The organism is Phytohabitans houttuyneae, from assembly GCF_011764425.1.
Classification (GTDB): domain Bacteria; phylum Actinomycetota; class Actinomycetes; order Mycobacteriales; family Micromonosporaceae; genus Phytohabitans; species Phytohabitans houttuyneae.
The window spans coordinates 4,217,424-4,274,586 of sequence record NZ_BLPF01000001.1; the positions used below are offsets into that span (position 1 = coordinate 4,217,424).

At 69.9% G+C, this 57,163-nt stretch carries 48 protein-coding genes, 3 tRNA genes and 5 pseudogenes (2 of these 56 only partly in view); 23 read left to right on the forward strand and 33 right to left on the reverse strand.

Translation table 11 applies throughout. The annotated features are described in order from the left end of the window. Nucleotides 1–590 carry the 5' portion of an FHA domain-containing protein gene (locus tag Phou_RS19415; RefSeq protein WP_173057321.1) on the reverse strand. 208 nt of this gene lie to the left of the window's left edge, so only the first 590 of its 798 coding nucleotides appear in the window; its start codon is at nucleotides 588–590; its stop codon lies off the left edge, out of view. 205 nt (nucleotides 591–795) lie between these two features. Here Phou_RS19415 and Phou_RS19420 point away from each other — a divergent pair. The 3 genes from Phou_RS19420 (at nucleotide 796) to Phou_RS19430 (ending at nucleotide 3,218) form a co-directional block, all read left to right on the forward strand. Beyond that, nucleotides 796–877: transfer RNA gene (locus Phou_RS19420), tRNA-Leu, on the forward strand. 134 nt (nucleotides 878–1,011) lie between these two features. Next, a complete protein-coding gene (locus Phou_RS19425; RefSeq protein WP_218579056.1) occupies nucleotides 1,012–2,370 on the forward strand; it encodes a glycoside hydrolase family 88 protein in 1,359 nt (452 codons plus the stop codon). Next, nucleotides 2,367–3,218 carry a 3-ketoacyl-ACP reductase gene (locus Phou_RS19430; protein ID WP_218579057.1) on the forward strand — a complete coding sequence of 284 codons (852 nt, stop codon included), beginning with the start codon at nucleotides 2,367–2,369 and terminating at the stop codon, nucleotides 3,216–3,218. The genes Phou_RS19425 and Phou_RS19430 overlap by 4 nt, the downstream gene beginning before the upstream one ends. Here the strand turns inward: Phou_RS19430 and Phou_RS19435 are convergent. From Phou_RS19435 to Phou_RS19450, 5 genes are all read right to left on the reverse strand, one after another. Next, nucleotides 3,215–4,636, reverse strand: coding sequence for a S8 family serine peptidase (locus Phou_RS19435; RefSeq protein ID WP_371872143.1), 1,422 nt, complete (start codon nucleotides 4,634–4,636; stop codon nucleotides 3,215–3,217). The genes Phou_RS19430 and Phou_RS19435 overlap by 4 nt on opposite strands. Then, the gene (locus tag Phou_RS55545) at nucleotides 4,533–5,102 is read right to left on the reverse strand and encodes a protease inhibitor I9 family protein (RefSeq protein ID WP_371872144.1); all 570 of its coding nucleotides are present in this window, start codon (nucleotides 5,100–5,102) and stop codon (nucleotides 4,533–4,535) included. Before Phou_RS55545 ends, Phou_RS19435 begins: the two co-directional genes overlap by 104 nt. Nucleotides 5,103–5,272: 170 nt before the next feature. After that, entirely contained in the window at nucleotides 5,273–5,752 is a 480-nt protein-coding gene (locus Phou_RS19440) for a hypothetical protein (protein WP_173057322.1), read from the reverse strand. Between the two features lie 242 nt (nucleotides 5,753–5,994). After that, on the reverse strand, nucleotides 5,995–6,222 hold the full coding sequence (locus tag Phou_RS19445; RefSeq protein ID WP_173040665.1) for a DUF397 domain-containing protein: 228 nt from the start codon (nucleotides 6,220–6,222) through the stop codon (nucleotides 5,995–5,997). Continuing rightward, nucleotides 6,186–7,067 (reverse strand): helix-turn-helix domain-containing protein, encoded by an 882-nt coding sequence (locus Phou_RS19450; RefSeq protein WP_173057323.1) that lies wholly within the window; start codon nucleotides 7,065–7,067, stop codon nucleotides 6,186–6,188. The genes Phou_RS19445 and Phou_RS19450 overlap by 37 nt, the downstream gene beginning before the upstream one ends. 489 nt (nucleotides 7,068–7,556) lie before the next feature. On the opposite strand from Phou_RS19450, the pseudogene Phou_RS19455 reads away from it, so the two are divergent. Together Phou_RS19455 and Phou_RS19460 are read left to right on the forward strand one after the other, a co-directional pair. Beyond that, nucleotides 7,557–7,808 (forward strand): annotated as a pseudogene (locus Phou_RS19455) (hypothetical protein); the annotation flags it as partial. 893 nt (nucleotides 7,809–8,701) lie between these two features. Next, nucleotides 8,702–9,034: a hypothetical protein gene (locus tag Phou_RS19460; protein WP_173052359.1), complete on the forward strand. Its 333-nt coding sequence runs from the start codon at nucleotides 8,702–8,704 to the stop codon at nucleotides 9,032–9,034. A 23-nt stretch (nucleotides 9,035–9,057) separates the two neighbouring features. On the opposite strand, the gene Phou_RS19465 is transcribed toward Phou_RS19460, so the two are convergent. Next, complete coding sequence (locus Phou_RS19465; RefSeq protein WP_246273619.1) at nucleotides 9,058–9,894, reverse strand: PASTA domain-containing protein; 837 nt, start codon at nucleotides 9,892–9,894, stop codon at nucleotides 9,058–9,060. Nucleotides 9,895–10,007: 113 nt separating this feature from the next. Here Phou_RS19465 and Phou_RS19470 point away from each other — a divergent pair, with 113 nt between their 5' ends. After that, complete coding sequence (locus tag Phou_RS19470; protein ID WP_246273620.1) at nucleotides 10,008–11,171, forward strand: hypothetical protein; 1,164 nt, start codon at nucleotides 10,008–10,010, stop codon at nucleotides 11,169–11,171. On the opposite strand, the gene Phou_RS19475 is transcribed toward Phou_RS19470, so the two are convergent. Continuing rightward, nucleotides 11,168–11,800 (reverse strand): TetR family transcriptional regulator, encoded by a 633-nt coding sequence (locus Phou_RS19475; RefSeq protein WP_173057324.1) that lies wholly within the window; start codon nucleotides 11,798–11,800, stop codon nucleotides 11,168–11,170. The two genes, Phou_RS19470 and Phou_RS19475, sit on opposite strands and share 4 nt — an antisense overlap. Before the next feature lie 113 nt (nucleotides 11,801–11,913). Here Phou_RS19475 and Phou_RS19480 point away from each other — a divergent pair, with 113 nt between their 5' ends. Continuing rightward, nucleotides 11,914–13,512 (forward strand): MFS transporter, encoded by a 1,599-nt coding sequence (locus tag Phou_RS19480; protein ID WP_173057325.1) that lies wholly within the window; start codon nucleotides 11,914–11,916, stop codon nucleotides 13,510–13,512. A 59-nt stretch (nucleotides 13,513–13,571) separates the two neighbouring features. Here the strand turns inward: Phou_RS19480 and Phou_RS19485 are convergent, their stop codons facing one another. Both Phou_RS19485 and Phou_RS19490 read right to left on the reverse strand, forming a co-directional pair. Then, nucleotides 13,572–15,050, reverse strand: coding sequence for a glutamate-cysteine ligase family protein (locus tag Phou_RS19485; RefSeq protein WP_173057326.1), 1,479 nt, complete (start codon nucleotides 15,048–15,050; stop codon nucleotides 13,572–13,574). Nucleotides 15,051–15,290: 240 nt separating this feature from the next. Continuing rightward, a complete protein-coding gene (locus Phou_RS19490; RefSeq protein WP_173057327.1) occupies nucleotides 15,291–15,866 on the reverse strand; it encodes a YceI family protein in 576 nt (191 codons plus the stop codon). A gap of 98 nt (nucleotides 15,867–15,964) precedes the next feature. Between Phou_RS19490 and Phou_RS19495 the strand changes: the two genes are divergently transcribed. After that, nucleotides 15,965–16,462 carry a MarR family winged helix-turn-helix transcriptional regulator gene (locus Phou_RS19495; protein ID WP_173057328.1) on the forward strand — a complete coding sequence of 166 codons (498 nt, stop codon included), beginning with the start codon at nucleotides 15,965–15,967 and terminating at the stop codon, nucleotides 16,460–16,462. A gap of 344 nt (nucleotides 16,463–16,806) precedes the next feature. On the opposite strand, the pseudogene Phou_RS19500 reads toward Phou_RS19495, so the two are convergent. The 7 genes and pseudogenes from Phou_RS19500 to Phou_RS19530 form a co-directional block, all read right to left on the reverse strand. Further along, a pseudogene (locus Phou_RS19500) lies at nucleotides 16,807–19,349 on the reverse strand (ATP-binding protein). Nucleotides 19,350–19,479: 130 nt separating this feature from the next. After that, nucleotides 19,480–20,619 carry an acyl-CoA dehydrogenase family protein gene (locus tag Phou_RS19505; RefSeq protein WP_173057329.1) on the reverse strand — a complete coding sequence of 380 codons (1,140 nt, stop codon included), beginning with the start codon at nucleotides 20,617–20,619 and terminating at the stop codon, nucleotides 19,480–19,482. A 15-nt stretch (nucleotides 20,620–20,634) separates the two neighbouring features. After that, on the reverse strand, nucleotides 20,635–22,167 hold the full coding sequence (locus Phou_RS19510; protein WP_173057330.1) for an acyl-CoA carboxylase subunit beta: 1,533 nt from the start codon (nucleotides 22,165–22,167) through the stop codon (nucleotides 20,635–20,637). A 142-nt stretch (nucleotides 22,168–22,309) separates the two neighbouring features. After that, complete coding sequence (locus Phou_RS19515) at nucleotides 22,310–23,647, reverse strand: chaplin (RefSeq protein ID WP_173057331.1); 1,338 nt, start codon at nucleotides 23,645–23,647, stop codon at nucleotides 22,310–22,312. A gap of 331 nt (nucleotides 23,648–23,978) precedes the next feature. Next, nucleotides 23,979–25,103 (reverse strand): hypothetical protein, encoded by a 1,125-nt coding sequence (locus Phou_RS19520; protein WP_173057332.1) that lies wholly within the window; start codon nucleotides 25,101–25,103, stop codon nucleotides 23,979–23,981. 136 nt (nucleotides 25,104–25,239) lie between these two features. After that, nucleotides 25,240–26,577, reverse strand: a complete 1,338-nt coding sequence (locus Phou_RS19525; protein ID WP_173057333.1) for an acetyl-CoA carboxylase biotin carboxylase subunit — start codon at nucleotides 26,575–26,577, stop codon at nucleotides 25,240–25,242. Then, on the reverse strand, nucleotides 26,577–27,173 hold the full coding sequence (locus tag Phou_RS19530) for a TetR/AcrR family transcriptional regulator (RefSeq protein WP_246273622.1): 597 nt from the start codon (nucleotides 27,171–27,173) through the stop codon (nucleotides 26,577–26,579). The genes Phou_RS19525 and Phou_RS19530 overlap by 1 nt, the downstream gene beginning before the upstream one ends. A 408-nt stretch (nucleotides 27,174–27,581) precedes the next feature. Here Phou_RS19530 and Phou_RS19535 point away from each other — a divergent pair, with 408 nt between their 5' ends. Then, nucleotides 27,582–28,841 (forward strand): hypothetical protein, encoded by a 1,260-nt coding sequence (locus tag Phou_RS19535; RefSeq protein ID WP_173057335.1) that lies wholly within the window; start codon nucleotides 27,582–27,584, stop codon nucleotides 28,839–28,841. Between the two features lies 1 nt (nucleotide 28,842). Here Phou_RS19535 and Phou_RS19540 read toward each other — a convergent pair whose 3' ends face one another. Both Phou_RS19540 and Phou_RS19545 read right to left on the reverse strand, forming a co-directional pair. Beyond that, nucleotides 28,843–30,129: an aminotransferase class V-fold PLP-dependent enzyme gene (locus Phou_RS19540; RefSeq protein WP_173057336.1), complete on the reverse strand. Its 1,287-nt coding sequence runs from the start codon at nucleotides 30,127–30,129 to the stop codon at nucleotides 28,843–28,845. A gap of 29 nt (nucleotides 30,130–30,158) precedes the next feature. Next, nucleotides 30,159–30,950, reverse strand: coding sequence for an SGNH/GDSL hydrolase family protein (locus Phou_RS19545; RefSeq protein ID WP_173057337.1), 792 nt, complete (start codon nucleotides 30,948–30,950; stop codon nucleotides 30,159–30,161). A gap of 55 nt (nucleotides 30,951–31,005) precedes the next feature. Between Phou_RS19545 and Phou_RS19550 the strand changes: the two genes are divergently transcribed. Together Phou_RS19550 and Phou_RS19555 are read left to right on the forward strand one after the other, a co-directional pair. After that, complete coding sequence (locus tag Phou_RS19550; protein WP_173057338.1) at nucleotides 31,006–32,712, forward strand: proline--tRNA ligase; 1,707 nt, start codon at nucleotides 31,006–31,008, stop codon at nucleotides 32,710–32,712. A gap of 28 nt (nucleotides 32,713–32,740) precedes the next feature. Then, complete coding sequence (locus tag Phou_RS19555; protein WP_173057339.1) at nucleotides 32,741–33,166, forward strand: CBS domain-containing protein; 426 nt, start codon at nucleotides 32,741–32,743, stop codon at nucleotides 33,164–33,166. 3 nt (nucleotides 33,167–33,169) lie between these two features. Here the strand turns inward: Phou_RS19555 and Phou_RS19560 are convergent, their stop codons facing one another. Further along, entirely contained in the window at nucleotides 33,170–33,739 is a 570-nt protein-coding gene (locus Phou_RS19560) for a YbaK/EbsC family protein (protein ID WP_173058592.1), read from the reverse strand. Beyond that, the gene (locus Phou_RS19565; RefSeq protein ID WP_246273623.1) at nucleotides 33,739–34,509 is read right to left on the reverse strand and encodes an SDR family oxidoreductase; all 771 of its coding nucleotides are present in this window, start codon (nucleotides 34,507–34,509) and stop codon (nucleotides 33,739–33,741) included. Before Phou_RS19565 ends, Phou_RS19560 begins: the two co-directional genes overlap by 1 nt. Before the next feature lie 92 nt (nucleotides 34,510–34,601). On the opposite strand from Phou_RS19565, the gene Phou_RS19570 reads away from it, so the two are divergent. Both Phou_RS19570 and Phou_RS19575 read left to right on the forward strand, forming a co-directional pair. Continuing rightward, nucleotides 34,602–35,411, forward strand: a complete 810-nt coding sequence (locus Phou_RS19570; protein WP_173057341.1) for an alpha/beta fold hydrolase — start codon at nucleotides 34,602–34,604, stop codon at nucleotides 35,409–35,411. 37 nt (nucleotides 35,412–35,448) lie between these two features. Beyond that, a complete protein-coding gene (locus tag Phou_RS19575) occupies nucleotides 35,449–36,246 on the forward strand; it encodes an endonuclease/exonuclease/phosphatase family protein (RefSeq protein WP_173057342.1) in 798 nt (265 codons plus the stop codon). On the opposite strand, the gene Phou_RS19580 is transcribed toward Phou_RS19575, so the two are convergent. After that, entirely contained in the window at nucleotides 36,221–36,880 is a 660-nt protein-coding gene (locus tag Phou_RS19580) for a TRM11 family SAM-dependent methyltransferase (protein ID WP_173057343.1), read from the reverse strand. The two genes, Phou_RS19575 and Phou_RS19580, sit on opposite strands and share 26 nt — an antisense overlap. Before the next feature lie 87 nt (nucleotides 36,881–36,967). On the opposite strand from Phou_RS19580, the gene Phou_RS19585 reads away from it, so the two are divergent. Continuing rightward, nucleotides 36,968–37,867: a septum formation family protein gene (locus Phou_RS19585; RefSeq protein ID WP_173057345.1), complete on the forward strand. Its 900-nt coding sequence runs from the start codon at nucleotides 36,968–36,970 to the stop codon at nucleotides 37,865–37,867. A gap of 47 nt (nucleotides 37,868–37,914) precedes the next feature. Here the strand turns inward: Phou_RS19585 and Phou_RS19590 are convergent. From Phou_RS19590 to gyrB, 6 genes and pseudogenes are all read right to left on the reverse strand, one after another. Continuing rightward, nucleotides 37,915–37,989 (reverse strand) — tRNA-Ala (locus Phou_RS19590). Nucleotides 37,990–38,017: 28 nt separating this feature from the next. Next, a complete protein-coding gene (locus Phou_RS51145) occupies nucleotides 38,018–38,146 on the reverse strand; it encodes a DLW-39 family protein (protein ID WP_218579058.1) in 129 nt (42 codons plus the stop codon). A 100-nt stretch (nucleotides 38,147–38,246) separates the two neighbouring features. Next, a tRNA-Ile gene (locus Phou_RS19595) sits at nucleotides 38,247–38,320 on the reverse strand. An 88-nt stretch (nucleotides 38,321–38,408) separates the two neighbouring features. After that, a pseudogene (locus tag Phou_RS54990) lies at nucleotides 38,409–39,268 on the reverse strand (DUF3566 domain-containing protein). A gap of 3 nt (nucleotides 39,269–39,271) precedes the next feature. Beyond that, entirely contained in the window at nucleotides 39,272–41,797 is a 2,526-nt protein-coding gene (gyrA, locus tag Phou_RS19605; protein WP_173057347.1) for a DNA gyrase subunit A, read from the reverse strand. Between the two features lie 93 nt (nucleotides 41,798–41,890). Next, nucleotides 41,891–43,834, reverse strand: coding sequence for a DNA topoisomerase (ATP-hydrolyzing) subunit B (gyrB, locus tag Phou_RS19610; protein ID WP_173057349.1), 1,944 nt, complete (start codon nucleotides 43,832–43,834; stop codon nucleotides 41,891–41,893). 469 nt (nucleotides 43,835–44,303) lie between these two features. Between gyrB and Phou_RS19615 the strand changes: the two genes are divergently transcribed. Further along, nucleotides 44,304–44,858, forward strand: a complete 555-nt coding sequence (locus tag Phou_RS19615) for a hypothetical protein (RefSeq protein ID WP_173057350.1) — start codon at nucleotides 44,304–44,306, stop codon at nucleotides 44,856–44,858. An 11-nt stretch (nucleotides 44,859–44,869) separates the two neighbouring features. Here the strand turns inward: Phou_RS19615 and Phou_RS19620 are convergent, their stop codons facing one another. The 5 genes from Phou_RS19620 to dnaA all read right to left on the reverse strand — a co-directional run bounded on the left by Phou_RS19620 (nucleotide 44,870) and on the right by dnaA (nucleotide 51,043). Then, the gene (locus Phou_RS19620) at nucleotides 44,870–45,409 is read right to left on the reverse strand and encodes a DciA family protein (protein ID WP_173057351.1); all 540 of its coding nucleotides are present in this window, start codon (nucleotides 45,407–45,409) and stop codon (nucleotides 44,870–44,872) included. After that, on the reverse strand, nucleotides 45,399–46,526 hold the full coding sequence (recF, locus tag Phou_RS19625; protein WP_173057352.1) for a DNA replication/repair protein RecF: 1,128 nt from the start codon (nucleotides 46,524–46,526) through the stop codon (nucleotides 45,399–45,401). The genes Phou_RS19620 and recF overlap by 11 nt, the downstream gene beginning before the upstream one ends. Nucleotides 46,527–46,533: 7 nt before the next feature. Next, on the reverse strand, nucleotides 46,534–47,409 hold the full coding sequence (gene gnd, locus Phou_RS19630) for a phosphogluconate dehydrogenase (NAD(+)-dependent, decarboxylating) (RefSeq protein WP_173057353.1): 876 nt from the start codon (nucleotides 47,407–47,409) through the stop codon (nucleotides 46,534–46,536). A gap of 46 nt (nucleotides 47,410–47,455) precedes the next feature. Further along, nucleotides 47,456–48,589, reverse strand: a complete 1,134-nt coding sequence (gene dnaN / locus Phou_RS19635) for a DNA polymerase III subunit beta (RefSeq protein WP_173057354.1) — start codon at nucleotides 48,587–48,589, stop codon at nucleotides 47,456–47,458. Between the two features lie 729 nt (nucleotides 48,590–49,318). After that, entirely contained in the window at nucleotides 49,319–51,043 is a 1,725-nt protein-coding gene (gene dnaA / locus Phou_RS19640) for a chromosomal replication initiator protein DnaA (RefSeq protein ID WP_173058595.1), read from the reverse strand. A 546-nt stretch (nucleotides 51,044–51,589) separates the two neighbouring features. On the opposite strand from dnaA, the gene rpmH reads away from it, so the two are divergent. From rpmH to Phou_RS19680, 8 genes and pseudogenes are all read left to right on the forward strand, one after another. Continuing rightward, nucleotides 51,590–51,727 (forward strand): 50S ribosomal protein L34, encoded by a 138-nt coding sequence (gene rpmH / locus Phou_RS19645; RefSeq protein WP_173057355.1) that lies wholly within the window; start codon nucleotides 51,590–51,592, stop codon nucleotides 51,725–51,727. 30 nt (nucleotides 51,728–51,757) lie between these two features. Continuing rightward, nucleotides 51,758–52,156: pseudogene (rnpA, locus tag Phou_RS19650) on the forward strand (ribonuclease P protein component); the annotation flags it as partial. Nucleotides 52,157–52,223: 67 nt separating this feature from the next. Further along, entirely contained in the window at nucleotides 52,224–52,529 is a 306-nt protein-coding gene (gene yidD / locus Phou_RS19655) for a membrane protein insertion efficiency factor YidD (RefSeq protein WP_173057357.1), read from the forward strand. After that, entirely contained in the window at nucleotides 52,526–53,536 is a 1,011-nt protein-coding gene (gene yidC, locus Phou_RS19660; protein WP_173057358.1) for a membrane protein insertase YidC, read from the forward strand. The genes yidD and yidC overlap by 4 nt, the downstream gene beginning before the upstream one ends. 160 nt (nucleotides 53,537–53,696) lie before the next feature. Continuing rightward, entirely contained in the window at nucleotides 53,697–54,290 is a 594-nt protein-coding gene (locus Phou_RS19665; RefSeq protein ID WP_173057359.1) for a Jag family protein, read from the forward strand. A gap of 4 nt (nucleotides 54,291–54,294) precedes the next feature. Further along, nucleotides 54,295–55,056, forward strand: coding sequence for a 16S rRNA (guanine(527)-N(7))-methyltransferase RsmG (gene rsmG, locus Phou_RS19670; protein WP_371872145.1), 762 nt, complete (start codon nucleotides 54,295–54,297; stop codon nucleotides 55,054–55,056). A 459-nt stretch (nucleotides 55,057–55,515) separates the two neighbouring features. Further along, nucleotides 55,516–56,817, forward strand: a complete 1,302-nt coding sequence (locus tag Phou_RS54995; RefSeq protein ID WP_371872146.1) for a ParA family protein — start codon at nucleotides 55,516–55,518, stop codon at nucleotides 56,815–56,817. 34 nt (nucleotides 56,818–56,851) lie between these two features. Then, a pseudogene (locus tag Phou_RS19680) lies at nucleotides 56,852–57,163 on the forward strand (ParB/RepB/Spo0J family partition protein); it runs 733 nt beyond the window's last position.

Sequence of the window (57,163 nt, forward strand, 5' to 3'; positions counted from 1 at the left end):
CCCCGGCCGATGACGGTCGAACCCATCTGCAGCGGATAGGTGCGCCCGTCGCCGGAGACAAGGCGCACGTTGCGCCCACCACCGCCGTGCTGTGGTGGCGGGCCGTAGCCACCGGGGGCCTGCTCGTACGGCGGGTAGGCCGGAGGCGCCGGCGCGTCATACGCCGGCTGCTGGACGGGTGCCACCTCGCCGCCGGTGTAGACCTCGGCCGTGACCCGGAACATGCCCGTGTCCAGCCCATCGCCCCGCTCGATCTCCACGATCACATCGCCGTAGACGGTCCACGCCTGCTCGCCGATGAACTCCGCCTGAGACTGCGCGAGCTCCTGGGCGAGCGCGGCCGCGTACGGCGCGAGCCGGCTGTGGTCGTAGGGCGAAAGATCGATCACGTAGCGGTTGGGCACAAGGGTGCGCCCACCGGCCAGGATCGCTTTGTGCGCCTCGGCCTCCCGCTGCATGGCGTTGAGGATCTCCACCGGGTGGACTACCCCTTTGAACACCTTCGCGAAGGCCCCCTCGACCAGGCCTTCCAACCGCTTCTCGAAGCGTTGCAGCACGCTCACCGGCTCCTCCTCGGGTTCCGAGGACATGATGGTATCCGGCCGTCGCACGCGCAGGTTGCGCACCGACGTACCGCCCTGCTGCCGGCCTGTCTCGGGTGGCCGGTGTTGCCGTGCTACTCTTCCCACGCGCCACGGGCAGTAACCCGCACGTTGGTGCAAACCCACTCGTTGGGACAGCCACGCACAGCGTAATATGTGGCCGCATCGTGTCCAGGGGTTACTCCTGGGTCCGGGGGAAGTGGCGGAATGGCAGACGCGCACGGTTCAGGTCCGTGTGCCCGAAAGGGCGTGGGGGTTCAACTCCCCCTTCCCCACCGCAGGGCTGAGGCCCGCCCGAAAGGGCGGGGCCTCGCTCTTTTGGTCCACATCACCATCTGGTCACAATCCCGAGCGCCATCCGTCGCCCGCGCGTCTTCCCTGCAGGAATGCGCTTTCCTATGCTGGGCGCATGATGAGGATCGACGACGGGCTCCAGCCCGACGGACTGTTGCCCAAGATCGAGCGCCTCTGGGACGCCTCGGCGGAAAAACTCGACTCCATAGAGAAGACATGTCCCCCGGGCTCGCCGTCGCCGGTGTTCACGGTGGAGGGCCGCTACACGGCCCGCGGCTGGACGGAGTGGACACAGGGCTTCCAGTACGGCTCGGCGCTGCTCCAGTTCGACGCGACCGGCGAGCGCCGCTTCCTGGAGGTCGGTCGAGAGCTCACCGTCCAGGTCATGGCGAGCCACGTCAGCCACATCGGCGTGCACGACCACGGGTTCAACAACGTCAGCACGTACGGAAACCTGTGGCGGCTCACCCGCGAGGGCCGGGTCGACGACGGCGACCTCAACTTCTACGAGCTGGCGCTCAAGCTGACCGGGGCGGTGCAGGCGGCCCGGTGGCGGGACACCTCGGACGGCACCGGCTACATCTACTCGTTCAACGGGCCGCAGTCACTCTTCGTCGACACAATCCGCTCCTGCCGGGCGCTGTCCGTCTCCCACCAGCTCGGCCACGTGCTGATGGGCGAGCGGGACGAGCGGATCTCGCTGCTGGACCGGCTGGCCGAGCACGCCACCAACACCGCCCGGTGGAACGTCTTCTACGGCGAGGGGCGTGACTCGTACGACATCCGGGGTCGCACCGCACACGAGTCGGTCTTCAACGTCAACGACGGAAGCTACCGCTGCCCGAGCACCCAGCAGGGCTACTCGCCCTTCAGCACCTGGACTCGCGGGTTGGCTTGGGCGATGCTCGGCTTCCCGGAGCAGCTGGAGTGGCTCGACACGGTCAAGGACGCGCCCGAAGGGCTCGCCGACACGATGCTCAAGGCGGCGATGGCCACCTGTGACTTCTACCTCGAGCACACACCGTCCGACGGCATCCCGTACTGGGACACCGGCGCGCCCGGCCTCGTGCACCTCGGCGACTACCTCGACCGTCCGGCCGACCCGTACAACTCCCACGAGCCGGTGGACTCCTCGGCGGCCGCGATCGGCGCGCAGGGCCTGCTGCGGCTCGGCCGCTACCTGACCGCGCGCGGGCGGGCCGAGGAGGGCCGGCGCTACTGGCAGGCCGGGCTCACGGTGTGCGACACGCTCTTCGGTGAGCCGTACCTCAGCACCGACGCGCGTCACCAGGGCCTGATCCTCCACTCCGTCTACCACCGGCCGAACGGGTGGGACCACGTGCCGGCCGGCCAGGCGGTACCCAACGGCGAGTCGAGCATGTGGGGCGACTACCACGCGCGCGAGCTGGCCCTCTACGTGCAGCGGATAGCGCGCGACGAGCCGTACTACACCTTCTTCGGGAGCGCGGCGTGAGTCCGGTCGCCGTCGTGACCGGCGGGTCGCGGGGCATCGGGCGCGGCGTCGTGCTCGCGCTCGCCTCATCCGGGTACGACGTGGTGATCAACTACGCCCGCAACGCCGCAGCCGCCAAGGAGGTCGCCGCGCTGGTCGACGACGCCGGGCAGCAGGCACACCTGGTGCAGGCCGACATCGGCGAGGCGGCCGACCGGCAGCGCCTGGTCGACGAGGCGATCGGCGCGTTCGGCCACATCGACCTGCTGGTCAACAACGCCGGCGTGGCGCCGGACGTGCGGGCGGACATCCTGGAGGCGAGCGAGGAGTCGTTCGACCGGCTGGTGGCGATCAACCTCAAGGGGCCGTACTTCCTGACCCAGCTCGTGGCCCGCCACATGGTCGAGGAAGTCGAGGCGGGCGCGCTCATCAAACCCAAGATCGTCATCATCTCGTCGGTGAGCGCGTACGCGGCGAGCGTCAACCGCGGCGACTACTGCGTCACCAAGGCCGGCCTCGCGATGACGGCCCAGCTGTACGCGGCGCGGCTGGCCCAGCACGGCATCAACGTGTACGAGATCCGGCCGGGCGTGATCGAGACGGACATGACCGGCGTCGTGCGGGAGAAGTACGACGACCTGATCTTCAACCACGGGCTCACGCCGATCCGCCGCTGGGGCCGCCCGAGGACGTCGGCAAGGCCGTGGTGGCAATCGCGACCGACCTGCTGCCCTTCAGCACCGGCCAGGTCATCGACGTGGATGGCGGCTTCCACCTCCGTACCCTCTGAAAATGTGAACGGAGCCCCAGCGCCGCGACGGCGCTGGGGCTCCGCCGACCTCCCCAGGTCGGGTCCGAGAGCTGCCTAAGCGGTCAGCGTCCAGGTGTTGATGTAGCCGGTGTCGAAGAGCGCCACATCTTGTACGCGCAACGACCAGGTACCGTTCGCCGCCTCGCCCGAGAGGTTCACGGTGTAGGTCGCGTTGACGTTGTCCGCACTGTCCGAACTGGAGCTGTTCTTCAACCGGTACGCGGTGCCGTCCGGCGCCACGAGGTCGATGACCAGGTCACCGCGGTAGGTGTGGACGATGTTGACCGCCACCGTCGAGCTGGCCGAGCCGTTGCGGCCACACGCGATGGTGATCGTGCTGTTGACCGTGCTCAGGTCGGGGATGTTCACGTCCGTACCGTTGGTGCCCGCGCAGCTGCCGGTGCTCCCGCCGGTGACGGTCAGGGTGTAGGTCGCGGTCCGCGTGCCGGCCGTGCCGGTACCGGTGACCGTGATCGGGTACGTCCCGTTGGTGACCGAAGCGGTCGTGGAGATCGTCAGGGTCGACGAGCCACCGGAGGTCACGGACGCCGGGCTGAAGCTCGCCGACGCGCCTGCGGGCAGGCCGCTCGCCGACAGGCTCACGGATTGCGCCGACCCGGCCGTGGTGGCCGTGTTGACCGTCGTGGCGACCGAGCTGCCCGCCGCGACCGAACCGGACGTCGGCGAGACCGACACGGAGAAGTCGTTGGCCGGCGGCGTTCCGTTCTGGACCACGAAGAGCAGCCGGTTCGGCGTACCGGTGCCCGGGTTCGTGACCACGTCGGGCGTGGCGTTGTTGACCAGGTAGTCGCGCACCTGGGTGTTCGACCAGGTCGGGTTGGCCGCGAGGACCAGCGCAGCCGCGCCCGCGACGTGCGGGGTGGCCATCGAGGTACCGCTGATCGTGTTCGTCGCGGTGTTGCTGTTGTACCAAGCCGACGTGATGCTCACGCCCGGCGCGAGGATGTCGACACAGGTGCCGAAGTTGGAGAAGCTGGCGGCGGCGTCGTTGTTCTGGGTGGCGCCCACCGTGATCGCCTCGGCCAGCCGGGCCGGCGAGTAGTTGCAGGCGTTCTGCCGCACGCCGAGCGAGTTGCCGTTGCCGGCCGCGATCGCGTACGTGACGCCCGAGTTGATCGAGTTGCGAACCGCGTTGTCGATCGCCGTGTTGGCGCCGCCGCCGAGGCTCATGTTGGCGACGGCCGGCTTGATCGCGTTGGCCGTGACCCAGTCGATGCCGCCGACGACCTGCGCGTTGGTGCCGCTGCCCTGGCAGTTGAGCACGCGCACGCCGACGAGCTGGACCGCTTTCGCCACGCCGTAGGAGGTACCGCCGACCGTGCCCGCCACGTGCGTGCCGTGGCCGTGGCAGTCATCCGCCGCACCGCCGTCGATCGCGTCGAAGCCGCTGGTCGCGCGGCCGCCGAAGTCGTTGTGGCTGAACCAGATGCCGGTGTCGATGATGTACGCGTGCACCGTCGGCGCGGTCGACGGGTACGTGTACGAGCTGCTGAGCGGCAGGTTGCGCTGGTCGATCCGGTCCAGGCCCAGCTCGGGGGTTGTTCTGGGTGTCCTGGATGTGGACCGTGTGGTTCTGTTCGACGTACGCCACCGACGGATCGGCGGCGATCCGCGCCGCGCGCGCCGCGGTGGCCTTCACCTCAAAGCCCCGCAGCGCGGCGCGGTACGTACGCGCGACCGCCCCGTCGTGCTTGGCCGCGAGGTCGCGGGCCGCCTTGTCGACGCCCGCCCGGGTGACGGAGCTGTCCTTGAACACGACGATGTAGCTGTCGGCGACGGCGGTGTCGCCTCCGGCATTGCGGATCGTGCCGGACGGCTCCTGTGCGAGCGCCGGCGGCGCCGCCATTGCGACGGCCACCGTCACACCGACGGTGGCCATGCCGAGCGTCGCCAGGCGGCGACGCATACGCGGGAGTGTCATCTCCCGTCCTCCCTCTGACCGGCTCCACGGCCGTCCAGGCGCTTGTGGCGCCGGATCGGACAGAGATGTTTGCCGATCGGAGGAGAGATTATTTGGTTATGTCAGCCAGCGACAGATGTTGAACTTTCTATATCACCGGCGATAGGTAACGCGCGTACTCCCCCGCCCCGCTACCGGGGGCGGTTGCCCTGCTGCACGTAGAGCAGTTCGAGGATGGATCGGGCGGCCTCGAACCAGCGGTCCAGCCAGCCGGGCGGCGGCACGGTGCCCTTCGGGGGCAGCTCGAGCAGCAGGCCGCGCAGCAGCGGGTGGTCGGCGAGCGTGGCGGGCGGGCCGTCCAGCCATGTGGTCGGCGAAAAGACCGGCTCGGTGAGGCCGGAGAGGTCCAGACCGCCGGCGCCGTTGCGGCCATGCGGCAGGTCCTGCTCGGGCTCCAGGTCGCCGGAGTGGTGGCCCAGCTCGCCCGGGTGCATCAGCCGTTCGCCCGGGTGTGGCTCGCGTCCGGACAGGCCGTCGCGCCCACCCAGCGGGTCCCGTCCGTCGGTGCGGTACCCGACCGGAGGCGTCGCGTACCGGTCCGCCGGTTCCGGGGGAAACCGCTCCTGCGTGCTCACCGGGCCATTCGCCCGCTCGTCAGGTCCAATCGTCATGACCGGTACAACGAGGTTTATAGGCTCGCGACTCTGGCTACTGCGCGCGAGCTACCGTATACTCACTCACGGTACGGATAACGTCATACGTATAAAGACGCGCGCCTATTGGGCGCGTGCGCGCAGCCGCGCCGCCACGTTGCATGGCGACACGGCTGCGCTCCAGACTGCGTCATTTGTTTCGTCCGTGGGCTAGAGGGCCACGCCTTCCCGCCAGACCACAAGAGCGAAACGAAATGCCGTCAGCCGAGGTCGAACTCGCCGTCCTTGGCGCCACCCACGAATGCGTCCCACTCGTCGGCAGTGAAGATCAGCACCGGACCGGTCGGGTTCTTCGAGTCCCGTACAGCGATCGCCTGGTCGACAAAAGCCACTTCGACACAGTTGTCGCAGCTGGGCCCGCTCCGCGTGCTCTTCTGCCACACGGCGCGGCTCAGGTCCAGCCGGAACCCCTTTGTCTCGACTTCCACAACGGCTCCTTAGTCAACTTACGGATGAGAGCCACGGACTCCTCCGGCCGGAGGGCCGCGGCGCGGATGTGATCGAAAATGAACATGTACTTCCGCAACTCCTCACTCTTCTCCAAGAACAGACCTCCGGTGGCATTTTCGGCGAAAACCACCCCCGGGTCGCTGGGCTCGGAGAAGCTGAGGATCGTGAAGGTACCGTCCATGCCGGCATGTGCGCCGACCTCGAAGGGCAATACCTGCAGTGTCACATTGGGTAACTCTGCGGCCTCTACGAGTCGCTCCAGCTGAGCACACATCACGGCGTCGCCGCCGATGGGGCGGCTGAGCACCGCTTCGTCGAGGACCACCCACAGGTCGATGGGATCGTCCTGTGTCAGTAACGACTGACGGTTGAGCCGGACACGTACCCGCCGCTCGACCTCGTCAGTCGTGATATCCGGCCGTGCGGCACGGATCATTGCCTTGGCATATTCCTCGGTCTGTAGTAACCCGGGCATCACCTGCTGTTCGTATGCTCGAACCGATTCCGCTGCCTGCTCAAGGCCAACATAGGCGCCGGTAAGCACCGTGCTGTACGCATGCCACCAGCCCTTCTGCCGGGCCTCGCGGGCGATCTGCACGAGCTCTTCGCACTCGTCGCCGCGGACCCCGTAGATCTCGAGCATGTCGCGGACGTCACGGGGAGTGGCCGTGGTGTGGCCGGTTTCGATTCGCGAGACCTTGGATGCCGAACATTCCAAACGCTCGGCCACTCCTTCGATCGTCACCCCCGCGGCTTCACGACGGCGCCGCAGCTCGGCTCCTAGCCGGCGGCGGCGAATTGTCGGACTCCGACGCTCCGTCACGGGGTCACCTCCGCAAGTTGCGTCCCCAAGGTCTAGCGAGTCTGTCGCGAATCGGCGTCACGGGTACCCGTCACGGCGGACGCATGCTATGACGGAGCTGCGACATCGCGGCGAACCGGTCCGCGGTTACGCGGGGCATATCGTTCGCTCACGCTGACACGCAAAGGCACCGGCACATCGGCCGGTCACCGCGTTCAGTTTGCGCGTTTCCGAGCGGGACATCAAGCCACGATCCGCCCCCGGATGACCGGACCGGATCGGGCCGAAGTTGCAACTTGCATTGATCATGTTCATGGTGCACCCTGTCGGTATGGCTCGGGTCACTCACCGTCTCCAGCCAGCCGGACAGGTCGCGGTCCCGCCGCAGCCAGAGGCATAGTCCGGCATCGGTGGAGACGGACACCCAGCGGGTGACCCCCGAGGTGAGCCGCGAAGCGCATAAGTCCGGCAAACTTTGGCTGAAATCGGTAGTTTTGGACAGGAGTCGATGTGTTACCCCGGTCCGGTGACGTCCTACACGTGACCCGCGAGGCGAGCGTCCAGTTCGCCGACCCGATGCTCTTCCGGGTGATCCGGGTCCACGACTGGCCGACCTATGACGGCTGGGTCTGGCTCGATGGCTACGAGCTCAACGGTGGCGGCGAGGCCGTCGAGCGCAGGTCGATCTTCGTAAAGATCAGCGGCCTCCGCACGGTCGGATCCGCACCCGACATCCGCCAGCGCAACGCGCGGCACCCGGCCCCCGACCTGCTGGGGTGCCCACCCGCTCGCGCTGACCGGCCCTTCTCGAGCTGGGCGCACTGGTTGCGCCCAGCTCCAGGCTTTGCCCGCACACGGCCAAGTGTTGATCGTTCGCCGGCCGGTCATCCGTGCGCTCGCCTAAAATCAAGAGCACCCACCGACCCCATCCGTGACCCGGACCCCGAACCTGGGGACGGCATGACCAGACAGCCGACCGCGCCATCACGCGCACCTCGGCATCCCTACTCGACCCGTGGGCTCAGCCTGCGCCTACTGCTCCTCGGCGCCATGCTGACGAGCCTCGCCATCGCCATGTCCGGCGGCCAGCCGGTCGGCGCCGCGTCTGACGGGCGCGAGCCGGCCAGCGATTCCGCACGGCTCGCGGATGGTGGACCGGCGAGTGCGCCGGGCGGTCCCACGGGTGGATCCGCCGCCGGCGCGGGCAGCGAGCGCGACGGCGAGGGTGGGGTCGTGCCGGCGGCGAGCGCATCGCCGCTTTCCCCGACCGGTGGTTCCGCCGGTGGTCCGCCGGACGACTGGCATCGCTACAACCATTGGACCGATCCGTCATGGCCCGATCCGGGACAGGCGGCCGGCGAGCGGTTCGACCCTGAAGCCCAACGCCCTGGGGCGCTGCCCCACTTCCGGCCCGAACGGCCGGCGGATTCGGCTGGGAGCAGCCGACCACCCCGACGACCGAGCCGACACCGTCGACCGGCTGGACACCAACTCCTGGCGACCCGACCGACCCGCCTCCGGGTACCCCGACCGACGCACCGTCCACAACGGACCCGCCGCCCGACCCGACGACTCCTGACGAGGAGCCCGAGACGCCGGTACCGCCGCCGACCTCGGAGACACCGCCGGGCACGAGCGGCGCGCCGGGTACACCCGTGGAGACACCCGGGCAGGGTCAGCCGGACGGCCTGGATGACCCGCGGACCGGGGCGTTGCCGGCGCCGACCACCACGGAGCCGTGGCCGCGCGACCCGGTCGCCGCCGGCCCGGACGACGAGGATCTGGGGCTTGGCGAGACGGTCGACGAACCGACGCCGACACCCGAGCCGAGCCTCACGGGCGGGGCGGCGGCGCCACTGCGGGCTCAGCCGGTGAACCCGGCGCCCGCCGCCGAGTACCGGGAGACGCTTGTCTACTCCGGCCTGGTCGGCCTCGTGCTCGCCGCGATCGGCCTCACGATGGTCGGCCTGCGACGGCGCCGCTGGTGAGCGTCGCACAACGGCGCAGCTGGTCAGGCGGTCGGAGTCGGCTCCAGGGTCGGCTCCGGCAGGGTCGGCTCGCCGGGCGTGAGCGGGCTGGCGATCACCAGCGTGACCTCGGTGCCTGACGGCACGGACTCCCCCTCCGCCGGGTCGGTCTCGATCACGGTGTTCGGCGCCTGCTCCGCGGGCCGGTACACGAGCCGGTAGCTCAGGCCCAGCCGGTCGAGCTCGTCCCGCGCCTGCTCGTCGGTCAGCCCGACCAGGCGCGGCACCGCCACGTCGGCGGGCGCGGTCGTGGGCGGAGGCGCCGAGCTCGTCTCCGGCGCGGCCGAGGTGGGCGCCGCGGATGTCCGTGCTGGGGTCGCTGAGGGCGTCGGCGTGGTTGTCGGCTCCACCTTGTTGGCGTTGTAGATCAGCCAGATGCCCGCGATCAGGCCGCCGAGCAGCAGCAGCGCAACGATGCCCAGCACGATCGGCATCCACCACCGGCCGCCGTCATCGGGCGGAGCCCACTCGGTCGGCGCCGGACCACGCCGGACCGTGGCATCCCGCGGAGGCACGCCGGCGCGTCCGGACCAGGCAGGCGGCTGGGTGGGTACCTGCGCTGTCTCGTCGGCCGCGGGCAGCTGCCGGGTCTCGTCACCGGCGGCCGGCATCTGTCGGGTCTCGCCCTGCGCGGCCGGGAGCTGCGCGGTCCGGTCGGGATCCGTGTCGGCCTCGCCACCCGCGGCTTGTTCCTCGGCGTCGTCGTCCGCGAACGGGTCGAACTCCCGGGTCTGGTCCGGCTCGTCCCTGGGGATGGAGCTGGGACCCGGCCCGTCAGCGGAGTCGGGCGCGGGGCCGTCCGGATCGCGGTCGTCGGCCATCACGTCGTCCTCTCCGGCAGGTACGTTCCCGGTGGTCAACTTATCGGGCGATTCGCCCGTGGCCACATCGCCCCGCACGATCTCGATAGCGGAAGGCGGCTACGCTGCCCGGCATGGCCGTTCGAGGCTGGGGAGGATCGATCGCGACCGCGATCGGCATCGCTGTGGGCGCAAGCGCCGCACAGCTCGGTTTGGGCTATGGGCTCGGCATCATCGCTTGGCTGCCGTCGCCCAATGGCGCCAACGAGGCCACCTGGGTGGCCAGCCTGGCATGGGCGACCTGGATCGCGGCGACGTCGACGGTCATCGGAGCGATCTGCGCCGACCGCATGAGCGCCTCCATAGTGGACAGCCGGGACACCCTGTCCAGCGTGCTCGCCCGGGGTGCGCTCACAGTGGCGGCTGCGGTCGGCGCCCTGGCGACGGTGGCACTCGTCGCCGTGCCGGCCCGCGAGGCCGCCCGGGCGGACACGTTCACGCCGCAGACCATAGCCGCGGGGTACGCCGCGATCGGCGTGATCGTGGGCCTGCTCGTGGCGCTGTGGGCGGTGGGCTCCCGAGCCGTCGCGGCCAACGTCATCGCCACGGCGAGCTGGCTGTGGCTGCTGGCCGTGATCGCCGTGATCGACGGGGTCGCCACCGGACGCGGGCTCGCCTCCGCCCAGCTGGGCGTCTGGCAGATCACCTCGGACGCCGACCGCTTCTGGTTCCGCAACATCTACCTGCCCGGCGCGGCCCTCACCCTCGGCTCGGCGCTGGTCATCGGCGCGCTCGCGGCGTGGCCGGCGGCAAAGCGGCTCGACGGCCGGGTGGGCACCGCGGTGTCCGGCGGTGTCGGTCCACTGCTCGTCGCCGCGGCGTACTTCCTGGCCGCCCCGACGCTTGTCGGCATCCGTGCGGAGCAGCTCTCCGCGCACCTGCTCGCGCCGTACGCGGTGATCGCCGGCCTCGCCGGATCCGTCCTGGTGACGGCGATCAGCCAGCGCCGCGAAGCACGCCAGAAAGAAGAGATGGCGCTGCTGCAGTGGCCCGACGAGCCCTCGCGGGAGCCGGACGCCGAGCCGGAGACCGACCTTGAGCGCGTGCCGGTGCCGGCACAGCCGGGCAGCGGTGGGGCAGACCTGGAAGACGACGCGTACGCGCCGGCCCGTGCCTACGTGTCCGACTCAGCGCCGGACACCGAACCGGCGGCGAGCGAGCCGGCTCGTGGCCAGGCGTCCGTCGCCGCCCCGCTCTGGCCCGAGCCGGAGAAGAAGAAGCCCAGGCGCCGCGGCTAGCGCGCGGCCGGGTAGTTGATGCCGGCCTCCAGCAGCGCGAACGCGCGGTCGGCCAGGTCGGAGACCTTTTCGTCGGGCTCGGTCTCCCGCCAGGCACGGACGGCGACCTGCAGTGCCGCGCTGGCGACCGAGGCCACGAGCTTGGGCCGCGGGTCGCGCACCGGGTCGACGCCCATCCGGGTGGCCACCCGGCGGGACAGCTCGTCGAGCTGCTCGGTGCACATCTCCAGGCTCCGGGCCATCACGGCCGGGCTGTCCTGCACGAGCTGCATCACACACGCGAACTGGGTCGCGTCGGTCTCGCCATCCTCGTAGGTCCGGAGGACCTCGACGCACGCCCGGCGCAACGCCGTGAGCACCGGCTCCTCGGCGGGGCGGGCTTCAAGCGCCGTGTAGACGTCGAGAAACTGCTGCAGCTGCAGCGACGTGGCGACGTCTTCCTTCGACCCGAAGTAGCGGAAGAACGTGCGCGAAGACACCTCGACCGCATCGGCGATCTCGTCGACGGTCGTCGCCTCGAAGCCCTTGGTGTTGAAGAGCTCAAAGGCCGCGTCAATGAGAGCCTCGCGGGTGCGCTGCTTCTTGCGCTCCCGCAGGCTCGTGCCATCCACGGTCGTAGTCGGCGACATGCGGAAAGTATACGGGCAGTGTCCAGCTCCGACTTTATTCCCGGCATGACAGTAGTCACTATCAGACGTAAGTCGGTTGACGACATCTGTCATGCGCTGACAGATTCGCTGTCATGTCACAGGCAACCCTGACCCGGCCCACGGGGCCGAACACCGACTTATGGCGGCCCAGCCGCCGCGGCCATGGTCACCCCTGGCTGACCTTGCTGGCCGTAGCCCTCGGCGTGATGGTCGTGGGTCTCGACGCGACGGTCGTGGCCATCGCCAACCCGGCGATCGCGCGTGACCTCGGCGCCAACTTCGCCCAGCTCCAGTGGGTCACCAACGGCTACCTCCTCGCCCTCGCGGTCTCGCTGATCGTGGCCGGGCGCCTCGCCGACCGGTTCGGCCGCAAGACCGTCTTCCTCGTGGGCGTCGCCGGCTTCGCGGTCGCCTCGGTGGCGGTCGGCCTCTCCGGCTCGATCGAGATGGTGATCTTCTGGCGGGTGGTGCAGGGCTTCGCCGGCGCACTCCTCCAGCCGGCCAGCCTCGCGATCCTCCGCAACACGTTCCCCGCCGAGAAGCTCAACATGGCGATCGGCATCTGGGCCGGCACCTCCGGCCTGGCCATCGCCAGCGGCCCCATCGTGGCCGGGCTGCTTGTCGAAAACGCGAGCTGGGAGTGGGTCTTCTTCCTCAACGGCCCGGTCGCCGCGGTGGCGATCCTGCTCGGCCTGTGGGTGGTGCGCCAGTCGCGGGATCCGAACGCCGCGGGGTCGTTCGACCTGCCCGGCGTCGGGTTGCTCTCCGCGGCCCTGTTCAGCTTGGTCTGGGGCCTGATCAAGGCGCAGGAGTACGGATTCGGCGACATCGTGCCGCTCGGCTTCTTCGCCGGCGCCGCGGTGCTCGGCACGGCGTTCATCGTGCGCGAGCGCACCGCACGCCACCCGCTGATGCAGCTGAGCCTCTTCCGCAACCGCTCGTTCTCGGCCGGCGCGGTACTGGCCATGCTCGGCTTCTTCGCCCTCTTCGGCGCCTTCTTCTTCCTGACCCTGTACCTGCAGCAGGTACACGGCATGAGCCCGGTCGACGCGGGCGTCCGGCTGCTGCCGATGACCGCGACGTTCATCGTGGCGTCGCCGGTGGCGGGCGCGCTAACCGCCCGGTTCGGCCCGCGCCCGCCGCTCGTGGGCGGGATGCTGCTGACCGCGGTCGCGCTCTTCGCGCTCTCCCGGATGTCCGTACAGGCCGACTACCTCTCGATGTGGCCGTGGTTCGTCGTGATCGGCTTCGGCTTCGGCTTCGTGCTGGTCGGCAGCACCGAGGCCATCGTCGGCAACGCGCCGGTGCAGCTGGCCGGACTCGCCGGCGGGATCCAGCAGACGGCCGCCCAGCTCGGCGGCGTGCTCGGCACGACGGTGTTCGGCACGATCCTGGCCACCCGGGTCGGCGACGTGCTGCTGGAGAAGCTGACCGGCGCCGGGGTGCCGGCCGAGATGGCGCCCGGCTTCGCGGCGGCCGAGGACTACGTGGCGCAGGGCGTCGCACCGGTACCGCCGGGCGCGCCGCAGCCGCTGGCCGACGCGATCACAACCGGCAGCCACCTCGCGTTCATGACGGGCTTCCAGACGGCGCTGACCGTGGGAGCGGCGATCGCGTTGATCGCGGCCTTCGCGGCGCTGCTGGTGCGGCGCGGGGAGAACACCACCGCCGGAGCCCACGCAGGCGTCTGAACAACCCTCCCCAGATCGGGGCGCTCCGCGGGCGGCGGGGCGCCCCGGTCATTTGCTCCCTACTCGACGGGCCAGGTGTGTACCGGCTCGTTGGTGCGCTGGAACCGCCCGTATCGCTGGAGCATGTCGTGCAGCGCGTCGCTGCGGTCGAGGTCGCGGCGACGCTGGGCGGCGGCCACCGCTTCGGTCTGCCACACGGCGCCGTTGCGCTGCAGCAGGCAGCGCTGCTCGATGATGCCGAGCAGCCGGTCACGGATCGCCGGCCTGACGCCGAACCGGTCGAGCCCCGCGTATGCCTTGGGCAGCAACGACTCCAGCACCAGCTCGGTGACCCGGATCTCGCCGACGCGTGGCCAGTGGACGGTGGCCTCGATCCCGCGGCGGGCGGCGGCGTGGAAGTTTTCCTCGGCCGCGCTGAACGTGAGCTGCGACCAGATCGGCCGGTCCGCCTCGGCAAGCTCCCGCGTCAGTCCAAAGTAGAACGCCGCGTTGGCGAGCATGTCCACGACGGTGGGACCGGCCGGCAGCACGCGGTTTTCCACGCGGAGGTGGGGACGGCCGTTCATGACGTCGTACACCGGGCGGTTCCACCGGTAGACCGTGCCGTTGTGCAGGCGCAGCTCACCGAGGTGCGGTACGCCGCCGGCGTGCAGCACCTCGACCGGGTCCTCGTCGTCGCAGATCGGCAGCAGTGGCGAGAAGTAGCGCACGTTTTCCTCGAACAGGTCGAAGATCGACGTGATCCACCGCTCGCCGAACCACACCCGCGGGCGTACCCCCTGGGCCTTCAGCTCGTCCGGACGGGTGTCGGTGGCCTGTTCGAAAAGCGCGATGCGGGTCTCCGCCCACAGCCGCTTGCCATACAGGAAGGGGGAGTTCGCCCCCACAGCGACCTGGATGGCTGAGATCGCCTGCGAGGCGTTCCAGTAGTTGGCGAAGCTCTCCGGCGAGACCTGGAGGTGAAACTGGACACTCGTACACGCGGCTTCGGGCGCGATCGAGTCGGTGTACGTCTGCAGCCGCTCGACGCCCCGGATGTCCAGCTCGATGTCTTCGCCCCGGGCGGCCACGATCTGCTCGTTCAGCACCCGGTACCGATCGTTCGTCGAGATGTTGTCGAGGACCAGGTGGCGAGGGGTCAGCGTGGGCAGTATCCCGATCAGGATGATCGTGGAGTCCGCCTTCACCGCGCGGTGCTCCGCCCGGCCGAGGCTGGCCTGGAGGTCTTCCTCGTAGTCGGCGAAGCCTTCGTTTTCGATGAGGCGCGGCCGCGCGTTCAGCTCGAGGTTGAACTGGCCGAGCTCGGTCTGGAACGTCGGGTCGGCCAGGTTGGCCAGGATCTCCGCATTGCGCATCGCCGGCTCGGCTTCGCTGTCGACCAGATTTAGCTCGATCTCCAGGCCGGTCGTGGGACGCTCGGCGTCGAATCCGAAGTCGTCGAGCATCAGCGCGAAGACGTCCAGGCACCGGCGCACTTTCTGCCGGTACCGGGCGCGATCCTCCCGGGAGAACGCACCCTGCGAGACGTCCTTCCCCATATGGCCCCTCCCGGCGCGCACGGCGATACGGGCGCCGTCGCAAAGCCTCGTTGCCCCCACCGGCGCGGTGACCTTCACGTTAGGAGCGCGATCGCCGTCTGGGCTAGGGACAAAACAGGCACTTATCACCGGTCGTGAGCATGGGAGCGCGCTTAGTCCACCTAAGCAATATGCCTCGGTAGCCGCGAAACCGGCCACCGAGGCACATTCTGGACAAGCCTATGGCTCCAGCCCGCCGTCTTACTGGCGGATGGCCTCGCCCTCAAGCTCGATCTTGATCTTCTTGCCGACCATGACGCCGCCGGTCTCCAGGGCAACGTTCCAGGTCAGGCCGAACTCTTCGCGGTCGATCTCGGTGCTGGCGCTGAAGCCGAAGATCTCAAAGCCGTACGGGCTGCGGCCGACGCCCTCGAACTCGACCTTCAGCTCGACCGGGCGGGTGACGTCCTTGATCGTGAGGTCACCGGCGAGAACGAACTCGCTGCCGCTGTGCGACTTCACCCCGGTGCTGCGGAACTCCAGGGTCGGGTACTTCTCGGCCTCCAGGAAGTCGCCGCTGCGCAGGTGGTTGTCCCGGTCCTTCTGACCGGTGGTGATGCTGGCGGCCTGGATGGTCGCCACGACGGACGACTGCAGCGGGTCCTCGGCGACGGTGATCGTGGCGCTCGCCTCTTCGAACACACCGCGCACCTTGCTCACCATCATGTGGCGAGCGCTGAAGCCGACCACCTTGTGGGCCTGGTCGAGCTCGTAGGTGCCAGGCGCGGGGATCGTCAGGCCCTCGAACTGCCGCGTAACTGGCGATGTGTCGGTCATGGGATACTCCTCCAGGAGATTCTTGACGGTTCTACCTTTGCCTAAGCAACTATACGCACGGCAATATTCCGCGTGTCAAGGGGTGCTAGGCTGTACACGTGTCCGATGACCTCCTTGACGACCCGCGGCTGACCGCCGCCGGGCTGTTCTTCGAGGTGCACACGGGGCTCAACGCCCGGTTTGCCGCGCAGCTTTGTGAGCACGGCCTCTCGCCGGTCGAGTTCGAGGTCCTCATGCGCCTCGCCCGCTCTCCGGGCCACCAGCTCCGGATGACCGACCTAGCCTCTCAGACGTCACTGTCGACCAGCGGTGTCACGCGTGTCGTCGACCGGATGGAGCGCGACAGATACATCACGCGGCGCGCCTGCCCGTCCGACCGGCGCAGCTCGTATGCCGTGATCACGCAGAGCGGCCTGACCAAGCTCGAAGAGATCCTTCCCGAGCACCTTGCGCTGATCGAGCAGTGGTTCACCGGCCGCTTGCCGGCCGACCAGCTCGCCACCTTCCTCGACGCGCTGCGCACGATTCGTGACGCGGTCAACCCCGGCGCGACGGCCGGCTCGACGCCATCCGAGCGCGTCGTGGTCGAGGTGTGACGCAGCGAGATACCAATCAGGCGTGACCGGCAGAACGACCGGCAGAAGTGATTTTACGACTCCTGCAACTAGGTCTTAACCGGACATATATCCCCGCAGAAGTGGCTAGCGTGAGCGACGCGGAGTGAGTGAAACCATCTGACTCAGCGGCTTGCGCTGGCGGCGGCTCGAAGCAACGCGACGAGGCGACGCCAAGCGCACGGGAGGGGCACCACGGGGGTGCGGCGCGGGCGGGTCGAGGGGGACCCAAGTCGGGGGCGTCTCCGTTCGCGCCGCCTACGAAGTGATCAGGGCGCCTTTCAAGCTGTACTCGCGTCGGCCTGAGAGGCGCCCTGATCACGCGGTCAACCGCTGATGAGAGCCCGCTCCCGGGGCAGCAGGGTGATGCCACCCTCCTTGCAGACCGAGGTCAGCCAGTCGACGACCGCCCGCCGGGCCTCCGGCTCCTCGGTGCTCGCGGCGAGCCAGACCAGTGCCTCCGCCACGTCCCGCAGGTCGTGCCCACCGGCGTACGCCTGGGCCGCCGCGTTGAACCACTCCGCCGCCGACTCCTTGTCGCCGCGGTTGAACGCCAGTACCGCCTCGATCGAGGCAGCCTCCCCGGACTCCACGCGGCCCAGCGCCAGGCGCTCCGGCGTTGCCGGCTCGGACGCTGCCACCAGCTGGCGGATCTCGGCCAGCACCGCGCGCGCCTCCTCGACCTGGCCGGCCTGTGCGTGTGCCCGCCCGATCGTGCCGAGCACCCGCCGCCGGTGACCTGGGTCGCCGAGCTCGGCGAGGGCGGTGATGGCCCGCCGGCCCACCACCTCGGCCTCGGCGTACCGGCCGTCGAGCCGAGCCACCTCCGCGAGGTTCGCCCGGGCCAGAGCGCGCAGCCGGTGCTCGCCGCACTGGGCCGCGAGCCGGTCGACCGCGGCCAGCCGGCGCCGCGCCGCGCGCAGGTCGCCGAGCCGGATCTCGTGCCAGGTCAGGTTGTTCTGGGCCACCGCCATGTCCCGGATCCGCCCGGCCCGGCTGGCCAGCGCGAGCACCGCCTCACCGTGGCGGCGCGCCTCGTCGTACCCGCCGGTGGTCATCCACAGGCCGCAGAGCAAGCTGCGGGCGGAGAGTTCGCCGGTCAGGTCGCCGGCACGCTGAAACTCCGCGAGCGCGGCCTCGACCGCCGGGAGTTCCTCCGCGCCACCCCCGTGCTCGACCGCGAGCTGCCCGACCCCGACGCCGGCCCAGGCGCGGACGATCGGGTCGGCGTCGGCGGTACGCGGGTCGTCCAGGAGGCGCCGCAGCCACTGCCGGCCCGGCACGTCCCGCCCGCGGAAGCGCCACCACCGCGGCAGTCCGGCGGCGAGGCGCAGCGCGGTGTGCGGGTCGTCGTTCGCCGAGTACGCCAGTGCGGCCCACAGGTCGCTGGCCACGTCGTCGAGGCGGCCGACCGCGGCGGAGAAGTTGCCGCCGGCCAGCTCGGGCGCGGTCCGGTTGGCCAGGGCCGAGAAGACCACCGCGTGCCGGCGGCGGATCCGGCCCAGCTCGCCGTTGGCAGCGGCTCGCTCGGTGGCGAAGTCGCGTACGACGTCGAGGAGGCGGAAACGAAAGGGGCCTGAGCCGCGGACGCTCAGCAGCCCGAGCGCGATCAGGCGGTCGAGGAGCTCGACCGGGTCACCGCCGGCGACCTGGCCCGTCTCGTCGGCGAGCATCGACTCTGCGAGGTCGACGGACCAGCGGTTACGAAACGCCGACAGCCGCCGGAGCGCCCGCCGCTCGTCCGCTTCCAGCAGCCGGTAGCTTGCCGCGACGGCGTCCCGCAGCGTCACCGTCACCGCCGGCTCGCTGCGCGTGTCGGGCGCGACGGCGGCCCGGCTGACCGTGGCCGCTTCGGTCGCCGACGGCGCGGGAGCCGGGCCGGCCAGGTCCAGGACCCGGTCGCCGTACCGGTTGAGGATCTCGTTGAGGTCGAGCACCCGCCCGCGGGCCGCGGCCAGCTCCAGCGCGAGCGGAAGCCCGCCGAGCCTGCGGACCAGGCCGATGAGCGCGCCGACCTCGTCCGGCTCCAGCGGCTCGCGCCGCACCTGCCGCAGCCGGGCCAGGAACAGGGTCGCCGCCGGGTACCCGACGACCGCCTCGAGATCCGCCTGGACGTCGGCCGGCGGCACCTCCAGCGGCGCCACCGGCCACACCCGCTCCCCGACAGACCGATCGGGTGCCGCCCCGTGGCCAGCACCCGAAGGGTCGGCGCCGCGCCGGCGAGCCAGCTCAGCGCGACCGCGACCGCGTCCGGAGCCCGCTCGATCGCGTCGACGACGAGCAGGGCGGGCGCACCGGCAAGTCGCCCGGCCAGGTCGGCCGCGCGGCCGACCCCGAAGACCGAGGCGATGGCGGCGAGCACGTCGTCCGGCGTCGACACGTCGGACACCACGATCCCGGCCACGCCGGCCGGGTGTGCGGCCGAGACACGGTGAGCCACCGCCAGCGCCAGGCCGGTCTTGCCGACACCGGCCAGGCCGACGAGGCTCACCGTGCGACTGTCGAGCCCGTCGAGCAGCGCGGCAAGCTCCGAGATGTCGCGGTCGCGCCCGATCAGGTCGCCGGCCGGTGGCAGCTCCACACCGGCCGGCCCGGCCGAGATGACCGGACCGCTCTCGACGCTCGCGCCCCGCGCGGCGCCCAGAAACTCCGCCCGCTCCCGCCCGGCGAGGCCGAGGGCCTTGGCGAGGAGCTCCATGGTCGTCCGTTGCGGCCGGGACCTGCCACGCTCAAGATCGCGGACGGTCCGTATGCCGACGCCGGCCCGCCCGGCAAGCTCAGCCTGGGTGAGGCCGGCCGCCAGCCGCTTGGCGCGCAGTAGCGCGTCAAACGCGGTGCTGCCCTGGTCAGGGCCATGATCCGGGGTCATGGCCACGAAGAGTACGCATCAGTAGCGACCTTGGGGAGCGATGCGTCGCCTCGCCGACCGGTGGAGCTTCGGATACCCGACAGAACGGCCCTCGACGGCCCGAACGTCCTACTCGGTAGTGATCGTGTACCTACAGACCGAGATCACGCGCAATGATCATCCGCTGCACCTCGGAGGTGCCTTCACCGATCTCCAGGATCTTGGAGTCACGCCAGAAGCGGGCGACCGGAAACTCGTTCATGAAGCCGTACCCGCCGTGGATCTGGGTCGCTTCGCGCGCGTTGGTCACGGCGACCTCGCTGGCGTGCAGCTTGGCGATGGCGGCCTGCCGCTTGAAGTCGTCGCCGGCGAGCATGCGGGCGGCCGCATCGTGGTACGCCAGGCGAGCCGTGTGCGCCCGCATCTCCATGTCGGCGATCTTGAACTGGATCGCCTGGAACGCGCCGATCGGCTTGCCGAACGCGTGCCGCTCCTTGGCGTACTTGACCGATTCGTCGACACAGCCCTGTGCCAGGCCGACCGAGAGCGCCGCGATCGCGATCCGCCCCTCGTCGAGGATGCGCAAGAACTGGGCGAAGCCCCGCCCCCGCTGCCCGAGCAGGTTCTCCGCCGGCACCCGGCAGTCGCTGAACGTCAGCTCGTGGGTGTCCGAGGCGCACCAGCCCACCTTCGAGTAGCCGGGCTGCACGGTGAAGCCGGGCGTACCGGAGGGCACGATGATGGTCGAGAGCTCCTTCGACCCGTCCGGGTTCGTGCCGGTCACCGCCGTCACGGTGACGAGGGCGGTGATGTCGGTACCGGAGTTTGTGATGAACGCCTTGGACCCGTTGATCACCCACTCGTCGCCGTCCAGCACCGCGCGGGTCTGCGTGCCACCCGCGTCCGACCCGAAGCCCGGCTCGGTCAGCCCGAACGCGGCCAGCGCCTCACCGCTGACCAGCTTGGGCAGCCACCGCGCCTTCTGCGCATCGGTGCCGAAGCGGTAGATCGGCATCGCGCCGAGCGACACCGCCGCCTCGAGCGTGATCGCGACCGACGAGTCGATCCGGGCCAGCTCCTCCAGCACCAGGCAGAGCGCGAAGTAGTCGCCGCCCATGCCGCCGTGCTCCTCGGGGAACGGCAGGCCGAACAGGCCCATCCGGCCCATCTGCCGCACGATGTCGTACGGGAAGGCGTGCTGCTCGTAGTACTTGCCGATCACGGGCGCCACCACCTCGCGCGCGAACTCGCGCACGCTCTCCTTCAGCGCCTCGTGCTCCTGCGTGAGCATGGTCGACTCCTTTTGTTAGACGGGCGTCACGCCGTGGCGGCGCTTGGAGAAATGCCGTTCCTTGCCACGCGCCGCCGCGAGCCGGCGGATCAGCTCGTCGCGCAGCTCGTGCGGCTCGACCACCGCGTCGACAACCAGTTCGCTGGCAAGGCGGGCGATGTCGATGTCGCGCTCGTACTCCGTGCGCTTGGCCGCCACGAAGGCGGCCCGCTCCTCCGGGTCGGCGATGGCCGCGATCTTGTTGGCGTAGACCGCGTTGACCGCCGCCTCCGCACCCATGACCGCGATCTTCGCGGTGGGCAGGGCGATCGTCGCGTCCGGCTCGAAGCCGGGGCCGGCCATCGCGTAGAGGCCTGCGCCGTACGCCTTGCGTACCACCACACAAATCTTCGGTACCGTCGCCTCCGCGACCGCCGTGATCATCTTCGCGCCGTGGCGGATGATGCCCTCTTTCTCCACCGCGGTGCCGACCATGAAGCCGGGCACGTCGGAGAGGAAGAGCAGCGGCACGTTGAACGCGTCGCACAGCTGGATGAACCGGGTCGCCTTGTCAGCCGAGTCGACGAAGAGCACGCCGCCCTTGAACATCGAGTTGTTGGCCACGACGCCGACCGTCTCGCCGGCGAGGCGACCGAAGCCGATCGTGAGCTCCTTGGCCCACAGCGCCTGGATCTCGAAGAAGCTGCCCTCGTCAAGCAGGCCACGCGCGTACCGCCGCATGTCGAAGGCCTGCCGCTCGCTCGCCGGCACCAGCCCGGCGAGGTCTACATTGGACGGCGCTGCGGCCGGCGTGGTGGCGGGCGGTGCCTGTGTCCAGTTGTCCGGCAGGTACGACAGGTACCGCTTGATCGTGTCGAGCGCCTCGACCTCGGTCTTGCAGAGGAAGTGGCCGACGCCGGACTCGCGGGTGTGCACCGCCGCGCCACCCATCGCCTCCAGCGTGGTCTTCTCGCCGGTGACCATCTCGACCATGCGGTCCGAGCCGAGGTACATGCTGGCGTTGCCCTCGACCATCGCCACCACGTCGCAGAACGCCGGGATGTACGCACCGCCGGCGGCGGACGGGCCGAAGAGGGCACATGCCTGCGGGATCGAGCCGGAGGCGCGCACCTGGTTCCAGAAGATCTTGCCGGCGCCGCGGCGGCCCGGGAAGAGGTCGACCTGGTCGGTGATCCGGGCGCCGGCCGAGTCGACCAGGTAGATCATCGGCACGCCTGTCGTGTACGCCCGCTCGATGATCCTGATGATCTTTTCGACCGTTCGCGCACCCCAGGAGCCGGCCTTGACCGTGGAGTCGTTGGCCATCAGGCAGACGGGGCGACCGTCCACGGTGGCCTGTCCGGTGACCACGCCGTCGGCGGGCAGCCCGTCGGCGAGCGCGTTCGCATACAGCCCGTCCTCGACAAACGATCCCTCGTCGACCAGCAGCGCGACCCGCTCGCGGGCGAAAAGCTTGCCCTTGGCCGCGTTGGCCGCGTGGTATTTTTCGGCACCACCCGCGAGGGCACGCTTGCGCAGCCGTTCGAGCGCCTCACCGTCGAGCGTCACGCCAACCCCTTCCCCTGAACGATCGTTAGGGTACCATCCCGCGCCATCGGCGGAAGGCCAGCGTATGCATGAAAGCAGGGCCCCGCTGGTTGCGGAGGCCCTGCTTTTGGTTGCGTTCAGTGGATCACGAGATCCGCTGCGGTCAGGCCGGAACCTGGCTCAGCAGGCCCATCGGGTCCACGCCCGCGACGTTGACCTTGCTGGTCTTGACGCCGCTGCCGAGGTCACCCGCGACCGGCAGGGAGGAGGCGTCGCCACCGGTGGGCAGGCCACCCGTGGGCAGGCCGCCGGTGGGCAGGCCACCGGCCAGCGTGCCGGCGAGGCCGCCGACCAGGGGCAGCGACTCCTTCTTGGCCGACTTCTTGTAGTACCCGTGGTCGCCGCCGCGGTCCTTCTTGTAGCCGTGGTTGCCGTTGCCGTCCTTGACGTCCACGTCCTGGGCGGCACCGTTGAAGCAGCCACCGCTGACGCCGATGCCGACGCCGAGGACCGCGCCAACGCCGTTGCCGCAGACGTTGATCGGAACCTGGACCGGGACGTAGGCCTGGTTGCCGTTCAGGATCCCGTCGTTGTCACCCGACACCTGGGCGGTGTCCTCGGTGCGGGAGGCCTTGCGGGACTCCTCGATGTCCGCGTCGTGGATGGCCCCGTTGAAGCAGGCACCGCTGATGCCCGCGCCGACGCCGAGCACGCCCACGCCGTTGCCGCAGATGTTGATCGGAACCTGGATCGGCACGTAGATCTGGTTGCCGTTCAGGATCCCGTCGTTGTCACCGCTCCACTGGAGGGTGTCCTCCGTGCGGGACGACTCCTTGTGGTCCACGTCCTGCGCCGCACCGTTGATGCAGGCGCCGCTGATGCCCGCGCCGACGCCCAGGACGCCCACGCCGTTGCCGCAGATGTTGATCGGGATCTGGACCGGCACGTAGACCTGGTTGCCGTTCAGGATCCCGTCGTTGTCACCCGACACCTGGGCGGTGTCCTCGGTGCGCTTCGACTCCTTGTGGTCCACGTCCTGCGCGGCACCGTTGGCGCAGATGCCGTTCAGGCCGACGCCGATACCCACGACCGCACCCACGCCATTGCCGCAGACGTTCACCGGAACCTGGACCGGCACGTAGGCCTGGTTGCCGTTGGCGATCCCGTCGTTGCCCCAGCTGAACTGCAGCGTGTCCTCGGTCCGCTTCATGTTCTTGCGGGACGACTCGGCGCGCGCCGACTCCTCGTGGTCCACGTCCTGGGCGGCGCCGTTGACGCACGCCCCGTTGAGCCCGACGCCGACACCGATGACCGCGCCCACGCCATTGCCGCAGACGTTCACCGGGATCTGGATCGGCGCGTAGGCCTGGTTGCCGTTGGCGATGCCGTTGTTGTCGATCGACACCTGCGCGGTGTCGGCCTGGACCGCCGACGGCGCGAACAGGAGCGCACCCGCGGCCAGCACACCGACGCTGAGCGTCTTACGAACCCAAGTCTTCATGATGAAGAATTGCCCTTCGATAATTGTCAGGAAATGGCACTGCTATTCGGTTGTGATTTGTTTGCTATTTCTTGCGAGCGACCGTACGAACACGCTCGCCGTTCGGTTTCGGGCGCGGTGGAGCCACGGCTGTTCGAACCTTGAGCCCACCTGTCGACTGCGCCCAATTCGGTGATCGGTGTACGGGAGATCCGCCGCCGGTAAAAGCGGTTCCGGGACTCTTCCGTGCGTCGCCGCCTATCCGCGCTTCCGGTGAAGACGTACCGGTGAGCTGGATGGGGCCGGGTGTGCTTCCTGCCCGGTCATCGCATGACCGGCACAGTCCACCCAGTTAGTCAGGTGAGACGGTCGGGGCCTCGGCCACATGCCGCAGGACCGCGACGTCGGTCGTGACCGGCAGCCGGTGGAACGCCACCGTGCTCTGCACGACCGAGGAGGGAAGGACAGCGAACGCGCCGCCCTCCGCGTGGGATCCGGGCCCACCGGCCGGGATCCCGGCACCCGCCCCGAGGTACGCCCGAAGGGGCGCGGGGTAGTGCCGATCGGGCAGGTTACCGCCGCCCGGGCGCTCGTCCGGCGATCCGACCGAGCGCAGCTCCGTGCCGGCATAGCGCCGGTCGCCGGAGAGAGAACCTGTGCTGACCTCGGTGTAGCCCACCGTCCGCGTGCCGAGCACGGCTGCCGGACCTGTCTGGGCCGGCCCCGCCTCGGCGGCGAGGACCGGTGTGGTCCTCGGGATCAGCTCGTACCCCCGCTGCGCCGCCGGGTCACCCCCGAACGCCGCCCGCGTGACCGAGCCCAGCGCCGCGGTGACCGGCTGCGCCGCGGTGAGCAGCACGCCGGTGACCGGACGCAGGACCCTGTCCAGCGGGGCGACCACCGGGTCGACCGCTCGGGTCAGCGGAGTGAGAAGGCCCGTCGGCCCAGCCAGCGCACCGGTTAGCCCCAGTGGCGTGGTCAGGCCGCGGACCGCACCGGTCAGAGCGCCATCGCTGGCACCCGCCCGGTCCCGCGCGTTGCTCGGCGCAGCGGCGGGCGCCTTGGCACCCGCCGGCTCGCCGGCCGCCCCGCGGGCGGAGCTGTCCCGGTCGCCGCCCGGCCGGTTGGCCGGCTGCGAGGTGACCGGGACGGAGGACGCGGCAGTGGCGCTGGGCAGCACAACCGTGCTCGCCCGCCCCACGTGTACGAGATCGGTCGCGACCAGCGCGGTGTCCAGCGTCTCCGCGATGGGCGAAAGCGCTGAGGACCCGGCAGGGCCGGCGACCAGCGAGACCACCGAAAGATCGGCGGGCGCGTCCTCGGTGGGCAGGGCGGCCTCCGCGGCGTGTGCCGAGGCAGCGGACAGGAGCCAGGCCGCTCCCGCCAGACCGCCGACGGCCAGCACGCGCAGGCCGAGGCGGACATGCGCCGGTCGCGTCGCCGTGCGCTGAGTGCGCTCGACTCCCGACCTTGTCATGTCCCGCCTTTCCCCTGCGTTACTTCGTTCGTGGCGGCGATCCGATCTATTCGGACCGGTTTGACCGCCGCTCGTAATTGGTAACGATACGGGCGCGCTCGGGTCACGCGACGTATTTGGGGAAAGTGTTTTGGCTTTAACGCATCCGGGCGACGATGCCGGTGTCGTAGTCACCCGAAATGAACTCGTCGTTGTCCAGCAGCTCGGCGAAGAACGGCAGGTTGCACTTCGGCCCGGCGATCTCGAATCCGGCGACGGCGGCGCGGGCCCGCTCGATGGCGGATGCCCGGTCGCCGGCGTACACGATCAGCTTGGCCATCAGCGAGTCGTAGAACGGCGTCACCGTCGTGCCGGCCGCGTAGCCGGAGTCGACGCGTACCCCTTCGCCGCTCGGCTCGTTCCACGCGGTGATCGCGCCCGGGCCGGGCAGGAAGCGCTTGGGGTCTTCGGCGTTGACCCGCAGCTCGATCGCGTGCCCGCGCGGTGCCAGCGCGTCCGGATCGAACGCCGGCGGCAGGCCGGCCGCCACGCGCAGCTGCTCCTCGACGAGGTCGAGCCCGTAGACGAGCTCGGTGACAGGGTGCTCGACCTGGAGCCGGGTATTCATCTCCAGGAAGAAGAAGTCGCCGCTGCCCGGGTCGAAGAGGCACTCGACGGTGCCGGCGTTGCGGTAACCGACCGCCTCGCCGGCCCGCACCGCGGCGGCCAGGAGCCGCTCGCGCAGCTCCGGCGTGACCGCCGGGGACGGCGACTCCTCCAGGAGCTTCTGGTTGCGGCGCTGCACCGAGCACTCCCGCTCGCCGAGCGCCACCACGCGACCGTCGGCCAGGCCGAGGATCTGCACCTCGATGTGGCGCACACGCGGGAAGTACCGCTCGATGAGCACCGAGCCGTCGCCGAACATCCGCTCCGCGAAGCTCCGCACCTTCTGGTACTCCGTGTGCAGCGCCGCCTCGTCGACCGCCACGCCCATGCCCATGCCGCCGCCACCCGCGGCCGCCTTGACCATCACCGGGTAGCCGATCGAGGCGGCCGCCTCGACGGCTGCCTCGACCGTGGCTGCCGGGTCAGTGGTGCCGGGCGCGACCGGCACGCCCGCCGCGGCCATCAGGTTGCGGGCATTGATCTTGTCGCCCATCGCGGTGATCGCATCCGGGCCCGGACCGACCCAGAGCAGGCCGTTGGTCTCGACCGCCCGCGCGAAGTCCGCGTTTTCCGAGAGGAAGCCGTAGCCGGGGTGCACCGCCTGCGCGCCGGTCGCCTTGGCCGCGGCCAGGATCGCCTCGCCGTTGCGATAGCTCAACGCCGGGTTGGCCGGGCCGATGTTGATCGCCTCGTCGGCCTCCGCCACGAAGGGCAGGGCCGCGTCGGCCTCGGAGTGCACGGCAATCGCGCGCACGCCGAGACGCTTGGCGGTGCGGATCACCCGGCGCGCGATCTCGCCCCGGTTGGCGACGAGGAGGGACTCGATCATCAAGGTCCGACCAGCGCCGCCAGCGTCGCCTCACGCAGCAGCGCCGCACGGCGCTCCCGCTCGACCTCGCCGCCGAGGAACGGCGTCGAGTTCATCAGGCCGAACGCGGCGTGCGCCAGCACCCGGGCCTCGCCGGCGACGAGCTCGGGGCGCAGGTTGGTCAGGACGTTGACCCACTCCTCGACATACAGCCGCTGGAGCCGGCGGATCTGCCGCCGCGGCTCCTCGGGCAGCCGGTCGAGCTCGTGCAGGTGCAACGCGATCACCGCCGGATTGGCGAGCGCGAACTCGACGTGGAAGTCGATCAACGACTCCAGCGCGGCGCGAGCGTCGTCGGGGTGGGTCGCCACGCGGGCGCGACCGCCCTCCAGGAGGCCTTCGCTGACCGGGATCAAGGCCGCGACGAGCATCGCTTCCTTGCCCGCGAAGTGATGGTAGAGCGCCGGACCCGTCACTCCCGCGGCCGAGCCGATGTCGTCCATCGACACGCCGTGGTAACCACGGGCCGCGAAAAGGCCTACAGCGATCTCGATTATCTCGTCGCGCCGGGTCCGCCTACGGGCCGGCACCGACGACGTCTGCTGCTCCACCGTCACGGGGTCAGCGTAACCAAATGTCAACACACGCATATCATGCGATCGGCGCCCTCTCCCTACCAGCGTCGAGACATCAGACTCGCCAGAGTGGCGCCGGCCGCGGCCGCCGACACCCGTCCACTGAGGACAGCCGACCCGGGTTTACGGGGTACCGGCCCAGCTCAACGACGCTGGAGGCAACCGTGGCCCGCGCGAAGGCCCGCCATGCGGCGGCGACTTGTGGACCGCCGGGATCGGCGCGAAAACCCCACGACGTCGAAGACCGAAAGATTGCCTCTATCTGCACCATAACTGTGCCGGCTGCAGTCCACTGGTGGGCGTTGTCACGCTACGGAGTCGGTCGAAACGAGTGAGGCGGTAATCACACGTCCGCGGAACCGCCGCTTCCCGCCACGCCTCTTTCCCGGCATGACGAATCCTCCGGGGCTGATGTACCGGCGCACAGTCCTTCAGCTCGCCGGGCTCGCCGGCGCCGGCACGGTGCTCGGCGCCTGCGACTCGGGTCCAGCGGCCAAGCCGAAGGCAGCTCCCGGCGACCTGCTCGTCGTGGAGACGCAGGCGGGACTCGCGGTCGTGGACGCCGGCACCGGCCAGGTCACACTGCCCGCCGCCCCGTCGATCGTCACGAGTGACCGCACCCGGCTGGTCCGTACCGAGTGGACCGGCAAGGGCACCAAGCTGGCGACCCACGGGCTGCCCACCGGCGAGGTGGTCTCCGGGAGCGTGGTCCGCGACAAGCTGGCGGCGCGCGTCGTCTCCGCCGAAGGGCGCCTCGTCGCGCTCGCTCCACCCGCCGGGCCGCGTAGCCGTACCACCATCGCGGTCGCCGACGGCAGCGGCGAGCGGACCCGCGTCGACCTGCCGGGCAACCTCGACCCCGAGGCGTTCGACGTCACCGGGCAGTACCTCTTTGTCCTGGACTACCTGCCGCCAACCGCGCCGGACCGGTACCGCGTCCGCGCCCTCAACCTGCGCTCCGGCGCCCTTGAGCCGCTGCTGACCCGAAACAAGGCGGTCCTGCCGCCAGGTGCCGAGGAGGAGATGCGCGGCCAGGGCCGGCAGGCGGTGTACGACGCGAAGCGGCAGCAGCTCTTCACGCTTTACACCCACCAGCCCGACCACCTGCACAGCCGCGACCTCCTGGCCGGTGCGCGGGACAGCGCGCCGCACGTACACGCTTTCGTGCACACGCTGCACCTGGGTCAGCGGTGGGCGTACTGCATCGACCTGCCGGAGCCGTTCGGTGTCCGGGCGGCCGACCGCCACGCGATCGCCCTCAGCGGCGACGGACTGCGGCTCTGCGTCGTCGACGCGGTCACCGGCACGGTCGCGGTGATCGACCCGGAGGGCCTCACGGTGGCGAGCACCGCTCCACTCGCCGCACCGGCCGGCGCGGGACCGGCGACCGCCGCCCTCACCGCCGACGGCGGGCGGCTCGTCGTGGGCGGCGGCGACAAGGTTGTGGTCATGCCGATGGGTACCTCCGGCGCCGCCACCCGGTGGTCGACCGGCTCGCCGGTGCGCGGGTTGGCGCTGCTCGACGGCACCGAGAAGGTGTACGTGGGCCAGGAGGGCGCCATCACCGCGCACGACCTGACCACCGGCAAGCAGCTGTCCCGAACCGCGGTGCCCGGCCTGGTCTCGATCCGCCAGGTCATCGCCCGCTGACCTAAACGAGCGTTCGGGCCGCCTTCACCGTGGCCTCCACGTCGGCCTCATTGTTGACGATCGTCGTACCGAACCGCAGCAACGTCGGCCGGTAAGGCGTCGCGCTGGCTACGACCTTGAGGCCGCGCAGCCGGGCCACGGCCTCGTCGACGCTGACCTCGGGCACCTGGCAGCAGACGACACCGGCGGACAGGTCCGGGCTCTTCGGCGTCATCAGCTTGAGCCCGCCGATACCCGCGAGCCCGTCCTTGAGGGCGGTCGCCAGCTCGTGGGTGCGTGCCGCGACCCGCGGCCGCCCGATCGCCTTGTGAAAGTCGAACGCCTCGGCTAGCGCCCACCTGTGCTCGAAGCTGTGGTAGCCACCCGGTGTGGCCGCCGGGCCGGGCGGGGTGGCGCCGCCGTCGAAGCCGAGCCACGCGCCGATGCTGCGCCCGTCGAACGTGGGGATCAGCGGTGTGAACCGCGCCCAACCCTCGGTCGACCCCCAGACAAGCCCGGTGCCGCGCGGGCCGAGCAGCCACTTGTGGCACCCGGAGACAAGGAAGTCGCAGCCGAGGTCGCCCGGACTGGCGTCTTCCGCGCCGAAGCCGTGCACCGCGTCGACACAGAGCAGCACGCCGCGCCCCCGCAGCGCGTCGGCCATCGCCCGGATCGGCAGCTTGACCCCGGTGCTGGAATGCACCCAGGTCACCGCCACCACCTTGGTGCGCGCGGTCACCGCCCGGGTCAGGTTGCCCACGATCTCGTCGGTGCTGGCGGCGGCGGGGTCGGCGTAGAGCCGGGCCCGCCGAACGGTCGCCCCGTCGCGCTCGGCCCGCAGCCGCAGCGACTCGTGCGTCGCGTAAAAGTCGTGCTCGGTGGTCAGCACCTCGTCGCCCGGCCCGAGCCGCAGCCCGCTGTAAAGCAGCCCCAGCCCCATCGTGGTCGAGTCGGTGAACGCGATGTCGTCCAGCCGCGCGTCCAGGTAGTCGGCGGCCGCCACCGCGACCCGCTCGTCCAGCCGGGCCTCGTTTTCGTGCAGGTAGCCGATCGCGTCCGCGTCCAGCCCGGCGCGGTGCCGCTCGATCGACGCGCGGACCGGCGCCGGATGCGGCGCGAACACGAAGGTGGACAGATGCGCGATTTGGGGATCGACCGCGAACTGGGCCCGTACGCTGGCCCAGTCCGTGGGAATCAGAGGCGGCGCGCTCGCAGGCGCGGGCGCCGCCGCCGGCTCCTCTTCGCACGCCGAGGCCGCACCCACCAGCCCGGCCGCTGCCGCCACCCCCAGCAGGCTTCGCCGTCTCATGCCGATAGCCTGCGCCGTCGAGGTCACGATCAGGATGCGGCGTTACCTTCCGGCTCCACCGGCCCGAGAATCGGGCGCTTTGCGGTGATCAGGTCTCCCGAGGAACGGCCGGTGATACGGCGCTTGACCCACGGCGCGAAATAGCGCCCGGCCCAGCGCAGGTCGGCCGCGCGGGCGGCCAGCCAGGGGCTGGGCTCTGGACGTGGCGGCACCAGCAGCCACTCCTCGTCGCAGCCCACGCCGAGCGCGTTCAGCACGTGCCCGGCGACGCGGCGGTGGCCGAGCTCGGACAGGTGCAGGCGGTCGACGCTCCACATCAGCGGGTGGTGAAAGGCCGGGTCCTCGTTGAGGTTGACCAGCTTGGCGCCGGTCGACTTCGCGGCCTGCTCCACCGCCTGGTTGAGCAGGGTCCCGCGCGGCAGGGTGATCCGCGCGCCCGGCAGCCGGGTGACCCAGGCATCCGAAAACCGGAAGAGGATCACGTCGGCGCCGCTGCCGCGCAGCTCCTCGACGACCTTGAAGAAACGCTCGATCAACGAACCAAGATCGAAGTTGCGGCGCAACATGTCGTTGCCGCCCGCCGCGAAGCTGATCAGGTCGGGGCGCATCGCCAGCGCCGCCGGTACCTGCTCGGACACCACGCCGGGAAACAGCCGCCCCCGGATCGCCAGGTTTGCGTACCGGAAGTCCGGCCCGACCTCGGCCGCCAACCGCGTCGCCACGAGATCCGCCCACCCGCGGTAGACACCCTTCTGCGGGTACGGATCGTCCATTCCTTCGGTAAAGCTGTCCCCGACCGCCACAAAACTGCGCCAACTCACGATGGCCAGGGTAATGCGGGTGCCCTGACCCTCTGCCGGTGCCTACGCTGCGCACATGTTGTTGCGGATGTCCACGCTCTTCCTTCGTACGCTGCGCGAGGACCCCGCCGACGCTGACGTGCCAAGCCACCGGCTGCTGCTGCGGGCGGGCATGATCCGGCGGGCCGCGCCGGGCGGGTTCACCTGGCTGCCGCTGGGCAAGCTCGTGCTCGACCGGGTCACTCAGGTGGTCCGCGAGGAGATGGCGGCGATCGGCGGCCAGGAGGTGTCGTTTCCGTCACTCCTGCCGCGCGAGCCGTACGAGACGAGTGGCCGGTGGACCGAGTACGGCCCGGACATCTTCACGCTCAAGGACCGCCGCGGCGCCGAGTACCTGCTCGCACCCACGCACGAGGAGATGTTCGCCCTGCTCGTGCGGGACACGCTCAGCTCGTACAAGGACTACCCGGTGATCCTCTACCAGGTGCAGAGCAAGTTTCGCGACGAGGCGCGGCCGCGGGCGGGGCTGCTGCGCGGGCGCGAGTTCCTGATGAAGGACGCGTACTCGTTCGACCTGGACGACGCCGGCCTCGCCGCGGCGTACGAGAAGCACCGCGGCGCGTACCAGCGGATCTTCGACCGCCTGGGGTTGGACTACTCGATCGTCGCCGCGATGTCCGGCGCGATGGGCGGCTCGGCGTCCGAGGAGTTCCTCGCCGTCTCGCCGGTGGGCGAAGACACGTTCGTCGGGTGCACCCACTGCGACTACGCGGCAAACACCGAGGCCGTGCGGACACCCGTGCCGCCGGCGCGCGACCCCGCCGCACAACCCGCGCTCGAAGTGCACGACACCCCGGACACCCCGACGATTGACACGCTCGTCGCGCTCGCCAACTCACGCCGCCTCGGCGGGCGTGCGGACTGGACCGCCGCCGACACCCTCAAAAACGTCGTGGTCACCGTCTCGCCGCCCGGCGCCGAGCCGTACCTCCTTGTCATCGGGGTCCCTGGCGACCGTGAGGTGGACCTGAAGCGCGCGGCTGCCGCGCTGCACCCCGCGGGCGTCGCGATGTTCGACGAGTGGGCGAGCCGGTCCGACCTGGTCCGCGGCTACATCGGTCCGCAGAAGCTCTCCCTGCGCTACCTCGTGGACCCCCGCGTCGTCCCCGGCACGTCGTGGCTGACCGGCGCCAACGAGCCCGGTCGTCACGCGATCAACGTGGTGTGCGGCCGCGACTTCACGCCGGACGGCACAATCGAGGCGGCCGAGGTGCGCGCCGGCGACCCCTGCCCGGCGTGCGGCGTGGGCACGCTCACGATGCGCCGCGGGATCGAGATCGGGCACATCTTCCAGCTCGGCCGCCGCTACACGGACCTCTTCCAGGTGGACGCGCTCGGCCCCGACGGCAAGCCGGTGCGGCCCACCATGGGCTCCTACGGCATCGGCCTCTCCCGCGCGGTCGCGGCGGTCGCCGAGCAGCACCACGACGAGCGGGGTCTGATGTGGCCGCGCGACGTGGCGCCGTTCGACGTGCACGTGATCGCCGCCGGCAAAGACCTCGGCTCCGCGGCGGTCGAGCTTGGCGGTCGCCTCGCCGCCCGCGGCCGGCGGGTGCTGGTCGACGACCGGACGCAGGTCTCCGCCGGGGTGAAGTTCACCGACGCCGAGCTGATCGGCATCCCTGAGGCCGTCGTGGTCGGGCGCCGTTTCAAGGAGGGGTACGTGGAATGGCGTGACCGGGCCACGGGCGAGCGCTCCGAGGTGTCTCTCGACCGGGTGTAGCGCTCGGACGTGCGGGTACGAATGTCCCATGGGTATCCGAACCGTGGCCGACGTGATGACCAGGCAGGTGGTCTACCTACCGGCCGAGACCACAGTGGACGAGGCCGCGCAGGCCATGCGCTCGGCCGACATCGGCGACATCGTGGTCACGGATGGCCCGGCGCTGGCCGGCATCCTCACCGACCGGGACATCGTGGTCCGGGCCGTGGCCGAGCGTCAGGATCCGACCCTCGTGACTGTTGGCTCGATCGCCAGCCGCGACCTGATCATGATCCAGCAGGATGCCAGCACTCAGGAGGCGGCCCGCCTGATGCGCGACCGCGCGGTGCGCCGGCTCCTCGTGTGCGACGCCGACCGCCAGCTGGTCGGCGTGGTCTCGCTCGGCGACCTCGCGACCTACCTCGACCCGTCGTCCGCGCTCAGCGACATCACCGAGGCCGCGCCCAATAGTTGATCTTCAGGTTTCACGTGCAACGGTATCGACAGCCTTGGCTAGATCTTCCACCACCTGGGCATTCGCGAGCGCGCCCAGCGCTGGCCCGGGCAGCACGATCTTGCTGTGACGCACGCCGGAGCCAACGATCACGTTAGGTGCGGCGACCACGCGGGAGTCGACGAGGATCGGCCAGTCTTCGGGGAGCCCGATCGGCGTGATCCCGCCGTACTCCATCCCGGTCAGCTCCACCGCCTCCGACATGGGCGCGAAGCTCGCCTTGCGCACGTCGAGCATCTTCCGCACCACGCCGTTGACGTCGGCCCTGGTGGTGGCCAGGATGACGCAGGCCGCGTACCGGGTCACGCCCTCGCGCTTGCCGGCGACCACCACGCAGTTGGCCGAGACGTCGAGGCCCACCTCGTACGCCTCGCAGAACGCGGCCGTGTCCGCCAGCGTGGGGTCGATCGGCGCGACAAGCACCTCGTCCACGTCGACCGGCGCATCGGCCGGCCACGCGTCGAGCGCGGCCACGGTGGGCGCGGCGAGCAGATCCGGTCGCGTGCGGGCTGGCTCGGTCTTCAGAGTCCCTATCACGCCTGCGAGTCTTGCACCGGCGCGTACCGCTCGGCGAGGTAGGCCTCCCACGTCCGGATGCCGGTGGGCTGGTCGGTGGTGGTGAGCGCGCCTTCCCGCATCGCGCGAAGCATCTTGCCGGGCAGCCGCAGGGAGATCACCGGGCGGTGCCTGCCGGTGGCGCGCAGCCAGGAGCGCACGATCTCGTCCAAGGTCTGCACCTCCGGCCCGCCGAAGTTTTCCACCCGGTAGCTCGGCCCGCCCGCGAGCAGCTCGCCGATCCGGCCCGCGACGTCGCGCGGGTCGACAAGCTGCACGGTGATCCCGGGGTCGGTGACGAGGACGCCCAGGCGGCTGGCGAGAGGCAGGAAGCGTTCATCCACAAGCTGTGGAAACTGGGTGGCCCGCAGGATCGACCACGGCACCTGGCTGGCTTGTAGGACCTTCTCGGCCGCCAGCTTGGAGCGGTAGTAGCCGAACGGGATCCGGTCGATGCCGACGATCGAGACGAGCACCACGTGAGCGAGGCCCGCCCGCTCGGCCGCGGTGACGAGGCGGCGCGTGCCTGCCACGTCCACCTCGCCGGCCTTGCGGTACTGCTTGGTCGCGGATGCGAGGTGCACCACCGCCTCCACGCCGTCCACCGCTTCGACCAGTCCCTGCCCGGTCGCGAGGTCGGCCTTCACCCAGCCGGCCCTCGGGTGACGGCTGGTGCGGCGCACGTCGTGGCCGTCCTCTTCGAGGCGGGGGACCACCGCGCTGCCCAGGACTCCGCTCGCACCTGTCACGAGAACCTTCATGCGGGGTGGACGGATCAGTCCGGCGGAACGTGACCGAGCCGGCTTGACGTACCCAAGCTAATGCTGTTAGCTTTTTAGCTATGACAACTAGTTACCTGGACCGCGGCGAGGGCCGGATCGCGTACGAGGTGAGTGGCGAAGGGCCGCTGGTCGTGTGCGTGCCCGGCATGGGCGACCTGCGCTCGACCTTCCGCTTCACCGTCGCCGCCCTGGTCGACGCGGGCTACCGGGTAGCGGCGATGGACCTGCGCGGCCACGGGGACAGTGACGACGGCTTCGGTGCCTACGACGACCCCGCCGTGGCATCCGACATTCGCGCTCTGGTCACCCACCTCGGCGGTCGGCCGGCGCTCCTGGTCGGCAACTCGATGGGCGCCGCGGCCTCGATCATCGCGGCCGCCGAGGAGCCCGAGCTCGTCGCCGGCCTGGTGCTGCTGGGCCCGTGGGTGCGCGACCCCAAGCCCAACCCGGTGATGCGGCTGATGCAGCGCCTGATGCTGGTCAAGCCGTGGGGCCCGGCCGCCTGGCGGGCGTTCTACAAGACCCTCTATCCGGGCCGCCGCCCCACCGACCTGGCCGCCCACCTGGACCGCATCGGTGCGAGCATGCGCCGCGGCGACCACTGGCGTTCCTTCCAGCGGACCGTTGTCACCAGCCACGCCCCGGTCGAGGCCCGCCTTGACGACGTGCTGGCGCCCGCCCTGGTCGTGATGGGCGAAAAGGACCCCGACTTTCCGGACCCGGCGGCCGAGGCCCGCTTCGCGGCGGAGCGGCTGCGCGGCGAGCTGCTGATGGTGCCCGACTCGGGCCACTACCCGCAGGCCGACTCCCCCGACGTGGTCAACCCGGCGGTGCTGGCACACGCCGCCTCGGTCTTCGCCCGGTCGTAGCCGTGCGGCGGCAGGCCCGCGGCGTGATGATGGCGGCATGCGGGTTGCCACGCTCAACCTCTGGTGCCAGCACGGCGACTGGTCCGCACGCCGTGACGTGCTGACCGCCGGCTTCGCCGAGCTGCGGCCGGACCTGATCGCGTTTCAGGAGTCGATCGTCACGGACGACTACGACCAGATCGCCGACCTGCTCGGCGATGGGTACGAGCTGCACCACGGCGGCGGCCGCACGCCACGGGACGGTGCCGGCACCACGATCGCCAGCCGCTGGCCGATCGCCAAGGTGCACGAGCGGGACCTCAGCGTCACCGCGCGCGTCGACCCGGCCGAGCCCTGGATCGGCCGCGTGTACGCGGCGGAGATCGACGGCCCTGAGCCGCTGCTGTTCGTCAACCACAAGCCGTCGTACCCGTTGCACATGGAGCTTGAGCGCGAGCTGCAGGCGGTGGTCACGGCGCGCATGGTCGAGGATCTGGTCGGCGCCGACCTTCCCCACGTCGTGCTCGCCGGCGACTTCGACGCCACACCCGACGCGGCGAGCATCCGCTTCTGGTCCGGCAAGCAATCGCTTCAGGGCGTGAGCGTCTGCTACCGAGACGCGTGGGAGCAGGCGCACCCGGGCGAGGCGGGGTACACGTTCACCACCGGCAACCCGCTGATGGGCTGGGACTGGGACCGGCGGATCGACTACATCTTCGTCCGGTGCGAGGCCAAGGGCCCGACGCTGCGGATCGACCGGTGTGAACGGCTCTTCGCCGAGCCGGTCGACGGCGTGTGGGCGAGCGACCACTTCGGACTGGTGGCCGACCTCAGCCTGGCGGCTTCTCGTACGTGAGGCAGTAGTCGCCGCTCAGCCCTGGCAGCAGCGCGTCCCAGCACAGGAACGTCTCGCTGCGCAGCACAAGGTGGCGGCAGAGCACGCGGCCCATGTCCCAGGCGAGCGGCGTGATGTACCCGTCGTCTTCGAGGTTGGCCACGTTGACCACCGCGTGCCCGCCGGGCCGGAGAAGCCCTGCCACCTGCCGGAAGACGTCACCGATCTCGGCGAGGTAGGTCACGTAGTCGCCGTCCAGCGTCTCGTACGCGGTCAGCGGGTTTTCCGGGTGGTCGGTGGCGGTCATGTACGGCGGGGACGTCATGCACAGGTCAATCGGCCCGTCGACCAGCGCGGAGAGGTTGCGCGCGTCACCCTGCACGACGCGGACGTCGTCACCGCCGCTCAGCCGGCCACGGATCAGGTCGACGCGCTCGTCGAGCAGCTCGACGCCGATCGCCCGCCGGCCCATGCGCTCGGCAACCACCAGCGTGGTGCCGAAGCCGGCGAACGGGTCGAGCACCAGGTCGCCCGGGCCCGTGAACTCCTCCAGCACCGCCTCGACCAGTGCCTCCGGGTAGTGCACGTCCTCGTCGGCGCCCTCCGGGCGCTGCGCGATGAGCTCAGTCGCCTTCAGGTACAGCCACGGTTTCACTGCGCCAGTATCCGGCCGCAGCACTTCTTTTCGGAGCCCGCCCGTGCCCTATGCTGCCGCCGGACGGCTTCACGGGGAGGGTGGACGATGCGGCGAATGCGGTGGCTGGCGTTGGGCGTACTGGCGGTCGCGGTCCTCACCGGCTGTTCCGGACCGGCCGGCGTCGACGGCGACCTGACCGACGACTGGACCGCGCTGCCGGAGCCCAAGCCGTTCGTCCCGGCGTCGGGCGTCTGCCACGCCGGCTTCAAGCAGCTCACCGAGGCATCTCAGGGCGTCTACTTCCCGTTGGACTGCGGCGGGCAGCACGGCGCGGAGACCGTACACGTCGGGCAGTTCACCGGAGCCGACGCCGAGCGCGCCACGATGCCGCCGCGCGGCACGAAACCCACCCTCGCCGCGTTCGCCGAGTGCGACGCCAAGGCCAAGGAGTACGTCGGCGGCGACTGGCGCCACGGCCTGCTGAAGCTCGACCTGATCCTGCCGTCGCTGCAGGCGTGGGCGGGTGGCGGCCGGTGGTTCCGCTGCGACCTGCGGCAGCTCGAGTCGATCGACACGTACAGCGGAACATCCCGCGCCGCGCCGCTCAAGGACGCGCTGAAAGACGAGCCCAAGCTGCTGTTGGGCTGCTTCCGCCCGGTGCTGTCAAAGGATGGAAGGACCATCGACGTCATGAACGCGGCGGCGTGCACCACACCGCACCGCGCCGAGTTCGTCGGCATCTGGACGGCGCCGGACACGAGCTACACCGACTTCATCAAGAACACCCAGCGGATCCTGGCCGGGTGCGGCGGCGTGCTCGCCGCGTTCGCCAAGCTGCCCAACGACCGCAACCTCACCTACCGGGTCGGCACGACCTACGGCGTCGTCAGTGAGGAGGAGTGGCGCTCCGGCGACCGCGGCATCAAGTGCTACCTGTGGATGTACGACCGGGAGGTGCGGCGCTCGATGAAAGGCGCTGGTCCGGGCGTGCTCCCGGTCCGCTGACGCCACGCACGCGCCGGCTCTGGGACCGCTGAGGAGTGAAAACGCTCTGGTGGAGCCGAGGGACTCGAACCCCTAACCCCTGCCTTGCAAAGGCAGTGCTCTGCCAGTTGAGCTACGGCCCCGCCGGCGGCGTGACCGCCGACGAGTGGACTAGCGAAGGTCGGGCGCCGTGGTGGCCTCGTGCCACAGAGCGCGCTCGTCGTTGGACTCCTTGACCTTCTTGGCGATCAGGGCAGCCGCGCCGATCACGCCGGCGATGACGATGAGCTTCTTCCACATGGGGTTGATCCCCTTCAGGTTGAGTTATCTCGGCCAGACAGACGGGTGGTAAACCTCATGCGAAGCCGACCGGGATCGGCAAACAGCCTTGACCGGCTCGTGGGGCTAGATGGAATCGAACCATCGACCTCAGAGTTATCAGCTCTGCGCTCTAACCGACTGAGCTATAGCCCCGCGCCTGCGACGACGAGCAAGGTTACCGTACCCGGGAAGCTTCTCCCAAGTTGGGGCGCCCGCCACGCCGGACGCCCCAGATGCCTCGTCAGTCGCGCTCGGCCAGGGTCAGCTCGACGCCGCCCACCAGGTCGGCGCAGACGTTGTAGATGAACGCGCCGAGCGTTGCCAGCGCCGTGAAGAGCACGACGTTGACCGCTCCGATCAGCGCGGACGTACCGATGACGCCCTTTGCGGTGATCCGGAACGTGCTCGCGTTTTCCCCACCGCCGGCACTGACCAGATCGGTCAGGCTGCTGTTGACGCTCTCGAAGACGCCCATGGCGTCGAGCGCCAGGTACAGCACGGAGGTGGCCACGATCACCACGATGAAGAGCACCAGCGACACCGCGAACGAGAACTTCATCACCGACCAGGGGTCGATGCGCTTCACGTTCAGCTTGGCCCGTCGCGGGCCTCGGGAGGCCGCGGACGCCACCGTGCTACGGGCAGCCCGCACCGCCTCGCCGACCCGTGCCGCACCTACCGCGGCCGCGCCTGCGCCGGCGGTGCCCACCGTGCGCACCGATGCTCCACCCGCGGCGGCCCGCCCGGTGCCCGGTCGCGCTCCCGCGCCCGGGGCATGGGTGGCATGCCCGGTGCGACGCCCGGATTCACCTGCGTGGCGCCCGCCGGTGGCGAGCTCACAGGTGCTTTGCCGGAGGCCACCGGGGCGGCCGCGCTTGGTGTGCCCGGAGCACCCCCCGGCTTCTGGGCCTCGGCCGGCTGATCCGGCGGCGGTGGCATACCAGGAGCCCGAGTGAACTTCGGGGACGGTGCCTCAGCGGGGACTGCCGCCCGGCCCACGACCGCGCGACCGGTCGCCGGCGTGCCGCCAGCGGCGGCCTCCTCCTCGACCGGGTTGGTCGAGGTCCCCGCAGCCCCCGACTTCGCCGTTGTCTCCGTCATCAACTAGTCCTGTTCGTCAGGCTCGTCGGCATTGCGAGCAATGGCCACGATGGTTACACCGTCTGGCAGGTCCATCAACTTGACCCCCATTGTGTTCCGATCGCGAGTGCGGCGTACAGGCTTCACCGGAGTCCGGATAACTCCGCCGTTACTTGTGATAGCGAAGAGCTCGTCGTCCGGGTTGATGACGACCGCACCGACAAGTCCACCACGACGCTCAGTGATCTTGGCGGTCAACACGCCCTTGCCGCCGCGACCCTGCACGGGGTACTCCTCGATCGGTGTCCGCTTGGCATACCCGCCGTTGGTCGCAACCAAAACGTCCATGCCCTCGCGTACGACCTCCATCGCGAGAAGCACGTCGTCCTCGCTGAACCGCATGCCTATCACACCGGAAGTGGCCCGACCCATCGGGCGTAGCGCTTCGTCGGTGGCGTTGAACCGGATCGCCTGCGCCTGCTTGGAGACCAGCAGGAGGTCGTCCTGCGGGCCGGCGAGCGCGGCACCGACCAGCTCGTCCTCGTCGCGCAGGTTGATGCCGATGATCCCGCCGCTGCGGTTGGAGTCGAACTCCTCCAGCCTGGTCTTCTTCACGAGGCCATTCTTGGTGGCGAGCACAAGGTACGGCGCGACCTGGTAGTTCTGGATCACGATGACCTGCGCGATGTGCTCCTCCGGCTGGAAGGCGAGCAGGTTGGCCACGTGCTGACCCTTGGCCACCCGGCTTGCCTCGGGCAGCTCGTATGCCTTGGCGCGGTACACCCGGCCCTTGTTCGTGAAGAACAGCATCCACGAGTGCGTGGAGGTGACGAAGAAGTGGCTGACGATGTCGTCCTGGCGGAGTGAGGCCCCGCTCACCCCCTTGCCGCCGCGGCGCTGCGAGCGGTAGAGGTCGACCTTGGTGCGCTTGGCGTACCCGGTGCGGGTGATCGTGACGACGACGTCCTCGCGCGCGATGAGGTCTTCCATCGAGACCTCGCCGTCGAACGGCACGATCTTGGTACGGCGGTCGTCGCCCCACTTGGCGACGATCTCGGCGAGCTCGTCGGAGACGATCTTCCGCTGCCGCTCGGGCTTGGCCAGGATGTCCTTCAGGTCGGCGATCTCGATCTCGATCTTCGCCAACTCATCGATGATCTTCTGGCGCTCGAGGGCAGCGAGGCGGCGCAGCTGCATGTCCAGGATCGCGGTGGCCTGGATCTCGTCGATGTCGAGCAGCTGGATCAGGCCGTTTCGAGCCTCTTCGACGGTGGGCGACCGCCGGATGAGCGCGATCACCTCGTCCAGCGCGTCCAGCGCCTTGACCAGACCGCGCAGGATGTGCGCCCGCTCCTCCGCCTTGCGCAGCCGGAAGGCGGTGCGCCGGCGGATCACGTCGATCTGGTGCTCGACGTAGTAGCGGATGAACTGGGCCAGGTTGAGCGTGCGCGGCACACCGTCGACCAGCGCCAGCATGTTGGCGCCGAACGTCTCCTGCAGCTGGGTGTGCTTGTACAGGTTGTTGAGCACGACCTTCGCGACCGCGTCGCGCTTGAGCACGATCACGATCCGCATGCCGGTACGGCCGGAGGACTCGTCGCGGATGTCGGCGATGCCGGCGAGCTTGCCCTCCTTGACCAGCTCGGCGATGCGCTCGGCGAGGTTGTCCGGGTTCACCTGGTACGGCAGCTCGGTGACGACGAGGCAGGCGCGGCCCTTCTTGTCCTCCTCGACCTCGACCACCGCGCGCATCCGGATCGACCCACGGCCGGTCCGGTACGCGTCCTGGATGGCGGCCATGCCGACGATCAGGCCGTACGTCGGGAAGTCGGGGCCCTTGACGATCTGGATCAGCTCGTCGAGCGTGGTGGCCTCGTCGGCGTCCGGGTGCTCCAGGCACCACTGCACCGCCGCCGCGATCTCCCGCAGGTTGTGCGGCGGGATCTTCGTGGCCATGCCGACCGCGATGCCCTCGGAGCCGTTGATCAGCAGGTTGGGGATCCGCGACGGCAGGATCGTGGGCTCCTTGGCCCGACCGTCGTAGTTGTCCTGCATGTCGACGGTGTCTTCGTCGATGTCCCGCAGCATTTCCATGGCCAGCGGGTCGAGCTTGCACTCGGTGTACCGCATGGCGGCCGCGGGGTCGTTGCCCGGCGAGCCGAAGTTGCCGTTGCCGTCGACCAGGGGGTAGCGCAGCGACCACGGCTGGGCCATACGCACGAGCGCGTCGTAGATGGCCGAGTCGCCGTGCGGGTGGAACTGACCCATGACGTCGCCGACGACCCGGGAACACTTGACGTAGCCGCGGTCCGGGCGGTAGCCCGAGTCGTACATCGCGTAGAGAATCTTGCGGTGCACCGGCTTGAGGCCGTCGCGCACATCCGGCAGCGCCCGACCGACGATCACGCTCATCGCGTAGTCGAGGTAGGAGCGCTGCATCTCCACCTCGAGTCCGACCGGTTCGACCCGGAGGCGCTGGTTTCCGCCCTCGCCGCTCTCGTCGGCTTCGTTCGAGTCTTCCGGTTCGCTATCGAATGGAGTGTCCGTCACAATCAAACCCTTATCAGACTAAAAGCCGCATAAAGCCTGTGGACAACGGCTGTGGAAACTGCAAAAGCTGTGGATAACGTTGTGTGCCCGCGCCTAGATGTCCAGGAAGCGCACGTCCTTGGCGTTGCGCTGGATGAACGAGCGACGCGCCTCGACGTCCTCACCCATCAGGACGCTGAACAGCTCGTCGGCGGTTGCGGCGTCGTCCAGGGTCACCTGGCGCAGCGTACGGGTGCCCGGGTTCATGGTGGTGTCCCACAGCTCCGGGTAGTTCATCTCGCCGAGACCCTTGAACCGCTGGATGTCGTCGGGCTTGGCGTTGGGCTTCTTCTCCTGGCGGAGCCGGATGAGCCCATCGCGCTCGCGGTCCGAGTACGCGTACTGCGCGTCGTCGCCCTTCTTGTTCCACTTGATCTTGTAGAGCGGCGGGGCGGCGAGGTAGACGTGGCCCAGCTCGACCAGTGGCCGCATGAAGCGGAAGAGCAGCGTCAGCAGCAGCGTCTGGATGTGCTGGCCGTCGACGTCGGCGTCCGCCATGAGGATGACCTTGTGGTACCGCAGCTTCTCGATGTCGAATTCCTCGTGCACGCCGGTGCCGAGCGCGGTGATCAGCGACTGGACCTCGTTGTTCTTGAGCACCCGGTCGATCCGCGCCTTTTCGACGTTGAGGATCTTGCCGCGGATCGGCAGGATCGCCTGGGTGCGCGGGTCGCGCCCCTGCTTGGCGGAGCCGCCGGCGGAGTCGCCCTCGACGATGAACATCTCCGACTCGCGCGGGTCCGTCGACTGGCAGTCGGCCAGCTTGCCCGGCATCGAGCCGGACTCCAGCAGCGACTTGCGGCGGGCCAGCTTGCGGGCCTGTGCCGCGGCGATCCGGGCACGGGCCGCGGCGGACGCCTTCTGGATGATCGTCTTGGCCTCGGCCGGGTTGCGCTCGAACCAGTCGGTCAGCCACTCGTTGCAGACCCGCTGCACGAAGCTCTTCACGGGGGTGTTGCCCAGCTTGGTCTTGGTCTGGCCCTCGAACTGCGGGTTGGCCAGCTTGACCGAGATGATCGCGGCGAGGCCTTCACGAATGTCCTCGCCGGAAAGCTTCTCGTCGCCCTTGAGCAGCTTCTTGTCCGCGCCGTACTTGTTGACCACGCTGGTCAACGCCGCGCGGAAGCCCTCTTCGTGCGTGCCGCCCTCGTGCGTGTTGATCGTGTTGGCGAAGGTGTAGACCGACTCGCCGTACGACTCGTTCCACTGCATGGCGACCTCGGCCGCCATGCCCTCCTCCTCCGCGCCGAACTCGATCACCGTCTTGTGGATCGCGCTCTTGGTCTGGTTGAGGTGGCGGACGAAGTCGGCGATGCCGCCCTTGTAGAGGAAGGTCACCTCACGCGGCTTGCCGTCGTCTTCGAGCGTCCGCTCGTCGCGCAGGTGGATCGTGAGCCCTCGGTTGAGGAACGCCATCTCCTGGATCCGGCGGTAGATCGTCTCGAAGGCGAACTCGACGGTCTCGAAGACCTGCGGGTCCGGCCAGAACGCGACCGAGGAGCCGGTGCGAGTGGTCGGCTCACCCTTCTCCAGCGGGGAGGGCTTGGAGTCCCGGTACTGCTGCCGGTACGTGTAGCCGTCCTTCCAGATCTCCAGCTCCATCCGCGCGGACAGCGCGTTGACGACTGATACGCCCACACCGTGCAGACCGCCGGAGACCTGGTACGCCTTGCCGTCGAACTTGCCGCCGGCGTGCAGCACGGTCAGCGCGACCTCGACGCCGGGCTTCTTGAGCTTCGGGTGCAGGTCGACCGGGAAGCCACGGCCGTTGTCGATCACGCGAACGCCGCCGTCGGCGAGGATGATCACGTCGATGGTGTCGCAGTAGCCGGCCAGCGCCTCGTCGACCGCGTTGTCGACAACCTCCCAGACCAGGTGGTGCAGACCCCGCTCACCGGTGGAACCGATGTACATGCCGGGGCGCTTGCGGACCGCCTCCAGGCCCTCAAGGACGGTAATCGATTCGGCGCCGTATTCCTGCTTCTTCTGCGCTGCCACCCTCGGCCACTTTCTCGCACCACCCAGCGCTGGTCGGCGCGGGGGCGCGGGGTATGGCGGGCAGTCGCGATGGCAGGGGCGCGCGCCACCGCAACGTATGCTGGTGCGGGCGCTCCCGTCACCGCGGTCGCCCGCGGATCACGTTCACTCCGAGCGCCGGATTCACCCGGCGTCTTCGTCGCCCACAATCTTACTGTGCGGACGCCGGAAACCGGGTACACGGCACCCCATGCGGGCACCTGAGACCTTCGTAGCCGGCCGAATGGCGCCGGTCACGACTCCCCCACACGCACGGCACCCCGACACGGAAGACCGCCCAGCGGGACCGAAACTGCGGGAGTGCCCACTCGGGGGTCGCGCGAAGGGCACACCGTGTCGTAATTTTGCCCGGCGCCGTTTGAACGACCAGGCGCCTATCGCACTTGGCAGGCGCACGGTCACGCTGCGCTACAGAGAGGGTGACCCCACGATGGGGCTGGACAACGTCGCCGTGAAATGGCCGCGTACCGGCCGCTTTTACGACCCGGTGGCTCCGGCCGAGTTCGTCGACTTCGCCGAGCTCGCCGATGATCCACAGGTCTCGGCACCCACCGCCGCTCTTGCCGGCCACATCGCCAAGACCGGTACGGTGCGGGCAACCGCATATACGGAGCTGGTCGACCTGCTGCTCGGTCTGGACGGTGTGCTCTACGCCACAGAGGCCGCGGCGGAAGACGAAGACCCGGTGATCGACCCGGACGGCTGCGCCTGGATCGCTGGTGGGCTGGAGCGCTTCGTGGAGAGCCACCGGGAGCACGGCGAGGCGGTCACGTTCGACACCGTGGGCGCGGTGCTGCGCGGTGCCCTCGCCGGCGGCCGCCTGGCCGACCAGCAGCTGCGGTGGCTCGACAACCGGCTCGACGGTCTCCGCGACGAGTCCGGCGGCGCGCCGCAGTGGAGCTTCTCCCGCTCCGAGCTGGGAGTGCTGTCGCGCTTCTACCGCCGCTGCGCCGACCGCGGCTTCGCGGTCTACGCCGACTTCTGACCGCTCGACGCTCAGCCGTAGGTGTCGCGAGGGCCGCGCCCCCGCACCCGGCGGGTGCCGCGCGACCAGGACGGGGCGGCAGGGCCATGGATGTGGAGCTTGCGCACCACATTGTGGCCGACCTCGGCGGCGATCCGTACCAGCAGCGACGCCGCGAGCAGGCGCAGCTGAGTGGCCCAGGCCGTGGACTCGGCCTCCACGGTCAGCTCGCCGTCGTCCAGCTTGATCGGCCGGCTGTGCTTGGCGACGTCGGGACCGACCACCCGCTCCCACGCTCCGAACACAGTCGCCTCCGCCGCCGGCCGCTGCCAGCCGCGCGCCTTGACCAGCTTGGCGAGCACATCGCCGAACGCCTGCGGGTCGCGCGGGTCGGGCCCGGGCCCGGAATACCCTCGGGCCCGCCGGCCGCCGCCGCCTCCGCCGGAGGAGTCCTCTCCAGCAGCGGGGGTACGCCGCCGCGGCGGAGCGGCCTGGCGACGGGCTTTGGCCGCGTCGAGTACCGCGCGGGCCAGCTCGGGTCCGGTCTTTTCGCTCTCCGGATCAGTCGACACGGCGCACCTGACCTTCCGCCACCTCGTACCGCGCGCCGCGGAGGACCGCCGGCACGTCTTCGGCCACCGCGCAGGTGACCAGCAGCTGGCTGGCACCGCCGACGAGCTCGGCGAGCCGGGCCCGGCGGCCGGCGTCGAGCTCGGCGAAGACGTCGTCGAGCACCAGCACGGGCTCGATGCCTTCGGTGCGCAGCAGATCGTACGCGGCGAGCCGCAGGGCCAGCGCGTACGACCAGGACTCGCCGTGGCTCGCGTACCCCTTGGCGGGCAGGTCGCCGAGCGTCAGCGTGAGGTCGTCGCGGTGCGGGCCGACCAGCGTCACGCCCCGCTCCACCTCGGACGGCCGGGACTCGGCGAGCGCGGCGGACAGCGCTGCCTCCAGCGCCTCCCGGCCCGGCGGGTCCACCGGCACCGTGGCCTTGTACCCGATCGAGGCGCCGCCCTTGCCGGCCGCCACCGCGTCGTACGCCTTCGTCACGTGCGGCGAGAGCGCGGCGACCAGCTCCAGCCGCCCCGCAAGCAGCTCGGCGCCGTGCCGGGCCAGGTGCGCGTCCCAGACGTCCAGTGTGGACAGATCGCCACCACGGCTACCGCCGGTCTTTCGGGCCAGGTAAGCCGTGCGCAGCAACGCGTTGCGCTGCTTGATCACCCGGTCGTAGTCGGCGCGCACCCCCGCGTACCGGGGCTGGCGGGCGACCAGCAGGTCGTCGAGGTAGCGGCGGCGCTCGGACGGGTCGCCGCGGACCAGCTCCAGATCCTCGGGTGCGAAGAGCACCAGCCGCAGGGCGCCGAGCACGTCGCGCGCCCGCCGCACCGGTGACCGGCCGAGACGGGCCCGGTTGGCCTTGCCGGGCACGAGCTCCAGCTCGACCAGCAGCTCCCGTCCATCGTGGACGATCATGCAGCGGATCACGGCGGCCGCCGCGCCGGCGCGGACCAGGGGCGCGTCCGTGGCCACCCGGTGACTGCCCAGCGTGGCGACGTAGCCAAGCGCCTCGATCAGGTTTGTCTTGCCGACGCCGTTCTGCCCGACAAGCACCGACCCGCCCGGCTCGAGGTCGACCTCCACCCGCTCGTACGAGCGGAAGTCGACCAGCTCGAGCCGTTTGACATGCATCGCGCGGCTACGGCCGCTTGCGCACGGCGTGCCCGCCGAACTGCTGGCGCAGCGCGGCGACCGCCTTCATGGCCGGCGAGTCGTCCTGCCGGGACACGAATCGGGCGAACAAGGACGCGGCGATCACGTTCATCGGCACGGCCAGCCGGATCGCCTCCTCCACCGTCCACCGACCTTCGCCGGTGTCGTCGGTGTACCCGCTCAGGTTGGCCAGGTCCGGGTCCTCGTCGAGCGCCCGGTCGAGCAGGTCGAGCAGCCACGACTCGACGACCGACCCGTCGCGCCAGGACTTGATCACGCCGGGCACGTCGGTGATGATCTCCGACTTCGTGAGCAGCTCGTAGCCCTCCGCGTACGCGTGCATCAGCCCGTACTCGATGCCGTTGTGGACCATCTTGGCGTAGTGACCGGCGCCGACCGGACCGGCGTGCACGAAGCCGAACTGGCCCTGCGGCTTGAGCGCCTCGAACACCGGCTCGAGCCGGGCGACATGCTCGGCGTCGCCGCCGACCATCAGCGCGTACCCGTTTTCGAGGCCCCACACGCCGCCGGAGACACCGACGTCCATGTAGCCGATCCCCTGCTTGGACAGCCGCTCCGCACGGGGCGCGTCGTCGCTGAAGCGGGAGTTGCCTCCGTCGATGATCAGATCGCCCTTGTCCAGGAGCGCGGCCAGCTCCTCGATCGCCGCGTCGGTCACGGCGGACGGGACCATCACCCAGACCGCGCGCGGCGGTGCCAGCCGCTCGACCATCTCGGCCAGGCTGCTGACATCGCTGACGTCCGGATTGCGGTCGTAGCCGACAACCTCGTGCCCGGCCGTACGCAGACGGCCGCGCATGTTGCCACCCATCCGGCCAAGGCCCACCAGGCCTAGCTGCATGACTTCGTCCCCCTTGTTGTCCCTGCTGTCGCGCCGGATAAGCCGGTCAGCGGGTTACCCGGATTGGCATGATCAGATAGCGGTAGCCGGGAACGATCTCGCCGTCTTCGCCCGCCGGTGAGATCACGGCCGGCTTGAAGGCGTCGACGAACGACAGCAGCGCGGTGGGGGAACCGAGCGCGGCGAGGCCGTCGAGCAGGTACTGCGGGTTGAAGCCGATCGTCAGCGGCTCGCCCGTGAACGTGGCCTCCATCGCCTCGCTGGCGCGCGCCTCCTCGGTGCCGCCGGCCTCGACCACTAGGCCCTCGTCGCTGAAGCTCAGCAGGACCGGCGTCGTACGGTCGGCGACCAGCGCGACGCGGCGGACCACCTCGTTGAGCGCGGCGACGGACACCCGGGCCTCGGCGTTGTGCGAGGCGGGGAAGAGCGAGCGCACCGGCGGGTAGTTGGCACCGTCGAGGAGGCGGCTGGTGGTGCGCCGGGCGCCACCGACAAAACCGATCATGCCTTCGCCGGCGCCGCCGTGGGCCAGCGCCATCGTCACGTCGCCGCCGAGCGGGCCGAGTGTCTTGGCGGTATCGGCGAGCGTGCGCGCCGGCACCAGCGCGTTGATGCTCACGTCGGGGTTTTCCGGCCGCCACTGCATCTCGCGCATCGCCAGGCGGTAGCGGTCGGTGGCGAGCATCGCCAGCGAGCTGCCGTTGAGCTCGAGGCGGACGCCGGTCATCATCGGCAGCGTCTCGTCACGGCCGGCGGCGATCGCGACCTGCGCCACCGCGGAGGCGAACTCGGCCGCGTCGATCGTGCCCGCGCTGTCGGGCATCTCCGGCAGGGTCGGATAGTCCTCGACCGGCATGGTCGGCAGCGTGAACCGGGCGCTGCCGCAGACCAGCTCGAGATGGGCACCGACGGCGGCGATGTCCACCGGCTTGGCCGGCAGTGCTTTGGTGATCTCGGCGAGCAGCCGGCCCGACACCAGGGCCGCGCCGTCGGCGTCACCCTGGACGTCGACGCTCACCTGGCTCGAGACCTCGTAGTCGAAGCCGGACACGTTGAGCTGCCCCTCGGTCACCCGCATCATCACGCCGGCGAGCACCGGCACAGAGGGCCGGTTGGGCAGGCTCTTCGCCGTCCACGCCACGGCGTCGGCGAGCGCGTCGCGCTCAACTCGGAACTTCATGCCTGTGCCTCCGCGTCGACTTGGTGGTGTGGCGGGCTGGACCGTGCGCGCAGGTGCAGAACCGCCCTACCGACCATAGGGCTCCCCGGCCGGCGGCGTACGCCCACCCCCGGTGGTTTGCCCGATCAGATACCTAGCTTGGGCCGGCGGGAGCCGGTCCACAGAACGCACAACGCCGGTGATTGGTTTTTGTTGTCTTAGAGGATCAAGTTCATCGTCTTCATAGGGCCTGTGTGTTCTGTGGAAGACCGGCGTCTCCCCTGGCCAGACTGTTATCCACCGGTGTTTTGGCTGTGGAGAAGCAGGGTACGAAGCGGCCGTTCTCTCCACAGCTTCGCGATCGAGCAACAGTTGTCCACGTCTGTCCACCGGTAATCCACCGGCTATCCCCCGGTTTTCTCCCCAGGGTGTGGAGAGCGTGGCGGGACCCCACCAACACTTGTCCCCAGAACCTTCAACATCTTGTACACACCCGGGCCATCGGTCGTGGACAGAGTTGTTACCCGCCGTACACGTCCACAGCAGTTTCCCCAGGAGTTGTCCACAGGTTGTGGGTAACCCTTCGCAAGAACACAAGGGGTTGTCCACCGACAGTGGACGCAGCGTGTGGACGCGTGTGGATGGGTGTGGAAACCCGACTTTCGGCCAGGACTTGCGAGCGCGCCTGTGCACACCGCGCCACGTCGCCAGCCACACGCGGAGCGGTGGCTGGGTCGCGCGGGGCGACGGTCAGGAGTTCTGCTTGATCCGGTTGGTCAGCTCGGCGATCTGGTTGTAGAGCGAGCGGCGCTCAGCCATCTGCTGACGGATCTTCCGGTCGGCGTGCATGACCGTGGTGTGGTCGCGGCCGCCGAATGCCTGCCCGATGCGGGGCAGCGAGAGGTCGGTGAGCTCGCGGCACAGGTACATGGCGACCTGGCGGGCGTTGACGAGCACCCGCGAGCGCGAGTGCCCGCGCAGGTCCTCCAGGCTCACTCCGAAGTAGTCGGCCGTCGACACCATGATCTGGTCGGCCGTGATCTCGGGACCCGAGCCGTCCGGGATGAAGTCGCGCAGCACCTCTTCGGCCAGCGACAGCTCCACGGCGGAGCGGGTCAGCGACGCGAACGCGGTCACCCGGATGAGTGCGCCCTCGAGCTCGCGGATCGAGTTGGAGATGCGGGAGGCGATGAACTCCAGCACGTCCGGCGGCGCGAACAGCCGCTCCTGCGCCGCCTTCTTCTGGAGGATCGCGATGCGGGTCTCCAGGTCCGGCGGCTGGATGTCGGCGAGCAGGCCCCACTCGAAGCGCGTGCGCAGCCGGTCCTCCAGCGTCGCGAGCTGCTTCGGCGAGCGGTCCGACGTGATGACGATCTGCTTGTTGGCGTTGTGGAGCGTGTTGAACGTATGGAAGAACTCCTCCTGCGTCCGCTCCCGGTTTTCCAGGAACTGGATGTCGTCGATCAGGAGGATGTCGACGTCGCGGTACCGCCGCTGGAAGGCACTCGTCTTGTCGTCGCGCAGCGAGTTGATGAAGTCGTTGGTGAACTCTTCGGTCGAGACGTACCGCACCGAGCGGGCGTTGCCGAGCGTCGTGGCGTAGTGGCCGATCGCGTGCAGCAGGTGTGTCTTGCCCAGCCCCGAGCTGCCGTAGATGAACAGCGGGTTGTACGCCTTTGCCGGCGACTCGGCCACCGCGACCGCGGCCGCGTGGGCGAAGCGGTTGGACGAGCCGATGACGAACGTCTCGAACATGTACTTCGGGTTGAGCCGGTTGCCACCGGACTCCGTACCCCCGCCTGGTCGGCGGTCGTCGCGAGACGGACCGCCCGGGCGGTGGTCGGCGCCGCGGTCGGGCATCGCCGCGCGACCGGGACCGCTGTCCGGGCCGCTGTCGTGGCGCATCTCGCGGGTGGGCGGCTCGTCGCGGCGGGTGAGGTCGGGGTAGTGCATCTCGTCGCGGTAGTCGGGGACGGCCTCGGCGCGCACCGGCATCCGGTCGACGTCGCCTAGCGGCTCGCTCACCTGCCGCGGCGCGGCGAAGAGGGCGGTCGGCTCGTCCTGGGGGTCGCGGGCCATCGGCACGGTCGCGGATCCGGTCGCGGGCACGACCGCCGGCGAGATCGGGTGCTGCGCGGAGCCAGTGGGTCCCTCTTCCTCCACGAAGGCGCCTTCGAACCCGTCGTCGCCGGAGTCAAGATCGGGCGGGCTGCCATAGATCGTGCCGGACGGGCGGCCCTGTCCGTCTTCCGGCGGCCGGATCGTCACAGCCACCTGGATCGGCCGGCCGAGCCGGCGGGAGAGAGCGTCGGTGATGGCGGGGCGCAGGCGTGACTCGATCACGTCACGGGTGAACGCGTCCGGCACGGACAGCAGGGCGATGTCCTCGACGATGGCGCCGAGGCGGGTGAGCCTGAGGTACGCGCGCTGCTGTGCCGAGACGATTTCGTCGGCCAGCTCTTCCGTCGCCGCCATCCAGACGACGGCCAGATCGTTGTCGGCCACTCCTCGCGCCACCCCCTTCGCCCCGAGTCCCCCGTGCCGCCAGGTGTCCAGCGGCCGTTTTCCACAAGTTATCCACAGCCTGTGTACCGACAGTCCACGTACCGATCGATTGTGGCGCCCCGCCCGACCCACCAGCGGAGCGCACACGGCCTGCGGCGACGCTGAAGCGGGTACACCGTGCCGAACGACTGACCGCCTCGTCCGGTTTTGCACCGATATGTAGCTGCAACGACTCTCCAGACAGACCGGCAATCGGGCACGCTAACAGCGTTGTCCACAACCCTTCAACCGCTGTCCACACCGGTTCGTTGTCGGTGGCCGCGAAACCGCGCATTGAGGCCACTGCCCACGGTGATGCGGAGAGTACGCCTAGTTTCTATTGAGCGTTCGACGGCCTCGTCACCCGGTCGTTTGACGGTCATTGCCAGCGTGCGTAAGCTTGAGCGGCTGCTCCGTGGCCTGACGGAGCACCTTCTGCTGAGCAAAAAGCACCGGTAGCGAAGACGGAGATCTGACGTGAGCAAGCGCACCTATCAGCCGAACAACCGCCGGCGTGCCAAGACCCACGGTTTCCGGCTGCGCATGCGCACCCGCGCCGGTCGTGCCATCCTCGCCTCCCGCCGTTCGAAGGGCCGCACCCGCCTGTCGGCATGAGCCCGGCGGGCTGGTCGAGGTGAGGTAGTCGTGCTGGCCGCGGCGCAGCGACTGCGGCGCAGCAGCGACTTCGCCGCAGCGGTACGCGGTGGCCGCCGGGCCGGCCGCGGATCCGTGGTCGTCCACCTGACCGTCCCACAGCAGCCAGAGCTTTCCGAGCCGGCGCGCACCGAGGACCTCTCGGTACGCGCCGGCTTCGTCGTGTCCAAGGCCGTCGGTGGCGCAGTGACGCGGAACACCGTTCGTCGGCGCCTGCGCCACCTCGTCCGCGAGCGCATCTCCGCCCTGCCGCCGGGCAGCGTGCTGGTCGTGCGGGCGCAGCCGAGCGCGGCCGATACGCCGTACGAGCGGCTCGGCACAGACCTCGACGCCGCGCTCGCCGCCGCCCGCTCGCCATCCCGCGGTCCGGGCCGCGGCCGCCCCAGCCGCTCCGGTGGTACGGGCGGCGCCGGTGGTCCCGGCAGCTCCGGCGGCGCCGGTGGGAAAGGGCATGGGCATGGGTGACGAGCAGCACGACCAGCAGGCACCGAAGGCCCGGCTCGGGATAGCGGCCCGGGTGCTGAGCGCGCTGGTCATCGCGTACCGTCGTTGGATAAGCGCGGCATTGCCGGCGCGCTGCCGGTTCTACCCGTCATGTAGTGCGTATGCCCTCGAGGCCATCGCCACGCACGGCGCCCTGCGGGGGACCGGCCTCGCGACCTGGCGGTTGCTGCGCTGCCACCCGTTCCACCCCGGCGGGTACGATCCCGTGCCCCCACCCAAGAGCCACCGTCGTGCCGATGTGACTGGAGCCCCGAATTGAGTCTCGACTGGATCTACTGGGCGATCTCGTGGATCCTGCTGCGCTGGCATTCGCTGTGGGAAATGATCGGCGTCCCGGATGGCACCGTCCTGGGCACCAACTGGGCCTGGATTCTCGCGATCATCTTCCTGGTCGTCACCGTCCGGGTGATCCTCTTCCCGGTCTTCGTCAAGCAGATCAAGTCGCAGCGCGCGATGCAGGCGTTGCAGCCGCAGGTCAAGGCCCTCCAGGAGAAGCACAAGGGTGACCGGGAGACGCTCCAGAAAGAAATGATGGAGCTGTACCGGAAGGAGAAGGCCAATCCGCTCATGGGCTGCCTGCCCATGTTCCTGCAGATCCCGGTCTTCCTCGGTCTCTTCCACGTGCTCCGCCGCCTCGACCCGAGCAAGCTCAACAAGACGTTGTACGGCTGGACCGCCGAGCAGTTCGACAGCGCGGCGAGCGCGAAGCTCTTCACCGCGCCGATCGCCGGGCAGTTCGGCTCCTCGGCCGCGGAGCTGGAGCGCCTGGGCGCCAACGGCACGACGGTCAAGATCATTGCGGGTGTCCTCGTCCTCATCATGATGGGCACGACGTACCTCACCAGCCGCCAGATGATCCTCAAGACCGGCTGGGCCGAAGACCCGCAGCAGCGGATGATCCAGCGACTGATGCTCTACGGCATCCCGGCCTCGCTGCTCGTCTCCGGCGCGATCTTCCCGATCGGCGTGATCATCTACTGGGTCACCAACAACCTCTTCACCCTCGGCCAGCAGCAGTGGGTGCTCCGCAAGTACCCGCCGCCGGTCATCAACAACAAGGACGGCAAGGCCGTGCCCGGGCCGGGCGCGCGCAAGTCCACCGGCACCCAGCAGCCGCAGGACAAGCCGAGCCGGTTCAGCCGTTCCAAGGCCAATGGCGCCGTCCAGGACACCAAGCCGGCGGTCGACGGCAAGGCCCTCGCCCCGAAGCCCGGCGCGAAGCCGGTCAATCCCAAGAAGCGGAAGCCCGCGAAGCGCCAGGGTTGATGCGACCGGTGCCCGCCGGCTTCGGTCGGCGGGCACCGTGGGCGCTCCCCCGGCAGCCGCAAAGCCGCGCCGACAACAGACGTGCCCGTGGACGCAGGCAACACTCGCCCGCCGCGGGAAACCAGCGGACCGGAGACGGTCCAGCCGAACGAGTACGGAGATGAGACCGGTGACCGACACCAGCGTTCCCCAGACCGACCAGTCCCTCGACGACGAGTTGGACGCCAAGACTGAAGCGGTCGAGGACGGGGAGGACGACGACGCCAAGGAGGCGGACGCCGCCCCCAGCGACACGGATCTCTTCCGGCAGAGCGAGATCGCCGCGGACTACGTGGAGGGCCTGCTGGACATCCTCGACTACGACGGCGACATCGACGAGCTGGTCTCCGCCGGCCGGCCGGTCGTCGAGGTGGTCGGCGGGCGCCTGCAGCCGCTGGTCGGTCAGCGTGGCGCCACGCTGGAGGCGCTCCAGGAGCTGACCCGGTTGGCCGTCTTCCGGCAGACCGGCACCCCCAGCCGGCTGCTGCTCGACGTCGGTGGCTACCGGGCCAACCGGCGCAAGGAGCTCGCTGCGGTCGCCAAGAACGCCGTGGAGAAGGTGAAGGAGTACGGCGAGCCGGTGCGCCTGGAGGCGATGTCCGCGTTCGAGCGCAAGTGCGTGCACGACGTGGTCAACGCGCTCGCCGGCGTGGAGAGCGAGTCGGAGGGCGTGGAGCCCAACCGGCGCATCGTCGTACGCCCGGTCACCGACTAGCCACGTGTCTCACGATCACGAAACCGGCCCGGGTGGCTTGCCACCCGGGCCGCTGTCTGCCCCGGCCCGTGACCTCTTCGGCGACCGGCTCGACGTCGCTGTCGCCTACGCGGAGCTGCTCGCGACCGAAGGGGTCGTCCGCGGCCTCATCGGCCCGCGGGAAGCTCCCCGCATATGGGATCGCCACCTGCTCAACTGCGCCGCGGTAGCCGAGCTGATCCCGAAGGGGGCTTCTGTCGTAGACGTGGGGTCCGGTGCCGGTTTGCCCGGTATCGTGCTTGCTGTGGCCCGGCCCGACCTTATGGTCACCCTGGTCGAGCCACTGGCACGACGGACCGCCTTCCTGGCGGAGGTGGTGACGGAGCTCGACCTCGACCGGACCGTGGAAGTGGTCCGGGCGCGGGCCGAGGAGCTCGCCGGGAGGAGTCCCGCCGACATCGTCACCGCTCGGGCGGTCGCGCCACTCGATCGACTCGCAGGTTGGTGTCTACCCCTCGCCGCCATCGGTGGGCGGCTGCTCGCGCTCAAGGGCGCCTCGGCCGCCGACGAGGTTGCGGAACACCGTGACGCGGTCGGTCGGCTGGGCGGTGCCACGCCGGTCGTACGGCGATGCGGGGTCGGTCTCGTCGACCCGCCGACGACCGTCGTGGAGATCGTCCGGGAGCGCGCCGTCGGGCCGGCACGGTCAAAGGCATCGCGGGGGGCGAGCCGCCGGTCTACATCGGACGGTGGCGCCGCGCGTGGGGGTAGAGCGCGGAGGGGTTAGATGGTCGGGCGGCCGAGGACTGTTGGTGTCGGATGGCCGCCGGACGCGGTGCCAATTCTTGGTGGCGTGCTGAGGCGTGTATGCGGCTTTCTCCTGTATGTCGTACCGCCGAGTGACTCCAGTCAGGCTCATGTGTCGGACACCAATGGCCTCACGCGCCCATCGGCCGTAGGCTGGCCGCGCGTCGATAGTGTGGAACCGGCGTCGGCTTCAGTGCGGCAGCATCCCCCGCTGCCCCTCGGGCCGGACGCGTCGCCGGGGCATCTGGGCGCGAGTGCTGTTATGGCCGACCCATCCGAAGTGGACAGGGATGACACGGTGCAGGACAACGGTAGGTACGACGATTTGGGGTTGAGCCAACCCGGCGGCTACCGCGCGGGCGGTGCCGCCGTTTCACGTGGAACCGACTACGAAGGCTGGTCCGTCGGTCGGGGCGTTCCTGGGTACGGAGGTGCGCCAATGGCCGCACAGGGTGGGGTCGACCCACACGCCGTGCCACAGCCACGCGCCGGCAGCGGCTACGACCGCACCGCACGCCACGACGGCGTGCCGGGTCCGGCCACCGGGAGGTCAGCAGTGCCAGAGCGTTCGCCTCAGCCGCCAGCGGGTTACCCCACCGGCGCGCCCGACGACCCGCATCACCGCCCGGCCCCCACGCCGCGCCCGCAGCCATCCGCGCCGTCCTCGGCACCACCGGCCCAATCCCCTGCCGGTCCGCCTCCCGCCCGCGCGACCGCGTCGGTCAAGCCGGTCCCGGCTGCGTCGCCGTCGCCTTCTCCGGCGCCTTCTCCAGCGCAACAGGCCGACACGCCCACGCCGCCGACCAGCACTTACGGGGATGAAGGAGGGGTTGACGCGTACGTTTCACGTGAAACCCCATCACGTGAAGAGGATGATCCACCGTTGGCTATGGAGGCAATGCGCGCAGTCCAGATCCTGAATCCGAGTGGCGAGGTCACCATGCCGCGGCCCGCTCACCCCAGGATCATGTGCGTGGCAAACCAGAAGGGCGGCGTCGGTAAGACCACGACCACCGTGAACCTGGCCGTGGCGCTAGCCCTCCACGGCAATCGGGTGCTCGTGGTCGACCTCGACCCGCAGGGCAACGCCTCCACGGGGCTCAACGTGCCGCACCACGCGGGCATCCCCGACGTGTACGACTGCTTGATCGACAACGTGCCGCTGGCCGACGTTGCTCAGGCGGTCGAAGGCATCCCCAACCTCTGGTGCGTACCCGCGACGATCGACCTTGCCGGCGCCGAGATCGAGCTCGTCTCGGTCGTCGCCCGCGAGTCCCGGCTGTCCCGCGCGATCTCGGCGCACCCGGAAAAGTTCGACTACGTCTTCATCGACTGCCCGCCTTCGCTGGGCCTGCTGACGGTCAACGCGTTGGTCGCCGCCCAAGAGGTGCTGATCCCGATCCAGTGCGAGTACTACGCGCTTGAGGGCCTCAACCAGCTGATCAACAACATCAACCTCGTCAAGCAGCACCTGAACCCGACGCTCGACGTCTCGACGATCCTGCTGACCATGTACGACCGCCGCACCCGCCTGGCCGACGCCGTCGAGCAGGACGTGCGCAACCACTTCGGCGAGAAGGTGCTGCACGCGGTCATCCCGCGCAACGTCCGCGTGTCGGAGGCGCCCAGCTACGGCCAGTCGGTCATGACCTACGATCCCGGTTCGCGCGGTGCCACGAGCTACTTCGAGGCCGCTCAGGAGATCGCGGAGCGTGGGGTCAAACTGGGAGGAGCGGCGTGAGGCAGCCGTTCGGCGATGATCGGGAGAGTGGGGCATGAAGAACCGTCCGCGCGGCGGGCTCGGACGCGGCCTGGGGCCTTGATCCCCACCGCGCCCCCGCAGCCGTCGGGTGGCGAACCGGCGGCTGACGAGACCACGTCGCCACCCGACGTGGCTGAGGTGGCTGAGGTGGCTCCGGCCAGCGCCCCGCCGGCGCACGTGCCCCCCCTGAGCTCGCCGTCACTCCCGGCGCCACGAGCCACCTCGCCCCGGTGCCCGGCGCCCGCTTCGCCGAGATCCCGGTCGGCTCGATCGTGCCCAACCCGAAGCAGCCGCGGCACGTCTTCGACGAAGAGGCGATGGAGGA

Coding starts and splice junctions, on each gene's coding strand:
- Phou_RS19440 (WP_173057322.1), bottom strand. CDS start 5,752: ATGACGATTGGACCTGACGAGCGGGCGAATGGCCCGGTGAGCACGCAG.
- Phou_RS19485 (WP_173057326.1), bottom strand. CDS start 15,050: ATGGGGAAGGACGTCTCGCAGGGTGCGTTCTCCCGGGAGGATCGCGCC.
- Phou_RS19465 (WP_246273619.1), bottom strand. CDS start 9,894: ATGGCCGACGACCGCGATCCGGACGGCCCCGCGCCCGACTCCGCTGAC.
- Phou_RS19425 (WP_218579056.1), top strand. CDS start 1,012: ATGATGAGGATCGACGACGGGCTCCAGCCCGACGGACTGTTGCCCAAG.
- Phou_RS55545 (WP_371872144.1), bottom strand. CDS start 5,102: ATGACACTCCCGCGTATGCGTCGCCGCCTGGCGACGCTCGGCATGGCC.
- Phou_RS19490 (WP_173057327.1), bottom strand. CDS start 15,866: ATGACCGACACATCGCCAGTTACGCGGCAGTTCGAGGGCCTGACGATC.
- Phou_RS19525 (WP_173057333.1), bottom strand. CDS start 26,577: ATGATCGAGTCCCTCCTCGTCGCCAACCGGGGCGAGATCGCGCGCCGG.
- Phou_RS19665 (WP_173057359.1), top strand. CDS start 53,697: ATGAGACCGGTGACCGACACCAGCGTTCCCCAGACCGACCAGTCCCTC.
- Phou_RS19555 (WP_173057339.1), top strand. CDS start 32,741: ATGGGTATCCGAACCGTGGCCGACGTGATGACCAGGCAGGTGGTCTAC.
- Phou_RS19470 (WP_246273620.1), top strand. CDS start 10,008: ATGGCCGTTCGAGGCTGGGGAGGATCGATCGCGACCGCGATCGGCATC.
- Phou_RS19520 (WP_173057332.1), bottom strand. CDS start 25,103: ATGACAAGGTCGGGAGTCGAGCGCACTCAGCGCACGGCGACGCGACCG.
- dnaN (WP_173057354.1), bottom strand. CDS start 48,589: ATGAAGTTCCGAGTTGAGCGCGACGCGCTCGCCGACGCCGTGGCGTGG.
- Phou_RS19515 (WP_173057331.1), bottom strand. CDS start 23,647: ATGAAGACTTGGGTTCGTAAGACGCTCAGCGTCGGTGTGCTGGCCGCG.
- Phou_RS19480 (WP_173057325.1), top strand. CDS start 11,914: ATGTCACAGGCAACCCTGACCCGGCCCACGGGGCCGAACACCGACTTA.
- Phou_RS51145 (WP_218579058.1), bottom strand. CDS start 38,146: ATGTGGAAGAAGCTCATCGTCATCGCCGGCGTGATCGGCGCGGCTGCC.
- Phou_RS19615 (WP_173057350.1), top strand. CDS start 44,304: ATGGGGCTGGACAACGTCGCCGTGAAATGGCCGCGTACCGGCCGCTTT.
- Phou_RS19505 (WP_173057329.1), bottom strand. CDS start 20,619: ATGCTCACGCAGGAGCACGAGGCGCTGAAGGAGAGCGTGCGCGAGTTC.
- Phou_RS19540 (WP_173057336.1), bottom strand. CDS start 30,129: ATGAGACGGCGAAGCCTGCTGGGGGTGGCGGCAGCGGCCGGGCTGGTG.
- yidD (WP_173057357.1), top strand. CDS start 52,224: ATGGGTGACGAGCAGCACGACCAGCAGGCACCGAAGGCCCGGCTCGGG.
- Phou_RS19475 (WP_173057324.1), bottom strand. CDS start 11,800: ATGTCGCCGACTACGACCGTGGATGGCACGAGCCTGCGGGAGCGCAAG.
- Phou_RS19535 (WP_173057335.1), top strand. CDS start 27,582: ATGACGAATCCTCCGGGGCTGATGTACCGGCGCACAGTCCTTCAGCTC.
- Phou_RS19570 (WP_173057341.1), top strand. CDS start 34,602: ATGACAACTAGTTACCTGGACCGCGGCGAGGGCCGGATCGCGTACGAG.
- Phou_RS19575 (WP_173057342.1), top strand. CDS start 35,449: ATGCGGGTTGCCACGCTCAACCTCTGGTGCCAGCACGGCGACTGGTCC.
- recF (WP_173057352.1), bottom strand. CDS start 46,526: ATGCATGTCAAACGGCTCGAGCTGGTCGACTTCCGCTCGTACGAGCGG.
- Phou_RS19585 (WP_173057345.1), top strand. CDS start 36,968: ATGCGGCGAATGCGGTGGCTGGCGTTGGGCGTACTGGCGGTCGCGGTC.
- Phou_RS54995 (WP_371872146.1), top strand. CDS start 55,516: ATGGCCGCACAGGGTGGGGTCGACCCACACGCCGTGCCACAGCCACGC.
- gnd (WP_173057353.1), bottom strand. CDS start 47,409: ATGCAGCTAGGCCTGGTGGGCCTTGGCCGGATGGGTGGCAACATGCGC.
- dnaA (WP_173058595.1), bottom strand. CDS start 51,043: ATGGCGGCGACGGAAGAGCTGGCCGACGAAATCGTCTCGGCACAGCAG.
- Phou_RS19550 (WP_173057338.1), top strand. CDS start 31,006: ATGTTGTTGCGGATGTCCACGCTCTTCCTTCGTACGCTGCGCGAGGAC.